This is a genomic window from Lentilactobacillus senioris DSM 24302 = JCM 17472, assembly GCF_001436555.1.
Classification (GTDB): domain Bacteria; phylum Bacillota; class Bacilli; order Lactobacillales; family Lactobacillaceae; genus Lentilactobacillus; species Lentilactobacillus senioris.
The window spans coordinates 543,767-600,439 of the sequence record NZ_AYZR01000008.1 but is presented as its reverse complement, the minus strand read 5'-3'; the positions used below and the strand labels follow the sequence as shown (position 1 = coordinate 600,439).

Annotated in this window: 61 protein-coding genes, 2 tRNA genes and 1 other annotated feature (2 of these 64 only partly in view); of the genes, 49 read left to right on the top strand and 14 right to left on the bottom strand. The window is 37.1% G+C overall.

From position 1 onward, the window contains the following. On the bottom strand, positions 1-409 hold the start of the coding sequence (locus tag FC56_RS06350) for an NAD(P)H-hydrate dehydratase (protein WP_187116932.1). The gene continues 419 nt to the left of window position 1, outside the view; 409 of the gene's 828 nt are visible here — the first part of the coding sequence; the start codon lies at positions 407-409; its stop codon lies off the left edge, out of view. Between the two features lie 108 nt (positions 410-517). Here FC56_RS06350 and pepV point away from each other — a divergent pair, with 108 nt between their 5' ends. Next, complete coding sequence (gene pepV, locus FC56_RS06345; protein WP_056978442.1) at positions 518-1,921, top strand: dipeptidase PepV; 1,404 nt, start codon at positions 518-520, stop codon at positions 1,919-1,921. A gap of 19 nt (positions 1,922-1,940) precedes the next feature. Beyond that, positions 1,941-2,429, top strand: a complete 489-nt coding sequence (locus FC56_RS06340; protein WP_225425416.1) for a universal stress protein — start codon at positions 1,941-1,943, stop codon at positions 2,427-2,429. Positions 2,430-2,461: 32 nt separating this feature from the next. Here FC56_RS06340 and FC56_RS06335 read toward each other — a convergent pair whose 3' ends face one another. Next, the gene (locus tag FC56_RS06335) at positions 2,462-3,094 is read right to left on the bottom strand and encodes a deoxynucleoside kinase (RefSeq protein ID WP_054671860.1); all 633 of its coding nucleotides are present in this window, start codon (positions 3,092-3,094) and stop codon (positions 2,462-2,464) included. Positions 3,095-3,539: 445 nt separating this feature from the next. Here FC56_RS06335 and FC56_RS06330 point away from each other — a divergent pair, with 445 nt between their 5' ends. Then, complete coding sequence (locus FC56_RS06330) at positions 3,540-4,310, top strand: Cof-type HAD-IIB family hydrolase (RefSeq protein ID WP_054671863.1); 771 nt, start codon at positions 3,540-3,542, stop codon at positions 4,308-4,310. A 51-nt stretch (positions 4,311-4,361) separates the two neighbouring features. Here the strand turns inward: FC56_RS06330 and pgmB are convergent, their stop codons facing one another. From pgmB to mscL, 3 genes are all read right to left on the bottom strand, one after another. Beyond that, on the bottom strand, positions 4,362-5,033 hold the full coding sequence (gene pgmB / locus FC56_RS06325; protein ID WP_056978440.1) for a beta-phosphoglucomutase: 672 nt from the start codon (positions 5,031-5,033) through the stop codon (positions 4,362-4,364). A 16-nt stretch (positions 5,034-5,049) separates the two neighbouring features. Beyond that, on the bottom strand, positions 5,050-7,767 hold the full coding sequence (locus FC56_RS06320; protein WP_056978439.1) for a glycoside hydrolase family 65 protein: 2,718 nt from the start codon (positions 7,765-7,767) through the stop codon (positions 5,050-5,052). A 124-nt stretch (positions 7,768-7,891) separates the two neighbouring features. Continuing rightward, complete coding sequence (gene mscL, locus FC56_RS06315; RefSeq protein ID WP_056978438.1) at positions 7,892-8,269, bottom strand: large-conductance mechanosensitive channel protein MscL; 378 nt, start codon at positions 8,267-8,269, stop codon at positions 7,892-7,894. Between the two features lie 135 nt (positions 8,270-8,404). Here mscL and FC56_RS06310 point away from each other — a divergent pair, with 135 nt between their 5' ends. The 6 genes from FC56_RS06310 (at position 8,405) to FC56_RS06285 (ending at position 13,222) form a co-directional block, all read left to right on the top strand. Then, positions 8,405-8,656 carry a hypothetical protein gene (locus tag FC56_RS06310; protein WP_056978437.1) on the top strand — a complete coding sequence of 84 codons (252 nt, stop codon included), beginning with the start codon at positions 8,405-8,407 and terminating at the stop codon, positions 8,654-8,656. Beyond that, positions 8,634-10,484 carry a S53 family peptidase gene (locus tag FC56_RS06305; RefSeq protein WP_056978436.1) on the top strand — a complete coding sequence of 617 codons (1,851 nt, stop codon included), beginning with the start codon at positions 8,634-8,636 and terminating at the stop codon, positions 10,482-10,484. Before FC56_RS06310 ends, FC56_RS06305 begins: the two co-directional genes overlap by 23 nt. Positions 10,485-10,516: 32 nt before the next feature. Next, positions 10,517-11,200: a CPBP family intramembrane glutamic endopeptidase gene (locus FC56_RS06300; protein ID WP_056978435.1), complete on the top strand. Its 684-nt coding sequence runs from the start codon at positions 10,517-10,519 to the stop codon at positions 11,198-11,200. A 107-nt stretch (positions 11,201-11,307) separates the two neighbouring features. Next, the gene (locus FC56_RS06295) at positions 11,308-12,339 is read left to right on the top strand and encodes a DUF1002 domain-containing protein (RefSeq protein ID WP_082620594.1); all 1,032 of its coding nucleotides are present in this window, start codon (positions 11,308-11,310) and stop codon (positions 12,337-12,339) included. 80 nt (positions 12,340-12,419) lie between these two features. Further along, positions 12,420-13,112 carry a DUF2238 domain-containing protein gene (locus FC56_RS06290; RefSeq protein ID WP_056978434.1) on the top strand — a complete coding sequence of 231 codons (693 nt, stop codon included), beginning with the start codon at positions 12,420-12,422 and terminating at the stop codon, positions 13,110-13,112. Positions 13,113-13,138: 26 nt separating this feature from the next. After that, positions 13,139-13,222 (top strand) — tRNA-Leu (locus FC56_RS06285). Between the two features lie 535 nt (positions 13,223-13,757). Here FC56_RS06285 and FC56_RS06280 read toward each other — a convergent pair. Then, complete coding sequence (locus FC56_RS06280) at positions 13,758-14,078, bottom strand: DUF898 family protein (protein WP_054671874.1); 321 nt, start codon at positions 14,076-14,078, stop codon at positions 13,758-13,760. Between the two features lie 218 nt (positions 14,079-14,296). On the opposite strand from FC56_RS06280, the gene FC56_RS08160 reads away from it, so the two are divergent. Continuing rightward, complete coding sequence (locus FC56_RS08160) at positions 14,297-14,440, top strand: hypothetical protein (protein ID WP_156410666.1); 144 nt, start codon at positions 14,297-14,299, stop codon at positions 14,438-14,440. Between the two features lie 36 nt (positions 14,441-14,476). Here the strand turns inward: FC56_RS08160 and FC56_RS06275 are convergent, their stop codons facing one another. Together FC56_RS06275 and FC56_RS06270 are read right to left on the bottom strand one after the other, a co-directional pair. Then, positions 14,477-15,577, bottom strand: coding sequence for a DNA/RNA non-specific endonuclease (locus FC56_RS06275; protein ID WP_056978460.1), 1,101 nt, complete (start codon positions 15,575-15,577; stop codon positions 14,477-14,479). A 198-nt stretch (positions 15,578-15,775) separates the two neighbouring features. Then, on the bottom strand, positions 15,776-15,994 hold the full coding sequence (locus tag FC56_RS06270; RefSeq protein WP_054671876.1) for a CsbD family protein: 219 nt from the start codon (positions 15,992-15,994) through the stop codon (positions 15,776-15,778). 184 nt (positions 15,995-16,178) lie between these two features. On the opposite strand from FC56_RS06270, the gene FC56_RS06265 reads away from it, so the two are divergent. Genes FC56_RS06265 through FC56_RS06245 form a run of 5 tightly spaced genes read left to right on the top strand, consistent with a single transcriptional unit; the run spans position 16,179 to position 18,069 of the window. Beyond that, positions 16,179-16,430 (top strand): GlsB/YeaQ/YmgE family stress response membrane protein, encoded by a 252-nt coding sequence (locus FC56_RS06265; protein WP_056978433.1) that lies wholly within the window; start codon positions 16,179-16,181, stop codon positions 16,428-16,430. A gap of 12 nt (positions 16,431-16,442) precedes the next feature. Further along, positions 16,443-16,988: an alkaline shock response membrane anchor protein AmaP gene (amaP, locus tag FC56_RS06260; protein ID WP_056978432.1), complete on the top strand. Its 546-nt coding sequence runs from the start codon at positions 16,443-16,445 to the stop codon at positions 16,986-16,988. Between the two features lie 14 nt (positions 16,989-17,002). After that, positions 17,003-17,191, top strand: a complete 189-nt coding sequence (locus FC56_RS06255; protein WP_054671891.1) for a DUF2273 domain-containing protein — start codon at positions 17,003-17,005, stop codon at positions 17,189-17,191. A 14-nt stretch (positions 17,192-17,205) separates the two neighbouring features. After that, on the top strand, positions 17,206-17,625 hold the full coding sequence (locus FC56_RS06250; protein ID WP_056978431.1) for an Asp23/Gls24 family envelope stress response protein: 420 nt from the start codon (positions 17,206-17,208) through the stop codon (positions 17,623-17,625). 18 nt (positions 17,626-17,643) lie between these two features. After that, positions 17,644-18,069: an Asp23/Gls24 family envelope stress response protein gene (locus tag FC56_RS06245; RefSeq protein WP_054671897.1), complete on the top strand. Its 426-nt coding sequence runs from the start codon at positions 17,644-17,646 to the stop codon at positions 18,067-18,069. A gap of 47 nt (positions 18,070-18,116) precedes the next feature. Here FC56_RS06245 and FC56_RS06240 read toward each other — a convergent pair whose 3' ends face one another. After that, entirely contained in the window at positions 18,117-18,611 is a 495-nt protein-coding gene (locus tag FC56_RS06240) for a hypothetical protein (protein ID WP_054671900.1), read from the bottom strand. Between the two features lie 56 nt (positions 18,612-18,667). After that, positions 18,668-18,901 carry a hypothetical protein gene (locus tag FC56_RS06235; protein ID WP_056978430.1) on the bottom strand — a complete coding sequence of 78 codons (234 nt, stop codon included), beginning with the start codon at positions 18,899-18,901 and terminating at the stop codon, positions 18,668-18,670. A gap of 208 nt (positions 18,902-19,109) precedes the next feature. Between FC56_RS06235 and asnB the strand changes: the two genes are divergently transcribed. From asnB to FC56_RS06215, 4 genes are all read left to right on the top strand, one after another. Beyond that, entirely contained in the window at positions 19,110-20,990 is a 1,881-nt protein-coding gene (gene asnB, locus FC56_RS06230; protein WP_056978429.1) for an asparagine synthase (glutamine-hydrolyzing), read from the top strand. Between the two features lie 20 nt (positions 20,991-21,010). Beyond that, on the top strand, positions 21,011-22,546 hold the full coding sequence (locus tag FC56_RS06225; RefSeq protein WP_056978428.1) for a UDP-N-acetylmuramoyl-L-alanyl-D-glutamate--2,6-diaminopimelate ligase: 1,536 nt from the start codon (positions 21,011-21,013) through the stop codon (positions 22,544-22,546). Positions 22,547-22,551: 5 nt separating this feature from the next. Continuing rightward, on the top strand, positions 22,552-23,802 hold the full coding sequence (locus FC56_RS06220) for a carboxylate--amine ligase (RefSeq protein WP_056978427.1): 1,251 nt from the start codon (positions 22,552-22,554) through the stop codon (positions 23,800-23,802). Between the two features lie 153 nt (positions 23,803-23,955). Continuing rightward, positions 23,956-24,681, top strand: a complete 726-nt coding sequence (locus tag FC56_RS06215; protein ID WP_054671917.1) for an aspartate/glutamate racemase family protein — start codon at positions 23,956-23,958, stop codon at positions 24,679-24,681. A 38-nt stretch (positions 24,682-24,719) separates the two neighbouring features. Here FC56_RS06215 and FC56_RS06210 read toward each other — a convergent pair whose 3' ends face one another. Next, positions 24,720-25,100 (bottom strand): DUF1516 family protein, encoded by a 381-nt coding sequence (locus tag FC56_RS06210; RefSeq protein ID WP_082620592.1) that lies wholly within the window; start codon positions 25,098-25,100, stop codon positions 24,720-24,722. A gap of 72 nt (positions 25,101-25,172) precedes the next feature. Between FC56_RS06210 and FC56_RS06205 the strand changes: the two genes are divergently transcribed. The 7 genes from FC56_RS06205 to FC56_RS06175 all read left to right on the top strand — a co-directional run bounded on the left by FC56_RS06205 (position 25,173) and on the right by FC56_RS06175 (position 34,618). Next, positions 25,173-25,243: transfer RNA gene (locus tag FC56_RS06205), tRNA-Gly, on the top strand. A 260-nt stretch (positions 25,244-25,503) separates the two neighbouring features. After that, positions 25,504-27,198 carry an arginine--tRNA ligase gene (gene argS / locus FC56_RS06200; RefSeq protein WP_056978426.1) on the top strand — a complete coding sequence of 565 codons (1,695 nt, stop codon included), beginning with the start codon at positions 25,504-25,506 and terminating at the stop codon, positions 27,196-27,198. 129 nt (positions 27,199-27,327) lie between these two features. Continuing rightward, a complete protein-coding gene (locus FC56_RS06195) occupies positions 27,328-29,457 on the top strand; it encodes a PBP1A family penicillin-binding protein (RefSeq protein WP_056978425.1) in 2,130 nt (709 codons plus the stop codon). 73 nt (positions 29,458-29,530) lie between these two features. Further along, positions 29,531-29,875, top strand: a complete 345-nt coding sequence (locus tag FC56_RS06190) for a YlbF family regulator (protein ID WP_054669980.1) — start codon at positions 29,531-29,533, stop codon at positions 29,873-29,875. 66 nt (positions 29,876-29,941) lie between these two features. Further along, on the top strand, positions 29,942-31,171 hold the full coding sequence (locus FC56_RS06185; protein ID WP_056978424.1) for a metallophosphoesterase family protein: 1,230 nt from the start codon (positions 29,942-29,944) through the stop codon (positions 31,169-31,171). After that, entirely contained in the window at positions 31,161-33,662 is a 2,502-nt protein-coding gene (locus tag FC56_RS06180; RefSeq protein ID WP_056978423.1) for an ATP-binding protein, read from the top strand. Before FC56_RS06185 ends, FC56_RS06180 begins: the two co-directional genes overlap by 11 nt. A gap of 11 nt (positions 33,663-33,673) precedes the next feature. Next, on the top strand, positions 33,674-34,618 hold the full coding sequence (locus tag FC56_RS06175) for a 3'-5' exoribonuclease YhaM family protein (protein ID WP_056978422.1): 945 nt from the start codon (positions 33,674-33,676) through the stop codon (positions 34,616-34,618). Positions 34,619-34,692: 74 nt separating this feature from the next. Here the strand turns inward: FC56_RS06175 and FC56_RS06170 are convergent, their stop codons facing one another. From FC56_RS06170 to FC56_RS06160, 3 genes are all read right to left on the bottom strand, one after another. Then, entirely contained in the window at positions 34,693-35,574 is an 882-nt protein-coding gene (locus FC56_RS06170; protein WP_054669958.1) for a peptidylprolyl isomerase PrsA, read from the bottom strand. Positions 35,575-35,700: 126 nt separating this feature from the next. Then, complete coding sequence (locus FC56_RS06165) at positions 35,701-36,018, bottom strand: hypothetical protein (RefSeq protein ID WP_054669953.1); 318 nt, start codon at positions 36,016-36,018, stop codon at positions 35,701-35,703. Positions 36,019-36,020: 2 nt separating this feature from the next. Next, the gene (locus FC56_RS06160) at positions 36,021-36,449 is read right to left on the bottom strand and encodes an HIT family protein (RefSeq protein ID WP_056978421.1); all 429 of its coding nucleotides are present in this window, start codon (positions 36,447-36,449) and stop codon (positions 36,021-36,023) included. Positions 36,450-36,575: 126 nt separating this feature from the next. Between FC56_RS06160 and FC56_RS06155 the strand changes: the two genes are divergently transcribed. The 23 genes from FC56_RS06155 to rsfS form a co-directional block, all read left to right on the top strand. After that, a complete protein-coding gene (locus FC56_RS06155; protein WP_056978420.1) occupies positions 36,576-37,313 on the top strand; it encodes an ABC transporter ATP-binding protein in 738 nt (245 codons plus the stop codon). After that, a complete protein-coding gene (locus tag FC56_RS06150; protein WP_056978419.1) occupies positions 37,310-38,518 on the top strand; it encodes an ABC transporter permease in 1,209 nt (402 codons plus the stop codon). Before FC56_RS06155 ends, FC56_RS06150 begins: the two co-directional genes overlap by 4 nt. Before the next feature lie 27 nt (positions 38,519-38,545). Continuing rightward, positions 38,546-39,193, top strand: a complete 648-nt coding sequence (gene trmB / locus FC56_RS06145) for a tRNA (guanosine(46)-N7)-methyltransferase TrmB (RefSeq protein ID WP_056978418.1) — start codon at positions 38,546-38,548, stop codon at positions 39,191-39,193. Between the two features lie 117 nt (positions 39,194-39,310). Continuing rightward, positions 39,311-39,631: a thioredoxin family protein gene (locus FC56_RS06140; RefSeq protein WP_054669940.1), complete on the top strand. Its 321-nt coding sequence runs from the start codon at positions 39,311-39,313 to the stop codon at positions 39,629-39,631. 19 nt (positions 39,632-39,650) lie between these two features. After that, positions 39,651-40,292: a YtpR family tRNA-binding protein gene (ytpR, locus tag FC56_RS06135; RefSeq protein WP_056978417.1), complete on the top strand. Its 642-nt coding sequence runs from the start codon at positions 39,651-39,653 to the stop codon at positions 40,290-40,292. Between the two features lie 62 nt (positions 40,293-40,354). Next, positions 40,355-42,799, top strand: coding sequence for a DNA translocase FtsK (locus tag FC56_RS06130; RefSeq protein WP_056978416.1), 2,445 nt, complete (start codon positions 40,355-40,357; stop codon positions 42,797-42,799). Between the two features lie 36 nt (positions 42,800-42,835). Beyond that, on the top strand, positions 42,836-44,167 hold the full coding sequence (gene murC, locus FC56_RS06125; protein ID WP_056978415.1) for a UDP-N-acetylmuramate--L-alanine ligase: 1,332 nt from the start codon (positions 42,836-42,838) through the stop codon (positions 44,165-44,167). A 79-nt stretch (positions 44,168-44,246) separates the two neighbouring features. Beyond that, positions 44,247-44,945: a Bax inhibitor-1/YccA family protein gene (locus FC56_RS06120; protein ID WP_056978414.1), complete on the top strand. Its 699-nt coding sequence runs from the start codon at positions 44,247-44,249 to the stop codon at positions 44,943-44,945. 123 nt (positions 44,946-45,068) lie between these two features. Next, positions 45,069-47,720, top strand: coding sequence for a DNA polymerase I (gene polA / locus FC56_RS06115; protein WP_056978413.1), 2,652 nt, complete (start codon positions 45,069-45,071; stop codon positions 47,718-47,720). Between the two features lie 12 nt (positions 47,721-47,732). Continuing rightward, positions 47,733-48,575 (top strand): DNA-formamidopyrimidine glycosylase, encoded by an 843-nt coding sequence (mutM, locus tag FC56_RS06110; protein ID WP_054669927.1) that lies wholly within the window; start codon positions 47,733-47,735, stop codon positions 48,573-48,575. After that, the gene (gene coaE / locus FC56_RS06105; RefSeq protein ID WP_054669924.1) at positions 48,568-49,161 is read left to right on the top strand and encodes a dephospho-CoA kinase; all 594 of its coding nucleotides are present in this window, start codon (positions 48,568-48,570) and stop codon (positions 49,159-49,161) included. Before mutM ends, coaE begins: the two co-directional genes overlap by 8 nt. 14 nt (positions 49,162-49,175) lie before the next feature. Continuing rightward, the gene (gene nrdR / locus FC56_RS06100; RefSeq protein WP_056978412.1) at positions 49,176-49,655 is read left to right on the top strand and encodes a transcriptional regulator NrdR; all 480 of its coding nucleotides are present in this window, start codon (positions 49,176-49,178) and stop codon (positions 49,653-49,655) included. Next, complete coding sequence (locus FC56_RS06095) at positions 49,648-50,994, top strand: DnaD domain protein (protein WP_056978411.1); 1,347 nt, start codon at positions 49,648-49,650, stop codon at positions 50,992-50,994. Before nrdR ends, FC56_RS06095 begins: the two co-directional genes overlap by 8 nt. Before the next feature lie 16 nt (positions 50,995-51,010). Next, a complete protein-coding gene (gene dnaI / locus FC56_RS06090) occupies positions 51,011-51,937 on the top strand; it encodes a primosomal protein DnaI (protein WP_056978410.1) in 927 nt (308 codons plus the stop codon). A gap of 42 nt (positions 51,938-51,979) precedes the next feature. Continuing rightward, positions 51,980-52,109: a sequence feature (ribosomal protein L20 leader region), on the top strand. Between the two features lie 19 nt (positions 52,110-52,128). Further along, on the top strand, positions 52,129-52,656 hold the full coding sequence (infC, locus tag FC56_RS06085; RefSeq protein WP_082620590.1) for a translation initiation factor IF-3: 528 nt from the start codon (positions 52,129-52,131) through the stop codon (positions 52,654-52,656). 31 nt (positions 52,657-52,687) lie between these two features. Next, positions 52,688-52,882, top strand: a complete 195-nt coding sequence (rpmI, locus tag FC56_RS06080) for a 50S ribosomal protein L35 (RefSeq protein WP_054669913.1) — start codon at positions 52,688-52,690, stop codon at positions 52,880-52,882. Positions 52,883-52,930: 48 nt separating this feature from the next. Continuing rightward, a complete protein-coding gene (gene rplT, locus FC56_RS06075) occupies positions 52,931-53,287 on the top strand; it encodes a 50S ribosomal protein L20 (RefSeq protein ID WP_056978409.1) in 357 nt (118 codons plus the stop codon). A 73-nt stretch (positions 53,288-53,360) separates the two neighbouring features. Further along, positions 53,361-53,873, top strand: a complete 513-nt coding sequence (locus FC56_RS06070; protein ID WP_056978408.1) for a YqeG family HAD IIIA-type phosphatase — start codon at positions 53,361-53,363, stop codon at positions 53,871-53,873. Between the two features lie 17 nt (positions 53,874-53,890). Next, on the top strand, positions 53,891-55,030 hold the full coding sequence (yqeH, locus tag FC56_RS06065; protein ID WP_056978407.1) for a ribosome biogenesis GTPase YqeH: 1,140 nt from the start codon (positions 53,891-53,893) through the stop codon (positions 55,028-55,030). Positions 55,031-55,042: 12 nt separating this feature from the next. Further along, positions 55,043-55,354: a YhbY family RNA-binding protein gene (locus FC56_RS06060; protein WP_054669903.1), complete on the top strand. Its 312-nt coding sequence runs from the start codon at positions 55,043-55,045 to the stop codon at positions 55,352-55,354. Positions 55,355-55,366: 12 nt separating this feature from the next. After that, positions 55,367-56,002, top strand: coding sequence for a nicotinate-nucleotide adenylyltransferase (locus FC56_RS06055; RefSeq protein WP_056978406.1), 636 nt, complete (start codon positions 55,367-55,369; stop codon positions 56,000-56,002). Continuing rightward, a complete protein-coding gene (yqeK, locus tag FC56_RS06050; RefSeq protein ID WP_056978405.1) occupies positions 55,995-56,612 on the top strand; it encodes a bis(5'-nucleosyl)-tetraphosphatase (symmetrical) YqeK in 618 nt (205 codons plus the stop codon). The genes FC56_RS06055 and yqeK overlap by 8 nt, the downstream gene beginning before the upstream one ends. A gap of 2 nt (positions 56,613-56,614) precedes the next feature. Further along, on the top strand, positions 56,615-56,673 hold the start of the coding sequence (rsfS, locus tag FC56_RS06045) for a ribosome silencing factor (protein WP_054669896.1). It continues 295 nt past the right edge of the window; 59 of the gene's 354 nt are visible here — the first part of the coding sequence; the start codon lies at positions 56,615-56,617; its stop codon lies beyond the right edge, outside the window.

Below are 56,673 nucleotides of genomic sequence, written 5' to 3'. Positions count from 1 at the left end.
TAGCGATTAGGGTAATAGCGGAACCATCTATTACTAGTGTTTGTTTTAAGGTAACCAACTTTAAGACTAATTGTAAAACGGTGAGCGCCTTAGCATCTGTTCCTAAACCGGGACCAATCACGATAACATCGACAGATAATACTAATTGGGTGAGTTGTTCTAGGTCATTAATATCCGCAAACATGGCCTCTGGTAACCAACTATGTAAGCTGGTTTGATTACTGGCATCAGTGATGGTGGTGGTTAAACCAGCTCCTGAGTAGACGGTAGCTAGAGAAGCCATAATGATGGCCCCGCCAAAATTGTGATTACCACCAATTAAAACTACTTTTCCATACGTTCCTTTATAACTATCTAAAGGTCGTTTACGAATCGTTTCGGTTAGAATTTGATCGGTTAGTTTAATCATAATATCCCTCCTATTATCGTTATTATAGCATCAGTTCGAATTTCTATTAACCACAAGGAGAAACGAATGTGCTAAACTAGTTTTAATAAATTATTTGGAGGATTCGATATGACACAAAATTGGCAACAATTAGCTGAAGGCTATCAAGATCAATATTTAGCAGATTTAAAAGCATTAATTGCAATTCCTAGTGTGCGTGATGATGATAACGCTACTGATCAGTACCCACTAGGCGAGGGCCCTGCTAAAGCCTTACAACAATTCCTAGCATTTGGTGAACGCGATGGTTTTGTGACTAAAAATTTAGATAACTTGGCTGGTTACATTGAATATGGCGAAGGAGACGAAACGTTAGCTATCTTGTCTCACGTAGATGTAATGCCTGCTGGTGCTGGTTGGGACACTGATCCGTTCCAATTAACGGTAAAAGATGGAATTGCTTATGGCCGGGGAACTTCAGATGATAAAGGTCCTGGGTTGGCAGCTTATTATGGGCTTAAGATGTTAAAAGACGCTAATATCAAGCCAAATATCAAAATTCGGTTGATTTTAGGAACTGATGAAGAAAGTCAATGGACTGGGATGACCCATTACTTTGAAGTTGAACCAGCTCCAACATTTGGCTTCTCACCAGATGCTGAATTCCCATTAATTAATGGCGAAAAAGGGATGGCTTCATTCATTACTACCTTTGGTACTACTAATGGCGGTGATGTAGAATTAGTTTCTTTTGATTCTGGCTTAAGAGAAAATATGGTTCCTCGAGATGCTGAAGCAACTTTGAAGACTACTAATGCTGAAGCAATTTCAGAACAATTTGAAACTTTTGTGGCTGCTAACGAAATCGAAGGCGAATCTGAACTTTCTGCTGATGGTATTAACTTGCATGTTGTTGGTAAGGCTGCTCACGGAATGGAACCTAGAAACGGAGTTAACAGTGGGACTTATCTAGCAACATTCTTGAACCAACTAGGTTTGCAAGGGGATGCTAATAGCTTTGTTAGTTTTATTGCCGACAAACTACATGATGATTCCAGAGCTAACAAGTTAGGAACTAACTACACAGACGATATCATGGGCGATTTAACTATGAATGTCGGCATCATGAAGTTTGATCAAGAAGCTGGCGGATTTATCAATACTAACTTCCGTTATCCTAAGGGAATCGGACCTAAAGAAATTATGGCAGCGTTAGAAAAAGCAGTTACAGCACTTAACGGCTCTGTTAAGCAAATTTCTGAAAAAGTACCTCATTACGTTGACCCTCAAGATCCAATTGTACAAACGTTAATTAACGTTTATCGGGAACAAACCGGCATTGCTGATGCTGAGCCAGAAGTAGTTGGTGGCGGTACTTATGGTCGCTTAATGAAACGAGGGGTAGCTTTTGGAGCGCTCTTCCCATGGACTGAAGACAGTATGCACCAAGCCAATGAATTCCAACCAGTTGCTGATTTAACTAAGGCAATGGCAATTTATGGACAAGCAATTCACGATTTAGCATTACAGTAACCACTGAAAGGCGGGGATTATGATGACAGAATCAACACTTAAGAACTATAACCGGATATTAGTAGGGGTAGATGAGTCGCAAACCGCTAGTTTAGCTGTTGACCGGGCGATTATGATGGCTAAGACAGATGAAGCTAAATTAATTATTGCCTCGGTAATTAACGACCGCGAGATTATGGGAGTTTCCAAAAAAGCTATCCTAGGATTTGGGGCGGCTACTCCTGATCAAGTTAACCAAGTTAAAGATGAAGTTACTACTATGGTTCAGCGTTATGTTCAACGAGCTAGCGATGCCGGAGTTGATGCGGAATCTGTCATTACCTTAGGAGATCCACGTGGTGAAATAGCCACTAATTTAGCTAATAAATACGATGTAGATTTAATCGTAGTGGGAGCTACTGGGGTTAATCTAGTAGGACGAATGATGTTAGGTTCAACAGCTGACTATGTTATTCGCAATGCAAAATGTGATGTTTTTGTCGTTCATGATTACCTAGAAACCAAATAAAAAGAGTCCAGAATAATTCTGGACTCTTTTTATTATCTTAATTCAGTTAAAGCATCGTCAATTTGACTTAAGACGACGTCAACATTATCTGGATTGGAAAGATCGTATTTTTGTAGGTCAACCCGAATTTTAGGGCTGACATCGTATTCATCAAACCACTTTTTATAAGCTGACCACATTTTGTAGTAGTAGTTCTTTAAACCGGGATTGTCATCGAATTGTTCGTATGAGCGACCACGTTTCTTAATTCGGTATTGAATAGTGTCAAAATCACTATCGGCATATACTAATAAATCTGGTGCCTTTTTAGGTAGTTCATCTAATTCGGTCATCATGTTGTCAAGTAACTGGAGATAAACTGATAATTCGGTATCAGTGATATTACCTTCAGCATTGTTTTCGCGAGTAAACAGTGCATCTTCATAAATGGAACGATCTAAAACGTTGTTATCATCATCTAACGCTTTTTTAATCATCGCAAATCGTTTATTTAAGAAGTAAATTTGTAACAAAAATCCATATTGTTTTGGATCTGAATAATAAAGTGGAAGAACTGGATTTTCGCCAACTGGTTCGAAAAACGCTTGTGTTCCTAAGTGTTCGGCAATTTTACCAGTTAAGGTAGTTTTGCCAACGCCGATCATTCCTGCAGTAATTATCACCATGATAGCCCCTCTTTTGTAAAAATTAACAATATATAGTGTAGCACAAATTAAGGCAGCACCATATATATAATTTAGTAATAGTTGGGGAAGTTTAAAATCGTTACTTAATTGCCGTTAAAAACAGCGAAAAATTTATTCTTAGTTAACTGTTAGAAGATTAATTATTAAAATATTCTCATTTTTAATTTGACAAATTAAGTCTAAATTTATATTCTGTAAAAAGATGGTTATTGTAATTACGGGATTGCGACCTGTTGTTTTTGTTACAAAGTCATCTTGTGCCGGATGGGCGCTCTGAGAAACGCTTATACTTGCAATATATATAATTTCTTAGTCCTTCACTTTAATCGGTGGAGGGCTTATTTTGTTTCAGCAATTCATAAGTAACAATTCTAAGATCCGATTGTAGTACAATAAGGGTAATAAACATATGGGAGGTAAGGGAATGTATCAAGCAGTTGTTTTTTTTGATTTAGATGGTACTTTTTTAGATAATGATAAGAATATTCCGGCAGAAAATATTGCTGCAATTCAACAATTAAAGCAAAATAATATTTTACCGGTAATTTCGACTGGTAGAAATATTTTTGAAATTCAATATGTTATGGATCAGGCTGGAATTGACACAATCGTTAGTGCTAATGGTAGTTATGTTCAGTACGAAGGTAAAAAGCTTAAGGCTGAAGAAATCAAGAAGCCATTACTGGAAGAATTAATTCAATTTGCTGCTGATCAGGGGGATGTATTAGCGTTTTATAATAATCGGGAGTTTGCATTGACTGCTGCCAATGAAATGACTAGGGAAAATTACCGGTTGCTACGACTTAACGCAAAGGTTGACCCAAGTTTCTATCAAACCAATGAAGTTAACTTTGTTAATGTTTTTAATTACGATAGGGACAAACTATATCAAGATAAGTTTGCTGGTCGTTTGTCGTTGGTCAGAAATAATCCTAGAGCCTTGGACACCATGAAGTGGGGTGTTTCTAAACAAACGGGGATTAAGGTGTTACTTAATACCTTGGGCCTAGAAAATGTGCCTACATATGCCTTTGGTGATCAATTAAATGATTTACAGATGTTTGATCAGGTTGATTATGCAATTGCAATGGGAAATGGTCATCCTGAGGCGAAAGCGAAAGCTGACTATATTACTGATTCTAATATGGATGATGGAATTAGTACCGGTCTTAGACATTACGGACTTATTAAATAATAAAAAAACTCCAAGAAATTTATCTTGGAGTTTTTTTATTATTTAATAAGTTTAGCCCATTGCTTTTTGAATATTAGCTAAGGTTAAATCTTTAGTAGTTGGGAAAATAATATCTGCTTCATGAAGCAGTTTAGCGGAGCCGATTCCGACGGAGGTTTCACCAGCCCCATTAATAGCCTCTACACCAGCAGCAGCATCTTCGATACCAATACATTGTTCTGGTTGGAGATTAAGTGCTTCAGCGCCTTTAATGTAAATTTCTGGATCTGGCTTTCCTTTAGAAAGGGTAGCTGGATCCACAATAGTTGGGAAGTAATCGGTTAATTCAAGTTTACCTAAAACCCGGGGACCATTTTTGGAAGCTGAGGCTAGCGCAATAGCATAATGATTAGCTTTTAAACTATCCAAAAAATCTTTGATGCCAGGTAAAATATCGTTGGGAGTCATTTGATCAACGAGAGCAAGATAATTAGTGTTTTTTTCAGTTGCTAGTTGTTCCTTTTCTTCATCAGAGTAGTTATTGGACAAGCCACCAGCATTGAGAATCATTTCCAATGAGTCCATCCGACTAACCCCTTTGAGGTTATCTTCTAGTTCCTGGGACCAGGGAGCACCCACTTTATCAGCTAGTTGGTGCCAAGCTTGAGTATGAAAACGAGCAGTATCAGTAATTACTCCATCTAAGTCGAAAATAAAACCTTTAATATCATTGAATTTAGCCATTGTTATTCCTCCAATATTATTTGTATTTAATCGTAGTGGGCTTATTTTTAGTCAAATTGTAGTTGGTATCACCTACGATTACTTGACTATTTTGACTAGCCGTGACAGTTATATTGTGATGATCAATATGATATTGATACCAAATTCCCCTTACTTGTTCCTTAAAACTAAGGTCCGTCCAATTTCGAGGAAGATGAGGGGCAATCTGGATTGTTTTGCCGGTAACATTTACTCCACCGTAATTTCTAGTTTCGATTTGCAATGTAGCTCCCATTACTCCCAAATGAATTCCTTCTGCAGTAGTTCCACCTTGAATATCATAGTAGTCAGAGAAAAGGGCGGTAGAGAACAGTTGCCAAGACTGATCCATATTATTATCAATTTCATCTAAGACCGAATAAACGATTCGAGATAATGTGGAACCGTGAGTGGTTCGATCAAGATAGAAGCGGAGATTTCTGGAATAGTAATCAGCAGGTAAGTTATATCCTAGTTCTTTGATAATAGCTTCGACATCATTCTTAGGAATTTCGTAGTAGGCCATTAAGGTATCGGCTTGCTTAGCAACCTGATAGGCGTCTGGAGTCTTACCTTCACCTTTGAGAAGGCGGTCAATTCTAGAAATATCTCCGTATTTTTGTCGATAGGCTTCAAAGTTTAATCTGGATAGTTTGAAGTAGCCTTGGAATTGTCCAATAATGCCGTCTTCATTTATGTCTAACCGTAACTTGTGGCTGATTTGTTTCATTTGGTCTTTTAATTCCGGACTAATTTCTGCTTTGGAAGCGGCGGTTTGAATAACATCAGGATTAATTTGTTGTAGTAATTGGGCTACTTTGGTAAATAACCAGGAAACCATAATGTTGGTGTAGGCGTTATTGGTTAAGCCACGTTCATTACTATTAGGATATTCTTCATGGAATTCATCTGGTCCCATTACTTCTTTAATATCATATCGATCGGCTTGCTTATCGTAGCTGGTCATGCTAACCCAGAATTGACAGATAGAAAGTAACATTTCTAGCCCGTAATCTTTCATAAATTGCTTGTCACCAGTAATATTGCAATAAGTCAAAACGTCATAAGCAACTGATATGGATACATGTCTTTGTAGTCTACTATTATCAGGATCCCATTGGTTATTTACCGGATTTAAATGGACAAATTGAGATTGTTCGTCACCGTACATACCAGACTGCCAAGGATACATTGAACCTTGTTTATTTTCCGACTGCGCATATTTTCTGGCCTCTGCCAGACGTCGGTAACGATAAAGCAGGGCTTGTCTAGTAATCTCAGGGTAGTGCAAATCATAATATGGCAGGACAAACATTTCGTCCCAGAAAATATGTCCTCTATATGCTTCTCCGTGCAATCCACGAGCCCCTACAGAAGCATCCAATTGACCTGATTGTAAGGCAGATGCTGTTACAAATAGATGGTAAATATTAACTCGGGTTAATTTTTGACTAGTAATATCATTTCCAATTTGAATATCTGAAGTGTTCCACAAATTTTTCCAATATTTAGTGCTATCAGCTAATGTATCTTCAAATGAAGCCTGGCGTAGATCATCAGTAGCAAGTTGTTCTAAATTACCACTAGACTCTAAGCTAGTAAAAATACTAACGTCTTTTGTGACGGTGTATGTTTGCCCAGGTTGAACATCTAAATCAATAGTTTGAGTAATTTTTTGATCGGTAGTAGTGGCGGTAATAGAATCAGGGGTAGCGTCATCTGCGCCATTGACCTTGGAATTGATGACAAACTTAACTTTAGATGTCTTAGTTTGCCCACTTAATGAAATTGCATTTTCATGGGCAGCCATTCCGGTAATATTTAAGTGATGTTGATCAAAATCTTGATACCGTTCAACGTTGCCATTAATTACTTGTCCGTCAATCGCTGAATAAATTTGAAGACTTCCAGCAAAATTAATGGGCTTAACTTCATATTTAATAGCAAAGCGATGCCAGTTGGTCATATTAGCAGCTTTTGTAGCTCTGATTTCTAATAGCTGTCCTGTACTCAATTGAAGATTCATTGTAGTGGTCAGGGTTCCAGTCTTTAAGTCTAGGCTTCGATAAATATCAGAAATATCTGCTGGGGTGATCGTAAATGGTTTTTGGTGATCTACGCCAAAGCTAATAAATTGACTATTAGGCAGATTAACTAGATCCTCGTTGACAACATCTCGGTCATTAATTTTGGTAGTTAATTGATTAAACATACCAGCTATGTACATTCCAGGATAGTTGTCCGTATCGGCGTTGGCTTCAACATAAGCACCACGAAGTCCAAAAAAGCCGTTACCAATTGTTAGCATAGCCTCTTGTCCGTAGTTTCGTTTGCCAGAATATTCACCGTAGTAATCTAAATGCCACTTAAGATATTCCGCTTTTTGCTGGACGGCTTTAGCTAACCCTAGCTTATCAATAGCAGTTAGACTGACAGTGGGGACGTTCAGCATGTTGGCAAGTGCTAAGCCAATATCGATTCGTTGATGGTTAATTCCAATAATCGTATCGGAAAAAGAGTAGTTCAGTGAATTTTCGATAATTGCGGCGTCAATTGGTAAACCAGTTAAAACCGATTTAATGTTTTCTAGATTATCACCAATTGAAAGCTGATTATTATAGGCGATGATAAATTTACGATATGGAGCTTGGTTATCTTTTTCTGAATAATTCAATTCCAAGATTCCATCTCGTGCTTTGATTGAAAATGTTTTCATACAATTAACCCCCTCGTTATTTAAGAAGTCAAGCCCTCTGTCACAATCTTAAATCAATGTGAAAATAAGCGCAATTAATTAGTATTTCAAATAAAAAAACCGCCTCCAAACGGGCGGTTTAAAATTATTTATTAGATTGATCTTGGTCCTTTAACAACGCTCTAATATCAGCAAGAATGCTTTCGGTAGTTTCTGGAGAATCAGCTTCTTCTTTTTTAGGCAATAATGAATTAATGGCTTTAACTAAGATAAAGACAACGAATGCAATAATCAAGAAATTAATAATAGCATTAATAAATGATCCATATTTAAATGTTGCATCACCCACCTTAAAAACTAAGTTAGACAGGTCAATTTTTCCTAAAAATAAACCAATTAATGGATTAATTAAGTTGTTGGTAAGGGAGGTAACGATGGCCGTAAAAGCACTCCCAATAATAACCCCGACTGCTAGATCAATGACGTTTCCACGAGCAATGAATTCCTTAAACTCTTTTAACACAATAAATCCTCCAATGTTACAAAATATTTTTTTAATGTTATCTATATTAAACACTGAAAATAACTCTATAACAACAGTCATTTTCAAGATAGCTGTGGTAAGATACATATGAATAACATGTGTGAGAGTGACAAGATGAAAAAATGGAGTTTGCCTTTAGCAGTGACGATTACGTTGCTTATAGTTTTAATAATGATCTACATAACTATCAATTTTGATATTGGTATGTGGATGTTTGTTTTACTGTGGTTATTAATAATAGCCGTTATTCGGGTAATTTTTACCCCAATTTTAATTCGAGTATTTATGAATATCGATAGAAAAAAAGAGTTGCTTGCTAAGCAAAAACAGGGAGATGATGGGGATGAAAAAACGGACAGGAGTTAAAGTGGCAACTGCGGCATTTTTAACGTTAATTGCCCTAACTGGTAGTGGCACTGCCAGCGCTAAAACCACTTATAAGGCGGTAAGTGCTTCTAAAAATCAATTAGTTGATATTGTGTTAAAACCGAGAAGCCAGTCCGCAATGGGGAGTTATGCTTACCAAGTAGTAACCCCTAGCAGCAAAAATTACCATAAATATTTAACTTCTAAACAAGTAAGTAGTAAATATGGGCAAACCACCGCTAAAGTGAATGCCTTGAAAAAATACCTTAAGAAGTATCACTTAAAAGCTGGAGTTTACAGTGGCAACATGGTGATGGTAGTGAAGGGTTCTACTAAAAATGTAGAAAAAGCGTTTAAAGTTAAACTGTATAACGTAAAGTCAAACGGTAATTCATATCAAAAAGCTAAAGGGACTCCAAAACTACCTACTAGTCTTCAAAAAAGTACAATGGCTATTTTTGGCCTCTCCAATTACAATTCTATGTCTGAAAACGGTAAGATCCAAACTAAGGGACAGTATCAACCACAGGTGATCCATAAACGGGCCTCTATTATTACTAACTCTGATTCACCCCAAAAATTTATTGCAAAATATAATCTAGGTAGTTTGTACAGCAACGGAAACGAGGGTAATAATCGAACTATGGGAATCATTACCTTTGCTAACTTCCATCCTAGTGATGCTACTAAGTATTGGCGTAGTGAAAATATCTCGGCTAAGAAAAACCGAATTAGTGTTTACCGGACTAATGGGTATAAGGGAAGCTGGTATGGTTATGATGAATCTACAATGGATGTAGAACAAGCTGGTGCTATTGCCCCTAAGGCTAACATTAGAGCATATGTTGGACGTTCAGACGTTACTGGAATGGTGAATTCTGTTGCTGCAGCCGTTGGTGAAAATAAAGTAGATACACTTTCAATTAGCTGGGGACAAAGCGAGCAACAGGTAGCTGCTGAAATTAAATTAGGCACTACTCCTAAACAGTACAACCAGATTATGAATTTATTATATGCACAAGCTGCAGTCCAAGGAATTAGTGTCTTTACTGCTAGCGGAGATAGTGGGGCATATGATGGGATTCAAGAAGGACAATCACCAGCATTGAATGTAGATATGCCTGCTAGCTCTCCATTTGTAACAGCGGTAGGTGGAACCACGTTACCTAAATCATATCAGGTAGATGGTAAAACGGTTAAAATTACTAAGGAACGAGCTTGGTCTTCTGACTTTTTGTACCCTAACTATAAGAAACAGGAATTCTTCTCGAAATCAGCTAAGTTAGCTAGCTACTTTACCGGAACGGGTGGTGGCTTTAGTCGTTACAATAAAACACCAAAGTATCAACGAGGATTTAGCGGAGTTGGTACTTATGATGCCACCCAACTTTGGCAGATTAAGTCTGGTAGCATTAATTTGCTGAAGAAGGCTAAAAAAGTTAGTGGTAACAAAACCGGGCGTAACGTCCCTGACCTAAGTGTTAATGCCGATCCTAATACTGGGTATAGTACTTATATCAGTTCGGCTTCTCGCGCCGGTAAAAACGGCCAGTGGTATATTGCCGGAGGAACTAGCATTGCTGCTCCTCAAGTAGCGGCGGCTAGTGCTGTAATGAGTAGTAATACTAAATCTCGATTAGGATTTTGGAATCCACAAATTTATCGATTTGCCAAGACTAGTAGTTCACCGTTTACTGTATTAGACAGTCGTACTAATAATTCTAATTTGTATTACACTGGTCAGCCTGGCAAAAAATATAATCAAGCAACTGGTTTAGGAACCGTTGATTTTACTAAGTTGTTAGCTAAATTTAAATCACAAAAATAAGAGCGCAAGCTCTTTTTTATTTAAGGAGAATTATGAAAACTAAATCTTGGAACTTTAGTGAGAAAATCATTGCTTTAATTGGTTTATTAATTGTGGTGGCGGTAGTCCAATTACCAATTCAGATCATTGCTGTAAAATCGTTAACCAACTGGGCTAATTTGGCGTTAGGCATTGGTTATCTTGCGGGCTTTAGTTTGGCTATTTGGTTTGCTTATTGGGCATTTAGCCATGTTCGTCAAATACTCAAAAATAGATTATCCGTTAAGGATTTTCAAACGATTGTGGTAACTTGGCTGCTATTTATGGTAGTTCAAATTGGCTTAGGAATGGTTAATCAGCTACTCTATCAACAAACCCAAACTAGTAATAATCAAGCAATCATTACAATTTTACGAAGTAATCCTTGGGCGTTATGGTTAATGTCTTTTACAGCCATATTTATGTCACCGATTTTAGAGGAACTAATTTTTAGAGGATATTTAATTAATGCTTTTTTCAGTGAAAAAACAAAATGGTGGGGAATTTTTACTAGTGGGGTACTATTTTCTTTAGGTCATCAACAGGGATTTAACGTAATTAGCTTTTTAATCTACGCTTCGTTAGGGTGGTTATTATCCTATACTTATGTAAAAACGCAGAAAATTCAAGTTTCTATTGGAGTGCACGCTCTCAATAATTTATTTGCAATGGGAATCATGATTTTAACCGTGCATTAGATTCATCATTTTTTCTTAACGGGGATTAAGAATCGTTAAGGAATAGCACAAATTTATATTAGAATGCTAAACTTAAGGACAAATTTCAGTAATAGCGAGGGTTAATTATGAAAAAAATAAATGCACTTTTAATTATGGTGGCAGTGCTAGGAATTGGTACTGCAGTAGCTAAACCAGTTCATGCGGCTTTGACCACTAATAGTTCTGAAAGTACTACTGCCACTTCTGATTCTAGTAGTTCGGATAGTACAGAAGCTGTTCAAACCAAAGCACTGACCAGTCCATACGTAGTTTACGGTGCAGGATTAGCATCAGAAGACAAAGACCAAATCAAAGAAACACTAGGAGTAAGTTCTAACTATAAATCTTTAACTGCGACTGGTTCTGATTATGCTAAGTATATTAACAGCGCTGGAACTACCGATGCTAGCATGATCAGTTCAGTAGCATTGGCACCAGCTGATCCTGGTACGGGAGTTAAGGTTAATATTGAAAAATTTAACGGCCAAGATAATATTACGGAAGTAACTTCTCAGCAGTATGCTATGGTAGCAACAATGGCAGGAGTTAACGATGTTATTATTACCGTTACCGCTAACAAATCGGTTTCTGGTGAATCAGCCTTAACCGGGGTTTATGAGGCATTGGCTGCCGATGGCATTTCGTTAGATAATCAAAATACTCAAGCTGCCAACGGGGTTTTAGATGCTACCCAATCAGCAATCGATCAAAATAGTAGTGATGACAAGTATCCCGGTAAATTGATGGGAGCTGTCGGAAACGTTTCTTCTGAATTAGCTGAAGACCACCAAAAAAATGGTGACTATGCAACTAATGAAGAAATTAAGCAAATGTTAGAAGACGAATTAGATAAGCAGGGCATTAAGAGCGATACTTCTGTAACTGTAATTAATAATATTGTGGTAGCGTTAGCTAACGTACAAAAAGCACCAGTATCTAACACTAAGTCCTACGTTAAAAATGCTTCTAAAGTGGCCGATGAAATCTCTAACTCGGTTGGTGATAAGATGGCGGATTTAAGTGATTTCGCCAACAGTGAAGACGCAAAAAAAGCAGAAGGGTTCTTAGCTAACATTTGGAATAGTATCGTTTCCTTCTTCCAAAATCTGTTTAACTAAAGGCGTCGTTCGTTTCTCTAAGTACCAAGTGTTGTATACTAATTATAAGATAATTATTTACTTCCAAAGGGGAGCTTAGAATGAGAAAAATTGAACACAAAGTAAGCATTTGGTTTTACATTGTTACGGTTTTATCCATGGCCTGGTATGTTGGCTATTATGGTTGGTTTTATAGTCAAGGAAAGCCGAAGTTCCATGATCAAAAGTTGTTGTTAATGGAGGTAGGGGCTGGTATTTTAATTGCCACCTTACCGTTTGTAATGGAAAAATTGGGCGGATTTTATTTTCCTGAAGTCGAGTTAGTCTTTTTCTATATTTTCCTGTACTTATCCATTTTATTAGGGTCAGGAATGCAGTTCTACAGTGTGCCCTACTGGGACAAGTATGAACATCTATTCTCAGCAGTGATGCTTGCTGGGCTAGGGTTTGGAATTTTTAATGTTTTAGGAGCTGGACGCCAAAAAGCTCGAACTGAACCACTATTGATGAGCTTTTTTGCCTTTACTTTCGGCACTACACTGGGAGTCTTTTGGGAATTTTATGAATTCACAATGGATGGTTTAGCTAACTTAAACCTACAGCGTTACATGGAAGCAGGACACATGTTAGTGGGAAGAGCGGCACTGATGGATACCATGGGTGACTTAATTGCCGACGTAAGCGGATCTTTATTGATGGCGTTAATTGGGTATATCATTATGAAAATTGATCCAAGTAAAATTAGTGCGTTGGTCTTTAAGTCTAAAAAGATAAGTATCTTTTCAAATCTTTAAAATTGGGGTATAATTATTCTATTGTTGCCCCGATGGCGGAATTGGCAGACGCGCAGCGTTCAGGTCGCTGTTTGAGTAATCGAGTACAGGTTCGAATCCTGCTCGGGGCATTCAGTAGAATAAATTAATTCACTTTAAATCATTAAAAATCACCGTAATTCCTTGAAAATAAGGGACTTACGGTGATTTTTTGTTTTAGTCTTTTATGAATTAAAATGAATTTGATGGCTACAAATTGGCTACGAGTACTAAATATGCTCAATAGCATTGATAATTTCTACGTGTTTATCGGCTTCTCGTGCTTCAATTTCTTCAAACATATGCTCATAGGTTCGATGAGTAACTATCGTATTTTTGTGGCCAAGTCTTTTGGCAATGTTTACGGGATCAATACCTTGCGCTAATAATATACTTGCATACGTGTGACGAAAAAATGGATAACATAAAAGGTGAAACTTTAGGAATACATATTTGAACAAGGGGAATGAACCATGACTTGTTCAGTCTGTTTAATAAAGTTATATGAGATGGCTACAGCAGTGTACCAAATCCGTATGACAACAATGTTCGAATCCTGCTCAGTTAGAATATTATAAAAAAGGAACTCTATCAGGTCAGTGTTTGATAGGGTTCCCTTATTTTCATCTAATTTATAAATGTGGTGTTCTTGGCTTTCCAATCCGTTAGTTTGATATTGACCCAAAAAAGATAAATTCCCAGTGTAATAATACTAAGTATTAGCCACTTGATCCAATTACCAAATAAACCAATCGCACTTCCGGTAAATTTCATTCTATGGCCATCGATAACGGTATGATTGATCTTCCAACCGTATAACATTACTACTGACCAAGGATATAAAATTCCTAGTGAGACAGTAGTAATAATAAATCCTAAAATAGACCAGCCAATTAATTGCAGTAACCCGCCGTCAAAAAATGAATTCCTACCATGTTTTTCTTCCATACAGTAGATCTCCTATAAATATAGTATAATATCTTAATTATTAATTTAAGCATACATAATTACTTTAACTATTACAATCTTAATCCCCGAGCAGGCGTCGAACCTGTGAATAATCTCTACAACATTACTCTCAATTTTTTGTACTAAGCTTTATTTCAATCCCTTTTATTAAAATGTGCTACAATATTCGTTTAAATAAAAGAGAGCTGGTGACTTAAATGGAACCTAAAGGAATTAAATATTGGGTGACCGTCAACGGACAAACAATTATTAAAGCAGACGCTCCTGATTGGGCTAAAAAGGAATTTTTAGCCTATCAACAAATGTTGCGATCAGAACAAGATAAAAGAAGAGTTATTTAAAAAAGGAATCACGATTAAATATCGTGATTCCTTTTTTTATGGTCTAGCGTATTGGTTACCACGGCTGGCTTTAGTAGCACCAGTTGCTTGGGCTGCAGCCACTGTTTCGTAAGTATAATTTTGCGGATTAGTAACGCGAGAATAATACTTCTTACTTTCAGAAACATAAACTTTTCCGGCCTCTGCTACTGTCCATTCCTCATCTTGAGCGGGAGTAGAATTAGTGACAGATGCAGCTTGATTGTTGGTATTGTCGTTAGAACTGGCAGTCCGACTAGTAGTTTCTTCTTCTTTAGAGGTATTCGCATTAGAACTTTTTTGGTAGATCGGAGCGTTATCAGATCCATCGTTATAGTTGATCTTAATGCCTTCCACCGAATTTAAAACTACCACTTCAGAATTTAAAACATTATCTGAAGATTTGATTTCTATCACGGATCCTCGTGGAATTGGTTCGTCGTTGTAGTAAAGGGGAGTAGTTTCGTAATTAATGGTTTGATCGGTATTAGGATGTTCTTTCCAATAGTTTTCGGCTAGTTCTTCAGCATAGCGCATACCACCATTCTGATCAGCCCCCACATTTTGAGGACGAGTTCCGGTAGTGAAGTTATTTGCAGAAGTGTATGATTTTTCCCCTAATAAACTATCAGCAATTGAATGACTTCGATTATAGAGGTAACCATGATAAGTACGCCCGGTTAGACTATACGAAATTGCCACAATTTTATTGGTAGGCCACATAGCTGGCTCTAATGGAGTGCCTTGGCGACCACCTTGTGAGTTACGATATTCATTATATGTGAGGACAGCTCTAGCCGTGGTAGCTCTTCCGTGACTATCAGCTGCAAAGCGATAGTCACCAGCTTTTAAATGTTTAAAGCCGGTCAATTTAGCTTGGCCATTAACCCAATAGTAATTTTGGGTAGGGCCAGCTGATTCTTGATCAGTATAACTTATTAACTTGGTTAAGATTGAATGATAGTTGTTCTGCTTTGACTTAGATTTACTGAGTTGGTTGACCGTGGTTTTCGAGTGGTTAGTATCACTAATTTTAACTGGGCTAGACGATGAATTGTTTCTTGCGGTTTCGGTACTAGGTTCACTGCACCCTGTTAATAAGCCAACGGAAAGTAGCATTGTCAATATTAATGCAAAAGGCGACTTGGTATGTTTATGTATCAAAATAATCCTCCGATGAATAATAAATATTTAAGCTTAACAATATGAATTTACTTAAAGTATTATAACTATCCATTTAAATGAGATCAATAACAACATTAATTATTATTGACCAAAATAAAAACCGCCTAATTTCTAGGCGGTTAAGAAAGTAAACTACTTTTTATTTTTCTTATCTAATTTTTCTTTTGCGTCATCGATTGCGTCAGATGCGGCTTCCTTTGCATCGGTAAGCTTATCTTTAGCTTTTCCAAGAAGTCCTTCGGCTTTTCCTTGGGCTTCTCTAGTCTTATCGTCAGTGAGTTTTCCTTCGGTTTCTTTTACTTTTCCTGAAACCTTGTCTTTAGTACTATCGAGTCTATCGTCTAATGCCATATCAGTGACCTCCTTATAATTTATATATTTATTGTCTCAATCGTGGTAAGGAAAATCAAATTAGACGCTTGTTGAAACAGCTATATTTTAGTAAGTGAAAGCGTTCTTTTTGCACTTTTATTTTTACCTAATCTATAATAACGATAAATCATTAATAATGAATTAATTGAAAGGAGAGATATATATGTTTGGATGGTTATGGTCAATTATTGTTGGTGCAATCATCGGAGCAATTGCAGGAGCGGTTACCAATCGAGGTAGTTCCATGGGTTGGATTGCTAATATTTTAGCCGGGTTAATTGGTTCGTGGTTGGGTCAAACCCTATTGGGAACTTGGGGTCCAAGCTTAGCCGGAATGGCATTATTCCCTTCAATTCTGGGAGCAATTATTTTAGTATTAATTGTTTCTGCACTATTTGGGATGCGTAGTAAATAAGGCGGTGTTCTTATGCGAGCATACAACAAGATAATATTTATCATTGTAGGTATTGTTCTGCTAGTAACTTCAATTTATTTTATTGGTTTTTGGATTGACATTCCAAAAGTTTCTTTATGGCTTAGAGAAACTACGGAAAACAATCAAGAATGGCTTCGCTATCTAGGGTTTGTTTCAATGATACTAATTGGTTTAGTGGGATTAGTCTTGGTAGCCTTGGGCATTTTTAGACCAATTACCAGACCTAAACTAGTATTGACTGACTCCAATGGTAGATTAGAGGTTCCTCAACATGTTTTAGAAAAAAATTTGAAGTATAAACTAGCTGAAAAATACAATGTAATTGCGCCGGTAGTGGGTATTAAATTACAGCGTAATCAAAAAGCAAAAGTCAAAATTAAAGTCGAAGCAACTAAAAATCAAAACGTGGAACAATTAGCAAATCAAATTAATGAGTTTGTTATTGATTATTTAAGTTCCCAATTAGATTTGAAGGTTGTTAAGCCAGTTACCCAAATTACTCCGGTAAATAGATCACGTCCAGTTAACGTGATTTAAAGGGGGGTGCTGATATGAGTAACGGATTAATCGGAGCCGTCTTGGGAATTATTTTAGGAATTGTCTGGGTATTTCAGGGATTTTGGTCAGCTGTCTTAGTCGCTGCTTTAGGAGTAGCGGGGTGGTTAATTGGACGGTTTATCAAAATTGATCTGGGTGCTTTAAGACAAAAGATCGGACAGTTTTTAACTAGGCAATCTTAAGGAGGCGTTTTGAAATGGATAATAGCAAATCAAAAATTCAAACTAAACTAACTTTCGATGACAATGTAATTAAAAAAATTGCCGGATTAGCTTCCCGCAATGTTGATGGGGTGCTGTCACTAGAGGGCGGGATGCTAAGTAATTTAGGCAATAGATTTCGGAGCGATTCAGATCCTACTCAGGGTGTGGACGCACAAGTAGGAGAACAACAAGTTGCAATTAGCCTCAATATTGTAATCGAATACGGTAAAGATATGCGTCAAGTCTTTCAACAAGTTTGCCAACGGGTACAACAAGATTTAGAACGACTAACCGGATTAGAAGTAATCGAGATCAATGTACAAGTTGACGACGTGATGAGCAAACAAGAATGGCAAGCGCAAGCATCTGGTAAGCCTAATTCAACTGTTGACACAGAAAATAAAGTTAAGTAATTGAAAGGAGAAACGCATATGGCTACTGAAGCAACAAATAAATTAGAACCTAAACAAGTGGTGGTATTTGACGATGAAGTTTTAGAAAAAATTGCCGGAAAAACAGCAAGTGAAATTGATGGTATTTTGGGACTGCAAGGTAACGTATTTGAAAATCTTTCCAGTCGGTTAACTACTAGTGACAATCCTGAAAAAGGGGTAACCATTGATTTGGATGCCGAGCAAAAACAAGTAATAATCGAAATGGCTGTGATTTTAGAATATGGTAAAAAAGCCGATGATATTTTAGATCGGTTAACCAATAAAGTTACTAGTGCGGTTAAATTGATGACCGGTTATCAAGTAACTGAAGTTAAGTTAGATGTTAAAGACATGTTGACTAGAGAAGAATGGCAACAAAAGAACAGCGATAAGTCTAAAAAGAAGAGTAAAGAACATGACTAAACTAAAATAAAAGGCCTGACTATAAAAAGTCAGGCCTTTTATTTTAGTTAAAATCTTTGAACGTAGAAACTACCGTCTTCTAGATTAACGTATTTTTTGCTTTGAAATTGTTGCTTAGTATTATAGGTAAAGAATGCTGCGTAGTAGCTAGTGGGATCGGTAATTTTACCTTGAGTAGACTTAACTCCCTTGGCTTGATTTTTAATATTAGCTCCTCGAGTTAATCCCATGTATTTATTGTGATACCAAGTGATTTTGTTGGATTCCTTAGTAGTATAGTAGTGAACGTTGAATTTTCGTTGCATTTGTTTTAAAGAATATTTGGTGGTATAAACGCCACCTTTCCAGTTAATCTTATGGCTAGTGCTGTTAGCCATGGATGCATCGGAACTACTATTACTACTGCTAGTCTTCTTGGCAGTTTGAGAGGTGCTTGATTCTGATGATGAACTGGATTGCTTAGAGCTGTTACTTGAAGAACAAGCAGCTAGGAAAAAGGGAATAGCTGCTAAAGCAGCTAGAGTAGCGATTCTTTTTTTCATAAAAATAATTCCTCCAAATATTAAACAATAGAAAATCCCCAAAACAGGGGACTTTCTTAAAATCGTTCGTTAATTTTGTAAGCTTCACCGTTGGTAGTATTGGTATCATTTACAACGTCGTCGGCTAAGAAAATTTCAAATTCGGGTTTATTTACCCCTTTAACGACTAAAACCGATTTGGCTTCGTTGTTATTTTTTTCTTTGTAGATTTGTGCGCTCTTGATAGCTTCATTGTAGTCATGAAAATTGCCAATTGAGTCTGCAGGATTGAAAAATACGATTTCATTCATTTAACTCACCCCTCGGTCTTTTTTCCATTATAACCTATAATTTTCCAAAGCAAAAATGTAAACTGCAAATTAACTTCTTTTTTTAAGAAATTGTTATCCTACTAGTATTAAATGCCCATTATCTGTTAAAATGAAGACTACTTAAATTTTGCGGTCAGTTACCAAATGATCGAAAAACCAATCTATCTATTTAAAAGGAGATCAGCATATGTGCGGATTTGTCGGCTATGTAAATCAAGAAGATGTGCCTGAGGAAACGATTAACCATATGGCGGACCGGATTAAACACCGGGGACCAGATGATGAAGCGTACTTCGCCGATGGCAAAGCAGCTATGGGATTTCGGCGGTTATCAATTATTGACCTTGCCCACGGTAAGCAACCAATGTTTAACGAGGATGAAACCAAGGTTTTAACTTTTAACGGTGAAATTTATAACTATCAAGAAATCCGAAAAGAACTACAAGATATGGGTTACCACTTTAGAACTGATGTAGATTCAGAAGTTTTAATTCATGGTTACCAAGCTTGGGGTGCTGATCTGCTCCAAAAATTACGAGGAATGTTTGCGTTTGTTATCTATGATAGCAAGACTCAAGAAGTCTTTGGGGCTCGTGATCACTTTGGAATCAAGCCATTATATTACTATGATGATGGTGATACCTTTATGTGGGGTTCAGAAATCAAGTCATTCTTGGAACATCCTAACTTTAAGAAGGAATTAAATCTTAGCTTGTTACCAATTCATTTAAGCTTTGAATTTATTCCATCTAGTGAAACGATGTTTAAGAATGTATTCAAGGTTTTACCTGGTCAATACTTCTTACACAAAGATGGTAAGACTGAAACTCACCACTACTACAAGTTTAACTACGATCACATCGATGAAACTCAAACAGTTGAAGAAGATGCTGATAAGATTGAAAAATTAGTAGATAACTCTGTTAAAGCCCACATGATTGCCGATGTTGAAGTTGGTAGTTTCTTATCTAGTGGGATTGACTCCAGTTATGTTTTAAATGAAGCATCAAAACTAAAACCAATCCAATCATTTTCTATTGGTTTTAAGAATTCTAAGTACAGTGAATTAAGCTGGTCTACTGAATTTGCTAAGGAAATTGGGCAAAAGAATACTGAAATTTACATGAATGGTGACGATTACTTCGATATTTTACCAACCATGATGTATTACATGGATGAACCACTTTCTAATCCATCTGCTATTCAACTTTACTACTTAACTAAGCGGACCTCTGAAAGCGTTAAAGTAGCCTTATCTGGTGAAGGGGCCGATGAATTCTTTGGTGGTTACAATACTTACTTGGAAGCCATTCCATTTGAACGCTACCAAAAAATGGTGCCAAAGCCAATTAGAAAAGTTTTGGGAGCTGTTGCTGGTAAAATGCCTCGTTTCCACGGTAAACGATTCTTAGTTCGTGGTGCTCAACCATTGAGTGAACGTTATTACCGGGTTAACTATGTCTTTAACTATGACGATAGAAATAAAGTCCTTAAAGATCCTAGTTTAAATCGTGATTCTGGTGCTTACACTCAACATATCTTTGATGATGTGGCTGGTAAGGACGAAATGACTCAAATGCAGTATTTCGATATTAATACTTGGCTACCATTCGATATTTTGCACAAGGCAGACCGGATGTCGATGGCTAACTCTTTAGAAGTTCGGACTCCATTAGTTGATAAAGAAGTGGCTGCATTTGCTGCTACAATGCCGGTTAACACCCGAATTACTCCTGACGAAACTAAGATTTCTTTGAGAACTGCTGCTGAACGGCAATTACCTAAGAAAACTGCTTTGAAGGAAAAAATGGGCTTCCCATCACCAATTGCAAGTTGGATTAACGATCCTAAGTATCATGAACGAATCGTGAAAACTTTCCATTCTGATACTGCTGAAAAATTCTTTAATACTGCGGAATTGGATCGGTTACTTGACGAACATTCTAATGGTAAGTCTAATATGCAAAAGATCTTTACTATCTACACCTTTATTTTGTGGTACCAAGTATACTTCCCAGAAGATACTAGCGAAAAAACGATTGATTTAGTTCATCGGACACAAGTTTAGACACTAGGGTGGTTGATAGAATGCCTCAGATTAATGTAGGTAAGATTTTAACTTTGTTAAAAGAACATAACTTGTTAGTTACTAGTGATTTAAGTGCTAATCTAGGTGCTGACTTTACTCAAGTAACCTATGATTCTCGTCAAGTAACAGAACAAACTTTGTTTTTTTGCAAAGGAAACTTTAAAGTTGAATTTTTAGAATCCGCTCAGGCTAAGGGAGCTCAAGCTTACGTTAGTGAGCAGCGTTATGAGACTAACTTACCAGCAATTATAGTTACTAATATTCAACAAGCAATGGCAGTCTTAGGAGCGGCATTTTATGATTTTCCGCAAAATAAGTTAAATATTATTGCGTATACCGGTACCAAGGGGAAGACGACGGCTGCATACTTCACTAATAGCATTATGCAACAACGATTTACGGGCCAAACCGCTTTATTTTCAACTATTAATACGGTAGTGGGAAATAAAATGGATGATACCTTTAAATCAAGTTTAACAACTCCGGAATCATTAGATCTATTTAAAAATATGGATCGAGCTGTTAATAATGAAATGCAACAATTAGTTATGGAAGTTTCTTCTCAAGCTTATAAAAAAGACCGTGTTTACAATTTAAAATATGACATTGGCGTTTTCTTGAATATTTCACCTGATCATCTGGGTAAAAATGAACATCCAACGTTTGCTGATTATCTCCATTGTAAAGAGCAATTATTAGTTAATTCCAAAGTTTGTGTAATTAATGCGGAAACTCAGCATTTACGTGATATTTATGGTGCAGCTAAGGCCACTTCTCAACCAGAAGATATTTATTTATTTGCTCGCAAAGGTGCTGAAATTACGGATAATATCCCCGTAGACGTTGAGTTTGAAGCAATCAGCGATACTTTAACCGACAATGTTATTTCAGTATCAGCAGTTAGCGAAAAGGCTAAACAATTGAATTTAACTGGGCAGTACGAATTGAGTCTTCCTGGTGATTTTAATGAAGTAGATGCAACTGCAGCAATTATTACGTCTGCTCTTTCAGGATTAAGCCAAGATGATATCCGAATGGGGTTACAGTCCACCGTGGTTCCTGGTAGAATGGAGACATACGAAACTAATAATCATGGAACTGTTTACGTTGACTATGCACATAATTATGCTAGTTTTCACTCTTTATTGGGATATTTAAAATCTCAAGCTCCGAATGGTAGAATTATCGTGGTAACCGGTAGCACTGGGGACAAAGGTGAAGATCGTCGTTATGGAATTGGCAAGGCAATTGGTGAATCAGCTGATGTTGCTTTGCTGACTGTCGATGATCCGGGGACCGAAGATCCTGCTGAAATTGCTAGAACAATTGCTGATAACATTCAAAATACTGCTGTTAAGCATGAATATGTGGCTGATCGTAAAACGGCAGTTGAACAGGCAATTAAAATGAGTACCCCTGATGACCTGGTAGTAATTGCAGGTAAGGGTCATGATCCTTACCAAAAAATTAATAACCAAGATGTACCATATGAAAGTGATTCAGTCATTGTTAAACAATTCGTGAAAGGAATGTGACAGATATGGACCAAACAACACCAGCATTTACCCCGATTTTGTTAGGAAGCGATTTTAACGCTTATGGTATGGCCAGAACATTATATGAAATTTATGGCAAGCCAGTTAAAACTTTTGCTGAAGTTAACTTAGCTCCAACTAGATATTCTAAAATTGTTGATATGGAATTTATCGATGGTTTTGCAGAAGATCCTGTATGGTTTGAAACCATGTTGAAACTTAAGGAACGTTATAAGGATGCGGAAGGTCCAGTTATCCTGATTGCCTGTGGGGATGGTTATGCCGAATTAATTTCTCGCCACAAAGCAGAACTTGAAGATGTCTTTGTGTGCCCATACATTGACTATGATTTGATTAAAAAGCTTAACGATAAAGTTAGTTTTTATGAAATGTGTGAAAAATTCGATATGCCATACCCTGGTACTCGAGTAATCACCAAAGAAATGTACGATAACCATGAAGAAATTGACCAACCATTTGAATACCCAGTTGCTTTGAAAGCTGCTAATAGTGTGGAATGGTTAGACGTTCATTTTGAAGGCCGGAAAAAAGCCTTTACTATTCAAAATGAAGCAGAGTTGAAAGACATCATTGCTAAGTCTTACGACAATGGTTACAAGTCTGAAATGATTTTACAAGACTTTATTCCTGGTGATGACAGTAATATGCGTACTTTGAATGCTTATGTAGGCAAGGATCACAAGGTTAAATTGATGTGCCTAGGTCACCCAATTTTGGAAGATCCCGCACCTGCTGCTATTGGTAACTACGTTGCCATTATGCCAGAGTACAATGATACTATTTATGATCAAATTCAACACTTCTTGGAATCAATTAACTACACTGGATTTGCTAACTTTGATATGAAGTATGATCATCGTGATAAGCAATACAAGTTGTTTGATATGAACATTCGCCAGGGTAGAAGTAGTTTCTTTGTTTCCCTCAATGGTTACAAGTTAGCTGATTGGGTAATCCAAGACTATGCTTATGACTCACTTAGTGATAAAGAAGCATTACGGGCTAACAAAGATACTAATAACTACTTCTTGTGGTTAGGAGTTAACCCAAGTACTTTTGAAAAATATGCTAAAGAAAGTGAAGTTACCGATCATGCCATTTCTCTAATTAAAGAAGGCCGTTGGGGTTCAACTTTCTGGTACGGTAAGGATAAAAATCCTAAGCGTTACGCACTTTATAAATGGGCAATGCACAATTATGCCGTTAGTTTCAAGAAATATTTTGTTGCTAAATAATTCTTCAAAACGTTCTTCTATTGCAGAAGAGCGTTTTTTATTAAGTTAAAATTAAGGCCTCCTGACAACGTTTTACAAATATGCTACAATCTACAAAACGGAAGATTCACAAACACGCTAAGAGCGGAAAAATATACACAAGGTGATATTACTATGGAAAACTTCTTTACAATTATTGGTGGTATGGGAACGGAAGCTACCGAAACCTTTATTCATATTTTAAATGAAAAGACTCCGGCAACTAAGGACCAAGATTATTTAGATTACATTTTGGTAAACAATGCAACGATTCCTGATCGGACCGCTTATATTTTGGATCACAGTAAGCCTAATCCATTTATTCCTTTGTCTGAAGACATTAAGCAACAAAGTAAATTGGGTCCGGACTTCTTTGCAATTCCATGTAATACCGCTCATTACTTCTATGAAGACTTACAAGCTTTAACCGATGTACCTATTTTGCATATGCCACTTGAAACCGTTAAGGAAATTAAGGTTAAATTCCCTAATGCTAAAAAAGTGGGCTTAATTGCTACGCAAGGAACTTTACATGATGGTATTTATGATCAACCAATCATTGATGCGGGTTACGAATTAGTTAAACCAGCAGAAGATGATATTGTGGCTAAGAAAACAATGGAATTGATCTATGATGATATTAAAGAAAAGAACGAAGTAGATGCTGATCTCTATCACGAAATTTTAAATGAAATGGTTAACAATAGAGGATGCGATGTAGTTATTCTAGGCTGTACTGAACTTTCAGTAGCTGAAGAACGAGCTGGTAGCGCTGGCTTTAATGTTTTAGATGCTCAATCAGTGTTAGCAGAACACTGTATTGATCTGGAACTTAAAAATCGAGCAGCAGCTAACAAGTAATAAAAAAAGCTAACACGGTTTGTGTTAGCTTTTTTATTTTAAAAGAAATTAATGACAGTTTGGATGAACAATGCTAGGGTGATTAACAAAAATAATATCCAAATCGAATAACTCTTAACAGTAGTGGTTCTACGTCTGCTAAAAATCATTTCGGTTCCCAAAATAATGACTAAGGTTAGGATAATTTCAAATACGGTTAAAAAAGGGTGACGGCTATATGATCTAATACCAATCACCACTTGACTGATAATGACAACTAAGTAAAATAAGCGTATTCGAATTAATTTTTTGATGATTTGTTTTTCAATTGATTGGCTTAGTCCTGATTGCAATAACAAAATAAAACATGCCCAGGCTAAAAAGTTAATTAAGATCCACATCTGCTTCACTCCTTCGTTTTTAGTATCTAATTTCCCCATTCAAATTGCAACTGCTTTAATAAAAATTACTGACAGCTTTTTAATTTAATGATACAATAATCTTTGTTGATTGCGGGTGTAGTTTAGTGGTAAAATCCAAGCTTCCCAAGCTTGTGTCGCGGGTCCGATTCCCGTCACCCGCTTAATGAAGATTACTTCATTGAGTTTTATAGAAACAGTTTAACGATAAAAGAGTAGTAAAAAGGTAGTTTAGTAAAGCGAGTTTGCGTTGGTGAAAGGCAAACCTAAATCCTTTTGAAGGCGTGCTTTTTAGAACTAAAAAAATAATAAAGCGGATAGAAATATCAAATAGAGTGGTACCGCGGGTTAACTCGTCTCTTACAATTATTTATTAATTGTAGGAGTTTTTTTATTTTTATCGCAAATTTTGGAGGAATACACAATGGATTATAAAGCGCAAGTAACTAATTCAATTTTACAGGCACTAGGGACCGATGATCTAACTTCTGCTGAAGTGTATCAAAAATTGGAACGTCCTAAGGAACTGGCAATGGGAGACTTAGCTTTTCCTACCTTTACATTAGCTAAAACCATGCATAAGGCGCCTAACATGATTGCAGAAGAATTAGTAGCAAAGATTGATACTGCTGCTTATGAAAAAGTAGAAGTAAAGGGTGCCTACATCAACTTCTTCTTGGACAAAGCTCGTTTTAGTAATGAAGTTTTGACCACTATTACTGAAGAAGGCGTGGCCTATGGGCAAAATGATAATGGTAAGGGCGGTAATGTGCCAATTGATATGTCCTCACCTAACATTGCTAAGCCAATTTCAATGGGGCATTTACGTTCTACTGTTATCGGAAATTCAATCGCTAAGATTTTAAGTAAAAACGGTTACCATCCAATTAAGGATAATCACTTGGGTGATTGGGGAACTCAATTTGGTAAGTTAATTGTAGCCTACAAAAAATGGGGTAACGAAGACGACGTTCGTAAAGATCCAATTAATAACTTGGTTAAGTACTACGTTAAGTTCCACGTAGAAGATAAAGAACATCCTGAATTAGATGATGAAGCTCGAGAAGTATTCAAAAAGCTTGAAGATGGTGATGAAGAAACTACCCAACTTTGGGAATGGTTCCGAGAAGAATCACTTAAGGCCTTTAATGAAGTTTACGATAAGTTAGGGGTAACTTTTGATACCTATAATGGAGAAGCTTTCTACAATGATAAGATGAATATCGGGATTGATATCTTAAAGGATAAGAATCTCCTTGAAGAATCTCAAGGTGCTCAAGTGGTTAAGTTGGATAAATACGACTTGAACCCAGCCTTGATTTTAAAGAGTGATGGCGCTACTCTTTACATTACTCGAGATATCGCTACGGCAATTTACCGTGATCGTACTTACAAGCCAGCGATGAACCTTTACGTGGTTGGTTCAGAACAAACCTACTACTTCCAACAATTAAAAGCAGTCTTATTAGAAATGGGATTGCCATCTGCTGAAAATCTTCACCACATTCCATTTGGATTGATTACTGTGAACGGGAAGAAACTATCAACTCGTTCTGGTCGTATCATTTTGTTGGATGAAGTGTTGGATGAAGCTATTGAATTATCACAAAAGCAAATTGAAGAAAAGAATCCTAATCTACCTAATAAAGAAGAAGTCGCTAAAGAAGTTGGGGTTGGGGCTATCATCTTTGGTGATCTTAAGAACGAAAGAACTAATAACATCGACTTCGTTTTAGAAGATCAATTACGTTTTGAAGGGGAAACTGGTCCTTACGTTCAATATTCTCATGCTCGAGCAGAAAGTATTTTACGTAAAGCTAACCCGGTTGATTTCCATAGTGCAGACAAGCACCTAAGTGACCCGAATGCTTGGGAAACTATCCAAATCCTTAATGATTTCCCTGTAGTAGTTGAAAGTGCCTGCAAAGATTTCGAACCATCCGAAATTGCTAAGTACTCATTGAAATTAGCTAAAGCCTTCAATAAATACTATGCTCATTCTAAGATTTTAGTAGAAGATGACCAATTAGCTGCTCGTTTGACGTTAGTTAAATCAGTTTCTACGGTCTTAAAAGAATCACTTAATTTACTTGGAGTTAAAGCTCCTGACGAAATGTAATTTAAAAAAACCATCCTTTCGGGATGGTTTTTTAATTTTAAAGCCCACGTTAAATTTAACTAAGAAAAATTTGCTTTTCTAATGAATATGGTACAATAGTCCTGCTTTATTAAGAGGAGTAAACAATATATGAGAAATCAAAATAATAGTTTTGGGTCACGCTTGCTGCAATGGCTAAAACCACGCTGGCAAAGATTCAGCAAAGTCTTTCGCTATTATTGGGGAAAGTGGCACTTTACTCAATGGCTGTTAGTGGCTTTTTTAAGCATTGCCTTGATTTTAAGTGGATACTTAACTTATCAAGCTAAAATGGCACACGTCGAAAATTTGGAGTCGTCGCTGGCTCAAACAACTGAGATTATGGATTCTAGTAATCAAAAAGCGGGAGAACTATACGCTCAAAAAGGAACGTACGTGAAATTAAGTAAAATTTCACCAAACATCTCTAAAGCTGTATTGTCTACTGAGGATCGTAATTTTTATAAGGAATATGGTTTTTCAATTAAGGGATTTGGTAGGGCAGCGTTATTATACCTTCAAAATAAGCTGCTTCACAGAGATTATATTAGTGGTGGAGGGAGTACCTTAACTCAGCAATTAGTTAAAAATGCCTATTTATCTCAGGAACAAACTTTAACCAGAAAGTTAAAAGAATTGTTCTTATCCATTCAAGTGGAAAACGTCTATTCCAAAAATGATATTTTAACCATGTATTTGAATAACGCTTACTTTGGTAATGGGGTCTGGGGAGTTCAGGATGCGTCTAAAAAGTATTTTGGGACCAATGCTAGTGTTTTAACGGTTCCTCAGGCAGCAGTTTTAGCGGGAATGTTAACTTCTCCAAGTGCTTATAATCCTATTGACCACCCACAAGCTGCTAAGCAACGGCGAAACGTTGTGTTGCAATTAATGGTGGAAAACAAACAAATTACTCAAGATCAAGCCAATGAATATAAGCAAACTCCAATAGAAGTAGTGGATGCCTATGTCCACAAAGATGGCTATAAATATCCGTATTACTTTGATGCGGTGATTGATGAAGCCATTAATAAGTATGGTTTGACAGAATCAGAAATTATGAATAAGGGTTACAAGATTTATACTAACCTGAACCAAGAACAACAAACGGCAATGCAGACTAATTTTGATAATGATGCTTTATTTCCAGCTAATGCTAGTGATGGAACTAAAGTCCAAGCTGCTTCCGTTGCGGTAAGTCCTTCTACCGGCGGTGTCCGGGCAGTTGTTGGTGGTCGAGGAGAGCATGTTTTTCGTGGTTATAACCGAGCTACTCAAATCAAGCGTCAGCCGGGATCGACAATTAAGCCAATTGCCGTCTATACTCCGGCCCTTCAGTCCGGTTATAATTTTGACTCTGAGTTAGTCGATAAGCATAAATCCTATGGCTCTAATCATTATGCACCCAAGAATTACGATAATATGTATGCTGGTCAGATTCCAATGTATGAAGCATTAGCTCAAAGTAAAAATGCTCCAGCGGTTTGGCTATTAAACCAAATTGGCGTTAATAAAGGTTATCAGTCAGTGAAGAAGTTTGGGTTACCGGTCACTAAATCTGATGATAATCTGGCCTTAGCCTTAGGCGGACTGTCAACCGGTGTGTCACCACAGCAATTAGCTAGTTCTTATACGGCATTTGCAAATGAAGGCACCTTAATGAAGCCGTATTATATCAGAAAAATTGTAGATTCTACTGGCAAAGTGGTGGTTGATAATACTAAGAAACCGGAAGGCAAGAAGATCATCTCTAAGGATGTTGCCAAGCAAATGACTAGTATGATGTTAGGGGTCTTTACCTCTGGTACCGGGGTGGATGCCCAGCCTGCTGGTTATTCTGTAGCCGGAAAAACTGGTAGTACCGAAGCTGATTCTAGTGCCACTGGTCAAGCCACTAAGGATAAGTGGATTGTGGGTTATACCCCTGATTTAGTAGTTGCAACCTGGGAAGGATTTGACAACACTAATTCAGAACACCATCTAGAAAATTTAAGTGGTACTGGGATGGGAGCACTCTTTCAAAGTGAAATGGCAGGGATGCTACCGTACACTAAAAACTCTGAATTTGATACTAAAGATGCGCAGTCTATTATAGCTGACAGAAATAAGAACAAAGATAGTGGAGACTCTGGTTTCTGGGGCAGCATTCAAAAGAAGGCTGGCGAGTATGTGGATGACATTGGCCAAGGAGCTGATGAAATTAAACAAAAAGCGGCTGATTTCCTCAGTAGATTATTTTAAAATTAGAAACGGTTTCAAAAAAAGCTAGTCGATGTGGTAAAATAAAACTATTAATGAAAAGGTGGAACTAAAAATGGCTGATAAAATTATGGAAACAGCAACTGAATTACAAAAAGAACTTAAAAATACTCCTCAATTTGAGGAATTAAAACAAGCTTACGGTAACATGAAGGCAGATACTAAGAGCTTTGATTTATTCAAAGATTTCCAAGAAGTTCAATTAAACCTTCAAAAGAAACAAATGGCAGGGATGGAACCTTCTGATGACGAATTAAAGCAAGCTCATGATCTTGCTAGCCAATTGGAAAAGGTTCCTGCAATTACGGAATTGATGAATAAAGAACAAGCCGTAAACCAATTATTGGGTCAAATTAACCAAGTAGTTACTGAACCAATTTCTGACTTATACCGTAACTAGTTATTCAAAACGCCGGGGCAACCAAGTTCCCGGCGTTTTTCGTATATTAAAATTAAGGTGGTAATTATGAAGTTTATTCACGCGGCAGATTTACATTTAGATAGTCCATTCCGAGGATTAGCTAACTCTAAAATGCCCACTGCATTATTACAACGAATGCAGCAATCAACTTTTGAAGCAGCTACTCGAGTTTTTGACGCGGCAATTAATAATCAAGTTGATTTTGTATTATTAGTTGGGGATTTATTTGATCGAGCAGAACAAAGCATTAATGCTAAGTATTTTTTGAACCAACAGCTCAATAGATTAAACGATGCGAAAATTCCAGTGATAATTAGTTTTGGTAACCATGACTACTTTGCTGGAGACGTTAATCAACTGGGATTCCCTGAGAATGTCTTTGTATTTTCCAACGAAGTAACCACTACTAAACTAACGTTAAAAGATGGGACTGTAGTGGCAATTAGTGGTTTTAGCTTTGCTAACCAGTGGGTATCCGAAAGAATGATAGCTAATTATCCTGCAGCTGATCCACAAGTTGATTGGAATATTGGAATGTTACATGGTAGTGCAGAGGGAATTCACTCCACCGAAGGAACCTATGCACCGTTTTCTTTGGCCGAACTTAATAGTAAAAACTATGATTACTGGGCGTTGGGTCATATTCATCAGCGACAATCCTTAGATGATCAACACGTCATTAATTATCCTGGTAATACTCAGGGGCGTCATATTAACGAATCTGGATCTAAGGGGTGTTTGTTAGTAGAAAGTAACGGTAACCAGCTAACTACTGAATTTATTGCAACGGCAACTATTGAATGGCAAAGGATTACGATTACTTTAACTGAGCAGCCGATAACAGAAATGGTATCTGCTATCTTAGAACAATTAAGTCAACGCAAATTTACTGAGATGCACTTTTTAAGATTAGAGTTAACAGGAACCTTAACTGGTGAGCAACAACAAACCATTATTGAGGGGCAGCTATTATCTTTGATTCAATCTGCGAATGCTAACTTGCTAGCAAATTATAATTTTTGGGTGACATCAATTAAACTGTTGCCAGTACCGGTACAACTAGGTAGTGTAGAAGAACGACAATCGTTCGAAGATGCTAAGGCTCTGGCACTAACTAATGCTAACTTTGAAGAATTATTAACTAATTTTAGTCAGGAAAATTTTATTAAAGAACAGTTGGAAACTCCTGAGATTCAAGCAGAAGTCAATAATTTAGCAGCTCAATTTTTAGAACAACATTTTGATGAGAAAGGAACTTTAGAGAGTGATAATTAAAGAAATAACCATTTATGGGTACGGAAAGTGGGTTGATCAACATTTTTCGTTCACTAGTCCAGTACAAGTAATTTATGGACCTAATGAGTCTGGTAAAAGTACGATGATTGACTTTATTATCTCTTTATTGTTTGGCTTTCAAAATAAACGACAAGCAGTACATGGCCAATATCTTCCTAAAAATAGTAGTGCTTACGGTGGCGAAATGGTATTTGTAAGTCAAGATACTACTTATCGGTTAACTAGAATTGCTGGTACGCACGGTGGTAAAGTTACCTTATATGATGAGACTAATCAATTGGAGTTAGCAGATACTGATTTACAAAAAATATTGGGTCCAGTTGATAGAAGTGTTTATACCAGTTTCTTTTATTTTGGTGAATTAGATCAACAAGCATTCTATAAAATGAGTCTTTCAGATTTACAACTAAGGATTCAACAAATTGGTATTAGTAACGCTAATGATTGGTTTGATTTACAAACTGATTTGCAAAAAAAAGCGGACAATTTGTATACTCCACGAGGCCGCAAGCCAGTCATTAATCAGCAGCTAAAAGAATATAGTCAGTTAACAACTAAAGTAGCAGCGGCAAGGGATAAATACCCACAATATGATCAGCAAACTAGTCAATTAGCAGATTTACAAATGCAAAGAAAAGAAACTGATCAAAAAATTAGCGAACTACAAACTCAGGTACAGCATTATCAGCATTTGGCTCAGGTCAGCCCATTGATAAAACAAAAGCATAGGTTGGCCCAAGAAGTTGACCAACTTGCCCCGCAATTTATCCCCACTGAGCAAATTACTGAAATGCAGCGGCTGATTGCGGAGAAGAAAAACTTAGATTCACAATTAATGGAAATGATGGCCGTTAAAACAGAAACCACAAATAACCAAGATCTGCTCAGTTTTTTAAAGCAAAATGCGGAACTTATCGGTGAGCTGAAATCCCAATTGGCAATTAATATGGATCGTAGTTCTCAAATTAGTTTCTTAGAAAAGGAAATTGAGGCTAAGCAACAAAAAGTAACACAACAAATTACTAATTTGGGAAGCTCAATTACAGAACTGCCGATTCCATTTGAAACCAATCGACTAGGCGAGATTAGTGCAATAATTAACGGTGATGGTCAGAATACTCGCCCTAAGAGACAATCACAATCTGTTAGTTCTGCTCCAGTAATGGTACTGGGGGCTGGAGTTGTATCTTTTGTGATCGGAATGGCAGCTCACTTAAATTGGTTGATGATTTTAGCAGTGATAATATTTGGTGGAGCTGGTTTTACCTGGTGGCGGCAAAAGTCAATTAGCATGCCTAATGATGTTTCGGATGATCAACACCAAATGCAAGTCGAACAAATTAGACGTGATTACTGGCTGAACGATATTCCCGTTGATCGCTGGCTGGCAATTCAATCAGATTTACAGTCAATTTATCGACAAAAAGATGAAATTAAGCAACAAACCGAACAAGTAGATCAGCTCAGCAATCAGCTAACTAATTATTTGGAGCAATGGCAGTTTGCATCTCATTGGTTACCTTTAGAAATAGGAGAGCAACGTGATCGACTAGAAGCTATTCAGTTAACCCTAACAGATTGGCAAGCAACACAACATTCTGCCGATCAAGAGCAACGGTATGCTGCTAACCACCAACAACAAGTTCAGCAAAAGCAATTGCAATTAGAGCAAGTTCAAGTTGAGCTTCAAAAAGATTACCAGAAATTAGGTCTTGATAATGAGCAGCAACTAGCTAATAGAATAGAAATTAATCAGGAGTATCAAGATAAGCAACAACAATTGGAAGTTATTGAAAGTCAATTAAAAGACCTTCCTACTGTAACAGATACCGAAGTAGCAGACGTAGATGCTAAATTAAACAATTTAACTTCAGAATTAACCACTAATCAACAGCTAAATAACGAGCAAAGTAAGCAAATTGCTGAAACACAGGCAACTATTCAGCACTTGGTTAATGATGGTAGTTATTATGAATTGCGGCAGCAACAAGCTAATTTACAAACGGAAATTAATGACAACGTAATTCAATGGTTAGGATATCGAAGTGCCTTAACTTGGTTGGAAACCACGATGAATATTATTACTAAGGGACGAGTTCCTAAGGTGTTGGAATTAACTACTAAGTATTTTGCTATTTTGACAAACCAAAGTTATAATAAGGTGATTTTTCAGGATGCCATTAGGGTCGTTCGAGAAGACGATACTGTTTTTGAAATCAATGAGTTATCGAGAGGGACTTTAGAGCAATTGTACTTTGCGTTAGTGTTAGCTTTGGCAGTTGGATTTCATGAGGATTTTGCATTACCGATTATTATAGATGATGGATTTGTTAACTTTGATGGTCAGCGAAAGCAGGCTGCTAAGAAACTATTAACTGAAATAGGTAAACAAAATCAGGTATTATTCTATACGGCTGATAATAACCAACTAAGTGAATTTAACGAAGACCAAATTATTACACTTGGATAGGAGGGAATGTCATGACTAAGTTAATACAAGAGCTGACTAATAATGAAACGTTTGATCTGTTCGCGCTCTTAAAAGACGTGAAGGTGCGGACTACTAAAACTGGGAAACAGTTTTTGGATTTAGTCTTTGCTGATAGATCTGGAGAAATTGGTGGTAAATTTTGGGATGCATCTGCTCAAGATATTGAAAATTTTCAAGCAGGCAAAGTCGTCTTTTTAAAGGGAAAAAAAGAAACTTATATGGGAAATTTTCAAATCAAGATTAGTGCAATGCGTTTGGCAACCGAAGAGGAACCTCATGATGCGTTGTCCTATGTTCAACGAGCGCCGCTAAGTAAGGAACAACTTGAAGAACAAATTACCCAATCCGTATTTGAAATTGAGGATGCTACTTATAACAGAATAGTTCGTGCATTACTGCAAAAATATGGTAATAAGTTTTATATTTATCCTGCCGCTAAGTCTAATCACCATGATTTTGAAGGTGGCCTTGCTTATCACACTGTATCCATGTTAGCTTTGGCTCATGATGTGGTTCGTTACTATGATGGTATAGATGCTCCGTTACTATACGCTGGGACTATTTTGCATGATCTTGGCAAGGTTGTTGAATTATCAGGACCGATTTCAACTAGCTATACTTTAGCCGGAAACTTAATTGGCCACGTTAGCATTATGGATGCTGAAATTGTTGAAGCGGCTGAGCATTTAGGCCTTCATCAAGATGATGAACAAGTCCTTAAATTGCGCCATATGATTTTATCTCATCATGGTGAACTAGAGTATGGGGCTCCTGAACGACCAGAATTATTAGAAGCTGAAATTTTACACAATATCGACGTATTAGATGCTGGGATTATGATGATTCAAAAAGCTTTGGATCATACTGAACCAGGAGATTTTTCTGATAGAATATTTGGGTTAGATAATCGACGATTCTATAAGCCAAATAAATAATAAAAAAGCCACGATATCAAAAATGATATCGTGGCTTTTTCTTTGAGAATTCAGATTATGATGTAACTGAGGTATTATTTGCTGCTAGAAGATGATGAAAGATAATCTGATAAGACGTTTTGAAGGTCTTTATCTTCAATATTAACGTCACCTTTTTTAAGTACTTTAGAAACTACGTCATGTAAAGTAGTACTATCATTCATCTTGCTATCAATAATTTGTGACTTAAGTTCATCTTTATGATCTTCCCACTTGCCTTTGTCTGGGTGGTTAACCATTTGGATAATTTGGTAACCGTATTGAGTCTTAACGGGAGTAGTAGTATATTCACCGTTCTTAAGCTTAAATGCAGCGGTCTTGAAGCTGCTATCAAGAGTGGTATCAGTGTTATCGAATGGATCAATACGACCACCTTTGTTCTTAGTAGCGGTATCAGTAGAGTACTTCTTAGCTAAACTAGAGAAGCTCTTACCGTCTTTTAATTGCTTGATAACGTCTTCGGCAGTTGATTTCTTAGATACCAAAATTTCGTTAACAGTAACTTTAGGTTGGTAACTCTTGAATTGCTTCTTCATTTCAGCATCGGTAATCTTAGTATTATCCTTAACAGCTTCTTTTAAGAGTAAGTTAGAACGAATGTCCTTCTTTAAACCAGAAGCAGTCATACCGTTTTGTTGTAAGATGGTGTTAAATGATGAACCATATTGTTTTTTGTATTGATCAAATTGCTTATTAACTTCTGATTCTTTAACTTTATCCCCGTAGTCTTTTTCCAAGACTTTGTTAAGAATCATTTGTTGTAATACTTGCTTACCACTTGAAGTACTCTTCAAACTACTGTAGTAAGCACTTTCTGTAACCTTACCACCATTAGTGGTAGCTACCGTTTTACTCCCACAAGCCACAAGGGTGACACTCATGAGGACACCGGCTAAAGCGATTAGCCATTTTTTCATAAAAGAACACATCCATTTCTATTAATTTTGTAAAAACAATCCTACAACATCATAACATACCCTCAATTAATTGTTGCTTAATAGTCTTAAAATAGCCTTAATTTAAGGGAATATAAAAAAATAAATTTAGCGAGTCTGATTGTTAAGTTTATCAATATATTTATTTAACTCGTCAATGTGGGGTTGAATTATAAACATGAATTCATCTAACTCCCGTTGGAATTGGTTACTAACCACGTCAACAGTACCCATCTCACTTTTAAAATTAGCCAAAGATTCATTAAGCTTTTGACGAGCTTCCTTAAATTCTTGAAGGGCAACTTTTTTGTGATTGATTTCTGCTTTGATATTAGTTAATGCTTCAGTGGGAGTCTGCTTGGTTTTAAATAAATAATAACCAGCCCCAGCAACTGCAGCTAACGATACTTTAGTTAAAAACTTCATTGTTATTCTCCAATATGTTCGCTGATTGATTCTTGGATCGCCGTTAATTCAGCAGGACTATAATTATCAGAATTATCTTTAAAGTGCATGCTGAAATCATCATGACTTGTGTAGCGAGGAACCAAGTGGAAGTGTGAGTGAAATACTGATTGGTAAGCCACCTCACCGTTATTATTAACAATATTCAGGCCTTTAATTGCCGGATTGGAAGCTTGTACAGCTCTAGCAATCATTGGAATACGTTGGAAAACAGCTGCTGCTAGTTCTTCATCGTATTCATAAATGTTGGCTACATGCTGCTTAGGAATTACTAATACATGGCCAGGGGTACCTTGAGAAATATCCAAGAAAGCTTTAACGACCTCATCTTCATAGACGGTATAGCTAGGAATTTCGTTTGCTACGATTTTGCAAAAGACACAATCTTTCATGAAAAATTTCCTTCTTTCAACAAGTATTTAGCTCATTATACCATTAAAACACCCTGAATTTAGTGAAAAAACAGGGGGTATGGTATAATCAAGCCAATAAAACTTAACGATAGAGAAGTGAAAAACATGAGTTTAAAAGTAACTGATTTAGTTGGTGGCTATTCTAATGTTCCTGTATTAAAAGATGTTTCCTTTGACGTCCAAGATGGGGAGTTAGTTGGATTAATTGGGTTAAATGGGGCAGGTAAATCTACCACGATCAACCATATCATTGGATTATTAACGCCGTTTTCTGGCAAGATTGAAATTAACGGTGAGACTTTACCAGAAAATGTTGAAAAATATAAACAACAAATTGCTTATATTCCTGAAACTCCAATCGTCTATAAGGAGTTGACTTTAAAAGAGCACATTGAAATGACCATCTTAGCTTATAATTTGGATGCGGATAAAAGTTGGAAACGAGCTCATGAGCTGTTAAAAATGTTCCGACTAGATAATAAGCTAGATTGGTTCCCTGATAACTTTTCTAAAGGGATGCGTCAAAAGGTAATGATAGTTTGTGCTTTTATCACTGATGCTAAGCTGTTTATTATTGATGAACCATTTCTAGGATTAGATCCATTGGCTGTAGATGACTTACTGCAACTGATTGAGGATCGTAAGCAAAGTGGCGCCAGTGTTTTAATGTCTACTCACGTGTTGGATACAGCAGAAAGATTTTGTGATCGGTTCGTATTATTACATGATGGACAGGTTAGAATTGAAGGTACTTTAACTGAATTAAGACAAGCATTTCCAGCAGCTGGTGAATCACTTAATGATATCTATTTATCACTTGCAAAGGATGGGGATAAAAAATGAAATCGTTATATACCAGTCGTTTAAGTAATCATTTAACTGAAATGTTCAAGTATTTACGACTAGTGTTTAATGATTACTTCGTTTTAGCCTTGTTGTTTTTGATTGGTGGGCTAGGATACTCATATTCCAACTTACTTAAGACTTTGTCTGGTTCTGAATGGTGGTTAATGCCTCTCTGTATTGTAGTGATTACACTTGTTGAACAACTCGGTAACTTGGCTACGTTAGTTAAAGAACCAGATTTTGTATTCTTGTTACCCCGAGAGGGTCAAATGTGGCAATATTTTAAGCCGGCATTTTCTTATAGTTTTTCACTAGCGGCAATTATTCAGTTGGTGGTGACTATTATTTTGATGCCATTGGTTCAGGTGGGACACGTAGTTACTGTAATACAAATTGGCGCATTGCTACTAACAACTGTCGCAATTAAAGGCACCTTGTTGGTAACTGATTTAGGGTATCTTTACCGGTTAGTTTCTAAAAGAAGTAAGCTACTAATTCACTATGGTTTTCCTTTGGTGGTTTTAGTAATTGGATTTTATTTAAATTATTTTGTTGCCTTTGGAATTAGCTTAGTAGTTTTGATTGGCGCTACAATCTTTAGTGGAGAAATTAAAAAACGGCCGCTAAATTGGCGGGAAGCAACAGCGACTGAAAATAGTCGAATGCACCGTGTATATCAATTTTTTAATCTCTTTACTGATGTGCCTGCATTATCAGGTAATATAAAGCGAAGAAAATGGTTAAGTCCGTTATTAAACCGAATTGAATTAATCCCTAAGAACACTTATAAGTATTTATATGCTCATGGAATTATTCGAGATAATGAAATGAGTGGGTTGTTTTTCAGATTGACGGTTATTGGTGCTGTAATGTTGTTTTTCATTCATGGCACGTATTTACCTATCATGATTGCAGCTTTATTTATCTACTTAATTGGGTTTCAATTGATTCCGTTTTATCACCATTTTGATGATAATGTCTTTATTCATATCTACCCAGTGAGCCTACAAAATAAGACTGCCAGCTTCCAGACAGTGATTCGGTGGATATTAGTGATTGTGGCTATCATTTTTGCCATTGTAGTAATATTTGTTAATATTAGTAGTGTTGCAACGATTCTGGGAGTTATAATAGTTGAGTTGCTTGAATTGGTCTGGTTCTTACGGATGTATTTGCCTAGACGCGTTCAAAAAAATGATTAAAATGTTTATTTATGAGGAGAATTAATTATGCGCGTACGTAAAAAACCTTGGGCTGATGATTTTATTAATGATCATCAGGAATTTATTGTGTTGGAACCCCAACAACTACAAGGAAAATGGCAAGAACGATTTGCTAAAGACCAACCATTGGCTGTTGAAATCGGGACTGGTAAGGGACAGTTTATTACCGAAATGGCTAAGAAATATCCGAATATCAACTTTATTGGTATTGAACTTCAAACGTCAGTGATTGCGGTAGCATTAAGAAAATTAGTGGAAAATCCGTTGCCTAACGTACAGCTAGTTTTAACAGATGGGGCAGATGTAAATGAAATTTTTGCTACTGGTGAAGTAGATCGGATTTATCTGAACTTTTCTGATCCATGGCCTAAGAAGCGTCATGCTAAGAGAAGACTTACTTCTCCGCAATTTTTAAAGGGTTATCAAATGGTTTTAAATCCTACTGGTGATGTTGAATTCAAAACCGATAATCGGGGATTATTTGAATATTCGCTAGGGAGTTTTAACAATTATGGTTTGGTTTTTGACGACGTTTATTTAGATTTGCATCGTTCAGAGGCAAATGAAGATAATGTTGAAACCGAGTACGAACAAAAATTCAGTGCCAAGGGACCAATTTATAAATTGGTTGCTCATTTTAAGACTGAAAATTAATTTTACTAATTCATTAATAATGTTTCTTTAGAACGGCTGATAACTCGGCCGTTTTGTTATATAATATTTAGAGTGTAAAAATTGAATTTGTTAATTTTGAAAGGGGACTACCAAATTATGGAGAGTTTAGAAAAAATGGATTTAGCATCATTGAAGGAAAAAGTTAGCTCTGGTAAATATATGTTGTTCTTCTCTGCAGATTGGTGCCCTGACTGCCGCTTTATTAAGCCAGCGATGCCTGAAATTGAAGCAGAATACAGCGACTATACTTTCTTGGCAGTAGATAGAGACGAAAATATCGACCTTGCAGCTGAAATGAATATTTTTGGAATTCCTAGTTTTGTTGCCTTTGAAAATGGTGAAGAAATTGGCCGGCTTGTTAACAAGGATCGTAAAACTAAACAAGAAGTGGAAAATTTCATTAACTCATTAAACTAATATTGAAGGGATTTTTTTAATGCTAATTGCAAGTTATAACGCACAAACTCTTGGTGATACTTTAGTGATTGTCATGGACCAAGATGTTGAAGAACAAAGAACTGAAATCAGAGATAATGTTGCACAAATAATTGCGGCTGATTCTGGAGCAACCATTGGGGTTAATTTTTTAGCTGCCAGTGAGATTTTGCCAGAAATTAAAGACAATCAGGGCCAGATTGAATTATCTGCAGACCAGGTTGCTAAATTAAATGCTTATTTGAGTGAACATCACTTTGAATTTACTTTGCAATATGATGATGATCCTAAATTTGTTGTGGGCTACGTTGAAAGTATGACAGCCCATCCGGATTCTGATCATTTAAACGTTACTCTAACCGAAGTTAATAATGGTGAAAAACTACAAATTGTCAGTGGCTCTCCTAATATGCAGGCTGGCATTAAAGTAGTAGTCGCTAAAGTAGGGGCAATGATGCCAAATGGTCAAATTATTTGGCCAGGTGAACTAAGAGGAGTAGAAAGCTTTGGAATGATTTGTTCAGGTAGAGAACTAAAAATTCCTAATGCTCCGCAAGTTCCTGGTGCATTGATTTTGCCCGAAGATGGCTATCACGTAGGAGAACCATTTGATTTTGCAAAAGCACAGCATTTATTCGATTAATAGCTGGCGTTTTTAGCATATAGTTACAAGGTTTTAATTAATAAAATTTTAGGTGTGGTGGAATGAATAATTATGATGGGCCAGCATATTATCGTTGGCGAAAGGACCTCAAAGCGGTTCAACGAGAAAGACAACAAAATAATCAACCGCAACGAGAAGCTAAGGCGCAGTCTACTTCTAGAGGGTCCCGATCGCTAGCGGATTCCGTTGCACCGACAAAGAAAACAGTAAATAAACAGCCCAAACCATTAACGGAATCCAAGTTTTCTAAACAAATTAGAAAATTTGAACCGAAAAAAAGACCTGCTATAGAAGAACCTAATGCTCAAATGGTTCATTTCTTTGATCGTCAATCTAATCAGAGAGCCCAATTTTATGGGAGACTGATTGATAACTTAAGAATCCAACCTGATGACTTGATTCTTTTTGGAAATCTTTCCGATTTCGAAGAACAGGAAAAGCGCGAAGCAGTTCAAGCTAATGCGGAAGAGTCTGTGAATGAGGTTCAAGAACAAGATGAACCAACAGAAAGTAAAGTGACTATAAATTCATCAACTGAGCCAATTGAAAAAAATAGGATGGTTGAAGATGAAGAAAGTTCTAAAGACGTCGATATTATTGACTCGAAACCGGATTCATCAAATGGGCCAGTCGAAGATGACTCGGATTTTGAACCGAAAATTCAAGAACAAGATGATCTGGAAGAATTACCAACAGGTGGTTTAGGTAAATCGTTTTCAACGATAATGGGTGGAGAGGCTACTGATACTAAGTTGCCTTTCTTTGGCGAGCATTCAGATGAAGTGCCTGAAGATGTTCCTGATTTGTCAAACTCTCAGACTGAAATCGATGGACCTCAATCGGCTGAAAGCACTGAGCCTGAATTACGCGAATCAGATAAAGTAACTGAAAAATCGGGTAACGATGCAACTACCCATCAAGAACAACAAATTAATCAAAGATTTCAAAATCCGGTCCAAGATTCATCCGCTACACCAAATGAATTAAAATCTAATGATGAAGCTGATGGTACGGAGGAACGAGTTGAATTAATCGATGACGATAATGCTACGCAAGTAGTTGATCCAGTTGATAATTTTAATCCAGCAGAGTACCAATTTCCTAGTATGAAACTACTGACTCCGCCGGTGGATACCGATGATGATCAAATCCTAGATTGGATTGAAAATCAAATTGACGTTTTGGATAAGACCCTTGCTGCTTTTGGAGTGGATGCTAAGGTAGTTGACTGGACTAACGGTCCCACTGTTACCCAGTTCCAAATTAAATTAGCATTAGGGGTGAAAGTCCAACGGATTGTCAACCTTCGTGATGATTTGAAGTTGGCTTTGGCTGCTAAGGATGTTCGAATTGAAGCGCCAATCCCAGGAAAATCTACAGTAGGAATTGAAATTCCTAATAAAAATCCACGACCAGTAATGCTTTCTGAAATTATCGATACTCCTAAGTTTGCAGAGAAAAAGTCGCCTCTAACAACTGCAGTTGGGGTAGATATTTCTGGCCGGCCACAAGTTACAGACATTAGAAAAATGCCACATGGTTTAATTGCCGGAGCAACTGGATCTGGGAAGAGTGTCTTTATCAATAGTTTACTGGTATCCATTTTGTATAAGGCAAACCCAGCCGAGGTCAAACTATTATTGATTGATCCTAAGGCGGTTGAATTAGCACCATATGATGAAATTCCACACTTGTTGTCACCAGTTATTTCGGACCCACAAGAGGCTGCTGCTGCCTTGAAATGGGTAACCAAGGAAATGGACGAACGATATGAAAAATTATCGGCCGCTGGTGTTAGAAATATTGAGCAATTTAACGATAAAGCTGAGGAACGAGAAGAGTATGGATTAAAGATGCCATACATTTTGGTTATTATTGATGAATTAGCTGATTTGATGATGGTGGCTTCTAGTGAAATTCAGGATTATATTGTGAGAATTACCCAAAAAGCTAGAGCTGCTGGTATTCACTTAATTGTGGCTACTCAACGACCAAGTGTAGACATTGTTACTGGAACAATTAAAAATAATATTCCAACGAGAATCGCCTTTATGGTTTCTAGTCAAGTGGATTCTCGTACCATTATTGATACCGGTGGCGCAGAGTCACTACTTGGAAAAGGAGATATGCTATACCTAGGTAACGGAGCACCGCAACCTATTCGACTTCAAGGGGCATATGTAACTAACGAAGAATTAGAAAACGTAGTGGACTTTGTAAAACAGCAAGGTAAGCCTAAATACCTATTTACTCCCGATTCATTAAAACAGGTAGTAGAAAGTCATAATGAAGACGAGTTAATGCCAGAAGTATTGAAGTATATTAGCAATGAAGACACTATTTCTACTTCGAAACTACAACGGTTATTTTCAATTGGCTATAACCGGGCTGCCAACATCATTGATGCACTAGAACGACACCATTATATTTCTGAGCAACACGGCTCAAAACCTCGTGAAGTTTATTATCATGAAGAAAAGAATTAATGCGTTATTAAATTAGGATGCGGAGAGGAATTAAGAATGGAAACCAAAAAAATCTATCATTTTATCGGAATTAAAGGAACTGGAATGAGTGCATTGGCACTGATTTTAGTTGATCGTGGAGAACAAGTTCAAGGATCAGATATCACCCAATATACGTTTACTCAACGGGGACTAGAAAAAGCTGGAATTAAAATCTTACCATTTGACGAAAACAATATTAAAGACAACATGATTGTAATCGTAGGTAATGCGTTTAAAGATGATCATCCAGAAGTAGTCAAGGCTCGTGAAATGGGAGTTCCTACTTACCGTTATCACGAATTCTTAGGTGAGATGATAGAAGGAAAGACTAGTATTGGGGTTGCCGGAGCTCACGGTAAAACTAGTACTACCGGTTTGTTGGCTCACGTTCTTAGTGGAATTGCTCCTACTGATTATTTAGTTGGTGATGGTTCTGGTAAAGGGGTTCCTAATGCGCGCTTCTTTGTATATGAAGCGGATGAATATCGCCGTCACTTCCTAGCTACCAATCCTGATTATGCTATTATGACTAATATTGATTTTGATCATCCTGACTACTACCAAAGCATTGATGATGTGATTGATGCGTTTCAAACTTTTGCTAATCAAGTCAAAAAAGGAATTTTTGCTTGGGGTGATGATCAGTACTTACGTGAAATTAAGGCTAACGTTCCCGTTTATTACTACGGCTTAAATGAAACTGATGATTTTAGGGCCGTTGATGTTAAACGAACAACTAAGGGATCTAAGTTTAACGTTTGGTATCACGATGAAGACTTAGGCGAATTTTCTGTGCCTTTGTTCGGTGAACATAATGTGTTAAACTCATTAGCGGTAATTGCGGTATCTTACTTCGAAGATGTTGATTTAGACGAAATAAGAAATGAGCTTTTAACCTTTAAGGGAGTTAAACGCCGTTTTTCTGAACGAAAAGTTGAGGGCATGACGATTATTGATGATTATGCTCACCATCCTTCTGAAATTAAAGCCACAATTGACGCTGCTAGACAAGAGTATCCAAATAAAGAAATCGTAGTGGTCTTTCAACCACATACTTTCAGTAGAACCATCGCCATGATGGATGATTTCGCTACTAGTTTGGACTTAGCAGACAAAGTCTTTTTAACTGATATTTATGGCTCTCCTAGAGAACAGTCTGGAGATGTTTCTAGTGCTGATTTAGCCCAGAAGATTACCAAGGGTGGTCAAGTATTGTCAGTAGAAAACATGTCGCCTTTATTGGATTATGATAATGACGTAGTTGTTTTCATGGGTGCTGGAGATATTTTAAAATATGAAAACGCTTATGAAGAGTTATTAAGCCACTTAAGCAATAAGATTAACTAGTACTAATTACTTGCTTATTTGGCTGATTTTGGTACACTATTCTCAATTTGATGGAATTTGATGGAAGGAGTGGACTAATATGAACAATTATTCAAACAATCGGCAAGTTGTGAATGATAACGCTGGTTTGAATCAATTCCTAACCAAAATGTATGGTTGGATGAGTATCGCGGTATTAGTTTCAGCTGCTACTGCGTATTACTTTGGAAACGTGTTAAGTCCATTGGTTCTAGTTCAAAATCAATGGGTAATGTGGGGGTCGCTAATTTTATGGTTTGTAATGCCGATGATCATTTCGGTGCAGGCGATGAAGAGGCCAACCCTAAGCTTTGTAATATTAATGGTATATGCAGTAGTTAGCGGTGTTTTCTTCTCTAGTATTTTTATTACTTATACTGGAACGTCAATTGCGGCTGCATTCCTATCTAGCTCCGCAATCTTCATCTCAATGACGGCCTATGGTTTAATTACTAAGAGAAGTCTAGCTCGTTGGGGTGCACAAGCTTCGGCGGCATTAATTGCACTGATTATTGCGATGTTAATTAATATTTTCTTGAAGAGCAGTCTGATCTCCTTTGTCTTTTCTATCATTGCAGTGATTATTTTTACCATTTTAACTGCATATGATACTCAAAGAATCAAAAATATGTATAACCAGTATGGTAATCAAGTTTCTCAAAATGGATTGGCGGTCTACGGAGCGTTGCAATTATACCTAGATTTTGTGAACTTATTCTTACAACTCCTTTCTATTTTTGGTTATGGTGACAATAAATAAACAAAGCGATGATTTCAATGAATTGAAATCATCGCTTTTTCATATTCTATCAATGATAATAAGGCCTGCAAGTGGTAAAATGTAACAAGATGAATTACGAGATTGAATTTAAAGGAGAAAATAATGCCCAAAAAATTACTGCTAATTGACGGAAATAGCATCGCATTTAAAGCTTTTTTTGCCCTGTATCAGTCACTTGATCGCTTTACGAATAGTGAGGGACTCCATACGAGTGCGATTTATGGATTTAACCGAATGCTAGATAAGGTATTAGCGGCAGAACAACCTGACGAGGCATTAGTTGCTTTTGATGCGGGGAAAACCACTTTTAGAACTGAAAAATATGAAGGTTATAAGAGCGGCCGGTCTAAGACCCCTAGTGAATTATCTGAACAAATGCCGTTCATTCGGGAGTTAGTTGAAGACAGAGGAATTAAAACCTATGAGTTAGCAAACTATGAAGCTGATGATATCATTGGCACTTTAGCGAGGGAAGCTGAAGAGGCGGGTGACTATGAAATCACAGTGATTACTGGAGATCGGGACTTAACTCAGCTGACTTCTGAACTAACCACCGTGCAGGTTTCTAAAAAAGGAGTAACCGAATTGGAAACCTACACTCCTAGTTATGTTTTAGAAAAATTAGGAGTAAGACCGGATCAAATTGTTGAAATTAAGGGGCTTAAAGGTGACACTTCTGATAATTATCCTGGTGTTACTAAAGTTGGCGATAAGACTGCCCAAAAATTAATTCAACAATTTGGGAGTATTGCTGGTATTTATGATCATTTTGATGATGTTAGTGGTAATAAGTTGCGAGAAAACTTATTGGCTGATCGAAGTAAAGCTGAACTAGCCAGAGAACTAGCTACGATTAATCGGCAGGCACCTTTAACTATTAGTTTAGTTGACTGTAAATATACCGGTCCTAATATACCTAAGTTAATTGATTTCTATGAGCGAATGGATTTTAAGTCCTTTTTGGCAGCTATGGATCCGGCAGCCAATGCTCAAGATTCTTATTCTAAAATTGAATATCAAGAACTTACGGCTGACAAACTAGCTGAATTGGCTAATTGGGATTCAGAAATGGAATTACAGGTTGAACTAGATGATGAAAATTATCATACAGCTAAGGTTGTTGGTTTTGCATTAGGTAACGCGGAACATTGGTTTGTCACTAATAATGTAGAGTTATTAAACGATGAAGTGTTGGTTAAATTATTAGAGAATAACGATGTTAAAAAGAATGTCTTTGACGCTAAAAAAACTTATGTAGCCTTAAATAATTTAGGAATTAAGTTAGCTGGGGTTAATTTTGATCTATTATTAGCTTCTTATCTACTTAATCCTGCCAATAATAGCAATGATGTAGCGGTAGTGGCTAGAGAACACGAATACCAAAACGTGAAAACCGATGAAGAAGTTTACGGTAAAGGTGCTAAACGAAATATTCCGGTAGACCAACCGGAATTTTTAGCCCATTTGGTTCATAAAGTAGCAGCTATTGGCAGCTTAAAAGATGATTTGTTTACCGATTTAGATAAGCATAATCAAACTGATTTATATTGGAAAATGGAATTGCCAATGGCACTAGTTTTGGCAAGAATGGAAATTGCGGGAATTACCGTTGAAGCAAATCGCTTAGAGGAAATGGGCAGCAAATTAAAGGAACGAATGGCTGAATTAGAAGTTGAAATATACCGACAAGCAGGCGAAGAGTTTAATATTGGCTCACCTAAACAGTTGGGGCACATTTTATTTGATAAGCTCAAGTTACCAGTCATTAAAAAAACTAAGACCGGTTATTCTACTGCGGTTGACGTTTTAGAAAAATTAGCTCCTGATGCTCCTATTGTGCAAAGCGTATTAGATTATCGTCAAGTTTCTAAGCTGTTATCCACTTATATTACTGGGTTGTTAAAGGTGATTAATCCAGATGATGGCAAGATTCATACAAGATACCTACAAACTCTGACTGCTACTGGGCGATTGTCATCAGTCGATCCTAACTTACAAAATATTCCAATTAGATCAGAGGAAGGTAAACAGATTCGATCCGCTTTCGTTCCTTCTCACAGTGAGGAAGTAATTTTTTCATCAGATTACTCTCAAATTGAATTACGGGTATTAGCGTCTATTAGTGGCGATAAAAATATGCAAGAAGCCTTCCGCGAAGGAGAAGATATCCATGCTGCTACAGCTCGTAGAATTTTCGGGTTAGACTCTAACGAACAAGTGACCCCAGAATTAAGACGCCAAGCAAAGGCGGTAAACTTTGGAATTGTTTATGGAATTAGTGATTATGGACTAGCCCAAAATACTGGTATTACTCGAAAGCAGGCTAAGCAGTTTATTGACCGTTACTTTGAGGAATATCCAGGAGTTAAACAGTATGTTTCTGAAATTGTAGATTTTGCTAAAGAACACGGTTATGTAGAGACACTAGAAAAACGTCGGCGTTATCTACCAGATATTAACTCCAGTAATTTTAATAGAAGATCATTCGCAGAGCGAACAGCTATGAATACACCAATTCAAGGTAGTGCTGCTGACATTATTAAAAAAGCAATGATTAGTATGGATAAGGCATTAGAAGGTTATCAAACTAAAATGTTACTTCAAGTTCATGATGAGTTGATTTTTGAAGTGCCGTTATCTGAACTAGATGAAATTAAAAAGATCGTGCCTCAAATTATGGATTCTGCTGTTAAATTAGCAATTCCATTAAAGGTAGAAAGCCATTACGGTAAAACTTGGTACGACGCTAAGTAAGGGGGATTACAATTGCCTGAATTACCAGAAGTAGAAACCGTTCGTCGAGGATTAACTCAATTAGTAAAAGATAGCCAAATTACTAGTGTAGATGTTTTATATCCTAAGATGATTAACGTAACGCCAGAGGATTTTAATGAGACTTTACAAGGTCAAACTATTGAACAAATTGATCGGCGAGGTAAGTATTTATTATTCAGAATTAGCAATGGCTATACAATTATTTCCCATCTTCGGATGGAAGGTAAATATGATGTGGAACCCGAAGGAGAGACTTTAGGTAAGCATACTCATATTGTTTTTCATTTAGCTGATGGGCGGGAGTTAAGATATAACGACACCCGTAAATTCGGTAGAATGAATTTAGTGAAAACCGGAACTGAATTTGAAGTTGCGGGATTACAAACTATTGGTCCTGAACCAACCGAAGAAGATTTATCATTAGACTATATGCTAGATATTTTTAAACATGGTAAACGTCAGGTAAAGCCATTCTTGCTTGATCAGAGTAACATTGCCGGTTTAGGCAATATCTATGTAGATGAAGTTTTGTGGATGAGCAAAATTCATCCTCTCCAACCAGTCAACGAAATTCCGGAAGCTCAAATTGCTGATTTAAGAGCTAATATCATTGATGAAATTCAGCGGGCAATTGCGGGCCACGGAACTACGGTGCATTCATATTCCAATGCGTACGGAGAAGCTGGAAGTTTTCAGAACTATTTACAAGTTTATGGCAGAAAAGGAGAGCCCTGTCTTCGTTGTGGTACCACTATCGAAAAGATTAAAGTAGCTCAGCGGGGAACTAGTTTTTGTCCGTACTGCCAACAATTGCACGGAGATCATAATGAGTAAAATTGTAGGATTAACTGGAGGAATCGCAACGGGAAAGTCACTAGTTAGTTCATTTTTGAACCAACAGGGAATTCCGATTGTGGATGCTGATCAAATTACTAGGCAGGTAGAAGCTAAGGATACTCTTGGCTTGGACGCAATAGTAACTGAATTTGGTGTTAGCATATTGCAAAGCGACGGTCAGTTAAATCGCCAGCTTTTAGGTCAAATAGTGTTCTCTGATGTTGAAAAACTAAGACTTTTAGTTCGAACCATTGATCCATTTATTCGAAATCAAATAACCAAGGAAATTCGGAATTTAGCTAGTCATCCTTTAATTGTATTAGATTCTCCTACCTTGTTTGAAAATGGTTATCAGCAGTTAGTAGATGAGGTGTTGATGGTTAGCTGTACTGCAAATATCCAACTACAAAGATTGATGAGTCGCAACCAGTTATCCATCACGCAAGCTAACCAGCGAATTAAGGCTCAGTGGCCAATTGAGATTAAACAACTGTTGGCTGACTACGTGATCTATAATTCCGATACTAAAGATAAAACCTATCAACAAGTTGTTGGCTGGTTAAACAAGCAGCAAGTATTTTAAAGAGGTGAAGTAAAATGCAATGCCCCCATTGTGGTAATAATGGTTCTAAGGTAGTAGATAGTCGGCCCACAGATGATGGACGTGCTATTCGTCGACGCCGTGAATGTGAACGGTGTGGGTTTCGATTCACCACGTTTGAGAGGGTTGAAGTAACCCCTTTATTAGTTATTAAGAAAAATGGTAACCGCGAAGAATTTAGTCGAGAAAAATTAACTAAGGGAATTGTAAGATCAGCAGAAAAACGGCCAGTATCAATGAATTCCATCACTAGCTTGGTTGATAAAATTGAAAACAAAATTAGAGCTGCCGGAGATAATGAAATTACTAGTCAACAAATTGGCGAGTACGTCATGGAAGAGCTGGTTAATTTGGATGAAATTTCGTATATTCGATTTGCTAGTGTTTACCGACAGTTTAAAGATATGTCCGTCTTTTATGAAGAGTTAAAAGAAATCATGGAACGGGACCGACAAAATGAAAAGGGGGATGATTGATCTGGCATCTAAAATGACTCCCAATACCCCTTTTTTAGTCGTGTCAGATGAGGTTTTTGAAAATGCAACGGAGATTTTAAATAGTTTATACGGTCCTATTGTGGGCACAAGCGCACTAGGGCTTTATTTTCAGCTTAAAAACTTAGCTGTTTTTCAAGAACAGCCCAACCAAATTCATACCCACTTTGAATTGCAAAGTTTATTAAATGTTAGTATTAATCAATTAGAAACTGATCGTAAAATGTTAGAAGCCTGCGGACTTTTAAAGACCTGGTTAGTTAATAGTAAGAATCAAGTAATGTATTTGGTGCGAAGACCTTTATCTTCCAAAGAGTTTTTTGCTACTGATCTATTAACTATTTTGTTGTTGGAAAAATTGGGAGATCAGGTTTTTCAGCAAGTTCAAAACAGAATGGTTCCCAAACAAAATATTCCAGAAGAGGCTGAAGAAGTTACGGCTTCTGTAACTGATACTTTTCCATTAATTGTGGAGCGAATGAAGCGGAACCAGGCTCAATTAACTCAAGTTAAAAACCAATTGGGAGATTTTCAGGTAGGCCCACAAAATACCAACCAAGAGCGCCCCTTGGACGAAAAATTATTACTAAGTATCTTAGAAAATAGTTTTGTTGAGTTGGATAGTGTAAAGTTGGCTATGGAAGTTATTCAAACCGAAAGTGCATTGTATGGTATTGATGAAGTACAAATGGGAAAATATGTACTAAAGGCGGTCAATTTACAAACTAATCGGTTAGATGTTAAGAAATTAAAAACGGTAATTTCTAATGATTTCAGGGCACCTGAGAAAAGGGATTTGCAAAACACTAGTGTTGAAGAGACCGTTAAAACTGATACTGGAAGTAATTTGACGTCACAACAGATACAAATTACTAAATTTGCTGGGCAAATGGCTCCCCTCCAATTTTTGCAACAAATTAAAAAGCAAAAACATGGATTTGTTACGGCAGGAGAAGAACGATTGGTGCGAGATTTAATTGGTCGGCATATTTTGAGTAATTCGGTAATTAATATCCTGATTTACCATTTATTGGTTGATGAACAGCATGCTACGTTAAATAAGAGCCTATCTGAAACAATTGCTAACGACTGGAGTCAGCAAAAAATTGTAACGGCAGAACAGGCTATTATTAAACTTCAAGAAAGAAAACAAAAGTCAACCACTAAAACTGCCCGTTCTCGTAACGGCAACGGTCGTAAAAATATCAAAGAAACATTGCCGGAGTGGGCTAAAACGACTACTCCTGCTAAAAACGCAACCAAATTAACTCCTGAACAGGAAAAGAAGTTACAGGAACGACTTAATAAATTAAAAAAATGAAAGCTGGTGAACGGTCGTGAAGAAACTAGGAGACGAAATTAAGGCCATGATGGGCCAACAAACTAACTTTAACGCTAAGTTTGCCGAGATCATGAAACGGGTAATGGCAGATGAGGACGTGAATGCGTTTTTGACTCAAAATCAAGATCAATTGGCTGATGGAGCTGTTTCTCGAGGAGCTGCTAAACTATACGAATTTTATAATGATAAGCAACAGGTAGCCAAGGGAGAAAAAACATTTGCTCCTGGGTATTTCCCTCGGCTAGTGGTTAATGATCACCTAATCGATATCTCTTACACGGCTTCACCCGAAGTAGTTGCGAAAAAGCAGCAAAAAGCGTTGCAACAAAGAATCGTAACAATCATGATGCCTAAAGATATTCGACAAGCCAGATTGAGCAAGTTTGATCACGATGCTGAGCGGTTTAACGCTTTAGATGCTGCCTTAAATTTTGTGGATCAGGTACAAGAACCCGGATTCGAACCAGGAATTTATCTATCCGGTCCGTTTGGGGTTGGCAAAACATATTTACTAGGAGCGCTTGCTAATGAGCTAGCTGAGAAGGGGATTAAAACCACTTTAGTTCATTTTCCCAGCTTTGCGGTGGAAATGAAGTCTGCGATTGGTAATAATACTGTAGCAGAACAGGTTGATCGAATTAAAAAAGCGCCGATTTTGATGCTGGATGATATTGGTGCCGACTCTATGTCTTCATGGATTAGAGATGACGTATTGGGTGTGATTTTAGAATATCGGATGCAGCAACAACTGCCGACGTTTTTTAGTTCTAATTTTACAATGGACCAGTTGGCTAATGAACATCTGCGAGTCAATCAACGCGGTGATGATGAACCCTTAAAAGCGCAACGATTGATGCAGCGAATTCGCTTTTTAGCTCGTGAAGTACCCATGGAAGGTTATAACCGGCGGCAACAAAACTAATTATTGACACTTATCGTCAGTGATGGTATGATTATGAAGTTGAAATGAAAGCAGAAGCAACCCGCTTCTCGCCTTAGTGATTCTAATCACTGGGCTTGATATCGAATTCGATTAACAATTGTGTTAATCGCTATATCAGAGCGGGCGCTTGCGTCCGCTCTTTCTGCTTTTTGTTTAAAATTTGGAGGTGAATTACCATAGCAAAGGATATGATGGTTAACGACGGAATTAGAGCTCGTGAAGTTCGTCTGATCGGTGCCGATGGGGATCAATTGGGTGTTAAAAGTCGTGACGAAGCACTTAAACTTGCTGATGATGCTGATTTGGATCTTGTATTGGTCGCTCCGAAGGCCAAACCACCAGTTGCTAAGATTTTGGACTACGGAAAGTACCGATTTGAACAACAAAAGAAAGATCGTGAATCCCGTAAAAAGCAAAAGATTGTAAATGTCAAGGAAGTTCGTTTGAGTCCAGTAATTGATGTCAATGACTTCAATACTAAACTAAAAAACGCACGTAAATTCTTGGCTAAAGGCGAAAAAGTTCGAGTTTCTATCCGGTTCAAGGGCCGGGCAATTACTCACAAGGACATTGGTAGAAAAGTTCTTGACCGAATGGCCGAAGAAACTGCTGATGTTGCTAGTGTTGAACAAAAGCCTAAAATGGATGGACGTAGCATGTTCTTAATGCTCGCCCCTAAAGAAAGCGACAAGAAATAAAAGCGAATTATTTTAAGGAGGATTTAGATCAATGCCTAAACAAAAATCAAACCGTGCCGCTGCAAAGCGTTTCAAGAAAACTGCTAATGGTGGTCTAAAGAGTGCCAATGCATACACTAGCCACCGTTTCCACGGTAAGACTAAGAAGCAACGTCGCCAATTACGTGGTACTAGCATGATGGATGCAACTAACGTAAAGCGTTACATTAAGATGCTTTCTAAATAATAACCGAATAACTTATCTAATTTTTGATTTACACAGGAGGAATTTATTATGCCACGAGTTAAAGGTGGAACAGTTACACACGCACGTCGGAAACGAGTTTTAAAACTTGCTAAAGGTTACCGTGGTGCAAAGCACAGCCTATTCAAGACCGCTAAAGATCAAGTAATGAAATCGGAAACTTATGCTTTCCGTGATCGTCGCGCTAACAAAGGTAATTTCCGTAAATTATGGATTGCCCGGATCAATGCTGCTGCTCGGATGAACGATCTTAGCTACAGCCAATTCATGCACGGTTTGAAATTAGCTAACATTGATATGAACCGTAAAATGTTGGCTGATTTAGCAGTTAACGATGCTGATGCATTTAAAGCATTAACTGACGAAGCAAAAAAAGCCCTTAAATAATCATTGAAAACTTTCACCGCTTTTTTGAGGGTGGAAGTTTTTTTGATAAGGGGCAGTAAGTTAGGGGTTTATTATGTTAGAACAATTTAAACCAACGTGGATGTTTGAATCCATTTTTGAAGTTACTCCAGCATTTTTAAAACAAAATCAACTTACTACTATTTTTACGGATCTAGATAATACTTTAATGCCGTGGGATAAGTCCTTAGGAGATCCCCGGCTAAGACCCTGGTTAAAACAAATGAAAGATAGCGGAATTAGTGTTATTGTAGTTTCTAATAATAGTAAAAAACGAATTGCCAAAGCAATTGAACCTTTAGGATTGAAATTTGTGTCCAGGGCATTAAAACCAACAGGGATTGGAATTAATCGCGCGATTAAAAAGTGGCATTTAAATCGTTCTGAGGTAGTGATGATTGGTGATCAGGTATTGACCGACGTACGGGCAGCCAATCGGTGTGGAATTGACTGTATCTTAGTTAAACCGTTAGTTCCTAACGATGCTTGGAATACCACGATTAACCGTAATCTTGAACGAATTGTTTGGAAAAAAGTTCAAGCTAAGTATCCCGAAATGCATTGGTAATTTAAAAGGAGAAATGAATGACTGAAACAAATGATGTCGTATTTGAAGGCCAAGTAGTTCACTGTATTGGTTGTGGAGCTAAGGTGCAAACAGAAGATAAAGATCAGCTGGGTTACACTCCTCAATCAGCTTTAGATAAAGGATTAGCTAATGGAGAGGTGTATTGCCAACGTTGCTTTAGACTTCGGCATTATAATGAAATTACTCCGGTTAGTTTGACCGATGATGATTTTTTGAAATTGCTAAGCCAAATTCGAGATACCAATTCTTTAATCGTCTATGTGGTTGATATCTTTGATGTTAATGGTAGTCTAATTCCTGGTTTGCATAGATTTGTTGGTAATAATGATGTCTTATTAGTTGGAAATAAACTCGATATTTTACCAAATTCAATTAAGACTAGCAAAGTAAAAGATTGGCTCCGCCAACGAGCTAACGCAGCCGGTATTCGGCCAGCAGACGTAGCATTGGTTTCTGCTAAGAGTAATCAGAACGTTGATCAATTATTAGGTCAGATCGATAAGTTACGAGATGGTAAAGATGTATATGTGGTAGGGGTAACTAACGTTGGTAAATCTACCTTAATTAATCAAATTATTAAGCAGGCTACCGGAATTAAAGAATTAATTACCACTTCTAGATTCCCGGGAACTACGTTAGACCAAATCAATATCCCGTTAGATGATGGGCAAAAAATTGTAGATACTCCTGGGATTATTCAACCTGAACAAGTGGCTCACTTGTTAAGTGGAAAAGAATTAAAATTAGTTACTCCCAATAAAACAATTAAGCCACGAGTTTATCAATTAAACCCGGCTCAAACGCTTTTTTTGGGCGGAGTAGCTCGATTTGATTATGTGGCTGGTGATGCGAAGCATGGTTTTACGTTATATGTAGAAAATAATTTATTCGTTCATAGAACTAAGTTAGAAAATGCTACTAATTTTTATGAAAAACACGTTGGTGAAATGTTGACCCCACCAACTGCTGAAAATGTAGCTGATTTTCCTAAGTTAGTACGCCACGAATTTAAGACAGATAAAAAAAGTGACATTGTTTTAGAAGGTTTGGGTTGGATTACAGTTCCAGCCGGGGTAACAGTTGCCGGATATGCTCCTGAGGGAGTGGCCGTATTAATTAGACCAGCAATGATTTAAAGAGGAGTTTATATGGAACTTAGAGGAAAACAAAAACGTTATTTACGCGCATTAGCTAATGGTTATCGGCCAGTCTTTTCAATTGGTAAAAATGGTTTATCACCAGTTTGGTTGCAAGAAGTTACTGGAGCGTTAAATAAACGAGAGTTAATGAAAGTCAACGTACTACAAAATGCCGATGTAACTACATCAGATGTTAAAAATTATGTTGAAAAAAATAGTAATATCACCGTGGTTCAAACCATTGGTCGAGTACTATTGCTATTTATGCCATCCGAAGATGATGAAAATCAAAATATTTCTAAAGACGTATTCAAAATGTAGGAGATCGATCAAATGGCAAATGCACAACGGCAAGCAACGACCGTCATAGAGACACAACCCATTAGGCAAAAAAATGAAAACTCACGCAAAATCGGTATTTTAGGTGGCACCTTTAATCCAATTCACTTGGGTCATTTAATTATTGCTGACCAAGTATTAAATCAATTGGGTTTGGAACAGATTCGGTTTATGCCAGATGCTACGCCGCCTCACGTTGATAAAAAAATAGCTATTCCAGCTGCGGATCGAGTAGCAATGATTAATAGAGCAATTGCTGATAATCCTCGATTTTGTATTGAAATGAGTGAAGTGATTCGCGGAGGGGTTAGTTATACAGTCGATACCATGAGAGCACTTCATCAGGCTCATCCGGAGACGGAATATTACTTCATCATTGGTGGAGACATGGTTGAATATCTTCCTAAATGGTACCAAATTGATGAGTTAGTTAATTTGGTCCACTTTGTAGGAATAAAACGTCATGGATACGAACAAACTTCGCCATATCCCATCATTTGGGTTGATGTGCCGTTTATTGATATTTCTTCGACGTTAATTAGAAGTAAGGTTAAACAACACCAATCAATTAATTACATGGTGCCAAAGGCGGTAGAACAATATATAAAGGAGCATCAGTTGTATGAATAAGTCAGAATCAGAAATTAGCTATACTGGTAAGTACACGCCACTTAGTAGAACAGAGTTAGTTAAAAAGCTACAAGAAGCGCTAACTCCCAGTAGATTCAACCATGTTTTGCGAGTAGAGCAGACCGCTATTCAATTAGCTCAAAAGTACGGAGAATCTGTTGAAAAAGCTAGTATCGCTGGTTTGGTTCATGACTACGCTAAGCAACGACCAGATGCTGATTTTATTAGGGCTATTAAGCAGTATCGCTTAGATGATAACTTATTGAATTACGGTAATGCCATTTGGCACGGAGTAGTTGGCTGGTTGTTTGTCGCTAAGGAACTACAAATTGAAAATATTGATATTTTAAAAGCGGTGGAGTACCATACGGTTGGTCATCAATATATGAGCAAATTAGCTCAAATTGTCTATATGGCGGACTATATCGAACCCGGTAGAGACTTCCCAGGGGTTAGCAAGGCTCGGGAAGCTACGGAAATCTCTTTAGCAGCGGGGGTTAGCTGCCAGACTCAACAAACCCTTTCATATTTAATTGAAAACAAACTTCCGGTCTATCCTCAAACAATTATCACGTATAATGCTTGGGTACCGGTACAAACTAAGGAGTAACAATGGATAGTAAAAAAATAGCAGAATTAGCAGTGAAAGCTGCTGATAGCAAACGCGGTGA

What these genes read in the sequence shown, in the direction of transcription:
- FC56_RS06240 (WP_054671900.1), bottom strand. Translation starts at nt 18,611, where the DNA reads ATGAAAAAAAGAATCGCTACTCTAGCTGCTTTAGCAGCTATTCCCTTT.
- FC56_RS06190 (WP_054669980.1), top strand. Translation starts at nt 29,531, where the DNA reads ATGGCTGATAAAATTATGGAAACAGCAACTGAATTACAAAAAGAACTT.
- FC56_RS06170 (WP_054669958.1), bottom strand. Translation starts at nt 35,574, where the DNA reads ATGAAAAAATGGCTAATCGCTTTAGCCGGTGTCCTCATGAGTGTCACC.
- FC56_RS06210 (WP_082620592.1), bottom strand. Translation starts at nt 25,100, where the DNA reads ATGGGGAAATTAGATACTAAAAACGAAGGAGTGAAGCAGATGTGGATC.
- FC56_RS06255 (WP_054671891.1), top strand. Translation starts at nt 17,003, where the DNA reads ATGAGTAACGGATTAATCGGAGCCGTCTTGGGAATTATTTTAGGAATT.
- FC56_RS06295 (WP_082620594.1), top strand. Translation starts at nt 11,308, where the DNA reads ATGAAAAAAATAAATGCACTTTTAATTATGGTGGCAGTGCTAGGAATT.
- FC56_RS06165 (WP_054669953.1), bottom strand. Translation starts at nt 36,018, where the DNA reads ATGAAGTTTTTAACTAAAGTATCGTTAGCTGCAGTTGCTGGGGCTGGT.
- FC56_RS06055 (WP_056978406.1), top strand. Translation starts at nt 55,367, where the DNA reads ATGGCAAATGCACAACGGCAAGCAACGACCGTCATAGAGACACAACCC.
- FC56_RS06290 (WP_056978434.1), top strand. Translation starts at nt 12,420, where the DNA reads ATGAGAAAAATTGAACACAAAGTAAGCATTTGGTTTTACATTGTTACG.
- FC56_RS06340 (WP_225425416.1), top strand. Translation starts at nt 1,941, where the DNA reads ATGATGACAGAATCAACACTTAAGAACTATAACCGGATATTAGTAGGG.
- FC56_RS06060 (WP_054669903.1), top strand. Translation starts at nt 55,043, where the DNA reads ATGGAACTTAGAGGAAAACAAAAACGTTATTTACGCGCATTAGCTAAT.
- FC56_RS06330 (WP_054671863.1), top strand. Translation starts at nt 3,540, where the DNA reads ATGTATCAAGCAGTTGTTTTTTTTGATTTAGATGGTACTTTTTTAGAT.
- FC56_RS06140 (WP_054669940.1), top strand. Translation starts at nt 39,311, where the DNA reads ATGGAGAGTTTAGAAAAAATGGATTTAGCATCATTGAAGGAAAAAGTT.
- amaP (WP_056978432.1), top strand. Translation starts at nt 16,443, where the DNA reads ATGCGAGCATACAACAAGATAATATTTATCATTGTAGGTATTGTTCTG.
- yqeK (WP_056978405.1), top strand. Translation starts at nt 55,995, where the DNA reads ATGAATAAGTCAGAATCAGAAATTAGCTATACTGGTAAGTACACGCCA.
- argS (WP_056978426.1), top strand. Translation starts at nt 25,504, where the DNA reads ATGGATTATAAAGCGCAAGTAACTAATTCAATTTTACAGGCACTAGGG.
- FC56_RS06220 (WP_056978427.1), top strand. Translation starts at nt 22,552, where the DNA reads ATGGACCAAACAACACCAGCATTTACCCCGATTTTGTTAGGAAGCGAT.
- FC56_RS06120 (WP_056978414.1), top strand. Translation starts at nt 44,247, where the DNA reads ATGAACAATTATTCAAACAATCGGCAAGTTGTGAATGATAACGCTGGT.
- FC56_RS06175 (WP_056978422.1), top strand. Translation starts at nt 33,674, where the DNA reads ATGACTAAGTTAATACAAGAGCTGACTAATAATGAAACGTTTGATCTG.
- FC56_RS06310 (WP_056978437.1), top strand. Translation starts at nt 8,405, where the DNA reads ATGAAAAAATGGAGTTTGCCTTTAGCAGTGACGATTACGTTGCTTATA.
- FC56_RS06160 (WP_056978421.1), bottom strand. Translation starts at nt 36,449, where the DNA reads ATGAAAGATTGTGTCTTTTGCAAAATCGTAGCAAACGAAATTCCTAGC.
- FC56_RS06270 (WP_054671876.1), bottom strand. Translation starts at nt 15,994, where the DNA reads ATGGCATTAGACGATAGACTCGATAGTACTAAAGACAAGGTTTCAGGA.
- nrdR (WP_056978412.1), top strand. Translation starts at nt 49,176, where the DNA reads ATGCAATGCCCCCATTGTGGTAATAATGGTTCTAAGGTAGTAGATAGT.
- coaE (WP_054669924.1), top strand. Translation starts at nt 48,568, where the DNA reads ATGAGTAAAATTGTAGGATTAACTGGAGGAATCGCAACGGGAAAGTCA.
- FC56_RS06250 (WP_056978431.1), top strand. Translation starts at nt 17,206, where the DNA reads ATGGATAATAGCAAATCAAAAATTCAAACTAAACTAACTTTCGATGAC.
- asnB (WP_056978429.1), top strand. Translation starts at nt 19,110, where the DNA reads ATGTGCGGATTTGTCGGCTATGTAAATCAAGAAGATGTGCCTGAGGAA.
- FC56_RS06215 (WP_054671917.1), top strand. Translation starts at nt 23,956, where the DNA reads ATGGAAAACTTCTTTACAATTATTGGTGGTATGGGAACGGAAGCTACC.
- FC56_RS06185 (WP_056978424.1), top strand. Translation starts at nt 29,942, where the DNA reads ATGAAGTTTATTCACGCGGCAGATTTACATTTAGATAGTCCATTCCGA.
- FC56_RS06155 (WP_056978420.1), top strand. Translation starts at nt 36,576, where the DNA reads ATGAGTTTAAAAGTAACTGATTTAGTTGGTGGCTATTCTAATGTTCCT.
- FC56_RS06245 (WP_054671897.1), top strand. Translation starts at nt 17,644, where the DNA reads ATGGCTACTGAAGCAACAAATAAATTAGAACCTAAACAAGTGGTGGTA.
- FC56_RS06225 (WP_056978428.1), top strand. Translation starts at nt 21,011, where the DNA reads ATGCCTCAGATTAATGTAGGTAAGATTTTAACTTTGTTAAAAGAACAT.
- FC56_RS06235 (WP_056978430.1), bottom strand. Translation starts at nt 18,901, where the DNA reads ATGAATGAAATCGTATTTTTCAATCCTGCAGACTCAATTGGCAATTTT.
- FC56_RS06275 (WP_056978460.1), bottom strand. Translation starts at nt 15,577, where the DNA reads ATGCTACTTTCCGTTGGCTTATTAACAGGGTGCAGTGAACCTAGTACC.
- pepV (WP_056978442.1), top strand. Translation starts at nt 518, where the DNA reads ATGACACAAAATTGGCAACAATTAGCTGAAGGCTATCAAGATCAATAT.
- FC56_RS06195 (WP_056978425.1), top strand. Translation starts at nt 27,328, where the DNA reads ATGAGAAATCAAAATAATAGTTTTGGGTCACGCTTGCTGCAATGGCTA.
- FC56_RS06070 (WP_056978408.1), top strand. Translation starts at nt 53,361, where the DNA reads ATGTTAGAACAATTTAAACCAACGTGGATGTTTGAATCCATTTTTGAA.
- rpmI (WP_054669913.1), top strand. Translation starts at nt 52,688, where the DNA reads ATGCCTAAACAAAAATCAAACCGTGCCGCTGCAAAGCGTTTCAAGAAA.
- pgmB (WP_056978440.1), bottom strand. Translation starts at nt 5,033, where the DNA reads ATGGCTAAATTCAATGATATTAAAGGTTTTATTTTCGACTTAGATGGA.
- FC56_RS06300 (WP_056978435.1), top strand. Translation starts at nt 10,517, where the DNA reads ATGAAAACTAAATCTTGGAACTTTAGTGAGAAAATCATTGCTTTAATT.
- murC (WP_056978415.1), top strand. Translation starts at nt 42,836, where the DNA reads ATGGAAACCAAAAAAATCTATCATTTTATCGGAATTAAAGGAACTGGA.
- FC56_RS06150 (WP_056978419.1), top strand. Translation starts at nt 37,310, where the DNA reads ATGAAATCGTTATATACCAGTCGTTTAAGTAATCATTTAACTGAAATG.
- polA (WP_056978413.1), top strand. Translation starts at nt 45,069, where the DNA reads ATGCCCAAAAAATTACTGCTAATTGACGGAAATAGCATCGCATTTAAA.
- trmB (WP_056978418.1), top strand. Translation starts at nt 38,546, where the DNA reads ATGCGCGTACGTAAAAAACCTTGGGCTGATGATTTTATTAATGATCAT.
- FC56_RS06335 (WP_054671860.1), bottom strand. Translation starts at nt 3,094, where the DNA reads ATGGTGATAATTACTGCAGGAATGATCGGCGTTGGCAAAACTACCTTA.
- FC56_RS06265 (WP_056978433.1), top strand. Translation starts at nt 16,179, where the DNA reads ATGTTTGGATGGTTATGGTCAATTATTGTTGGTGCAATCATCGGAGCA.
- FC56_RS08160 (WP_156410666.1), top strand. Translation starts at nt 14,297, where the DNA reads ATGGAACCTAAAGGAATTAAATATTGGGTGACCGTCAACGGACAAACA.
- yqeH (WP_056978407.1), top strand. Translation starts at nt 53,891, where the DNA reads ATGACTGAAACAAATGATGTCGTATTTGAAGGCCAAGTAGTTCACTGT.
- rplT (WP_056978409.1), top strand. Translation starts at nt 52,931, where the DNA reads ATGCCACGAGTTAAAGGTGGAACAGTTACACACGCACGTCGGAAACGA.
- ytpR (WP_056978417.1), top strand. Translation starts at nt 39,651, where the DNA reads ATGCTAATTGCAAGTTATAACGCACAAACTCTTGGTGATACTTTAGTG.
- FC56_RS06095 (WP_056978411.1), top strand. Translation starts at nt 49,648, where the DNA reads ATGATTGATCTGGCATCTAAAATGACTCCCAATACCCCTTTTTTAGTC.
- FC56_RS06130 (WP_056978416.1), top strand. Translation starts at nt 40,355, where the DNA reads ATGAATAATTATGATGGGCCAGCATATTATCGTTGGCGAAAGGACCTC.
- FC56_RS06305 (WP_056978436.1), top strand. Translation starts at nt 8,634, where the DNA reads ATGAAAAAACGGACAGGAGTTAAAGTGGCAACTGCGGCATTTTTAACG.
- FC56_RS06320 (WP_056978439.1), bottom strand. Translation starts at nt 7,767, where the DNA reads ATGAAAACATTTTCAATCAAAGCACGAGATGGAATCTTGGAATTGAAT.
- FC56_RS06280 (WP_054671874.1), bottom strand. Translation starts at nt 14,078, where the DNA reads ATGGAAGAAAAACATGGTAGGAATTCATTTTTTGACGGCGGGTTACTG.